Raw genomic sequence first — 56935 nt, 5'->3', positions numbered from 1 at the left:
TCAGCGACGGGTTGTGGTCGATCCAGGTTTCCGGCCAGGCGCGCCCGAACAGGTACTTGAGCAGGTTTTTCAGGAACACCGCGGTGGCCACGCTGAGGCTCATCGTCAGCAGCAGGCGCTCGCCGCGCGCGGGCGACTTGCGCCAGGCCAGGCGGAACGGCGCCAGCAGCAGGATCAGCACGCTGGCATACACGATGAAGTCGGGAATGTGGGTGAGCCAGTCCAGCCATGCGTAGCGGCGCAGATCATGCCGGTAGACGAACCAGGCGATCGGCTTGTCCAGCAGGAAATAGCACAACAGCACCGCCAGTACCGCCAGCGCGCAGACACCCAGCAGGCGCGGTAGCGCGGGGAAATCGACACGCGCGGCGGGCGGCGTGGCGGATGCGATCAACGAGGTTGGCGTGGGCATGGTGGGCGGGTCTCGCGGGATCGGCGTGGAGGGACGTGCGGTGCGCGCATCGTAGCCGTGGAATCGACGCCGGCGACATCGCCCGCGCTGCATGCGCAGGCGGACGCGCAGGCTCGGTCGTGCCGCCAAGCCGGCCGCTGACCAGCGCCGAGCCCAGCCGCGAACGCCCGCCGCGCGAGTGTCCGCGAGCTGTCCGCGGACACGGTTTGGCCATGTGCTGCGCGCGCAACTGCTTGAACGTGCAGGCTTGCAAGTGCGGCCCGCGGCTGGCACGCACCTTGCCTTGTATGGGGGAGTGCACTCGACGGGGCGGGCATGAATTTTCGCGACACACAGGGGCAGGATTTCGTGCTGGAGACCGCGCAAGGCTGGCGCCGGCACAAACGGCGGCTGCTGTATGCCGGCAGCGCGGTGCTGGTGGTGGTGCTGCTGGGCGTGCTGTTCACGCGCTATCTCGCCGCATCCGGCAGCGTCAGTCTGAGCCGCCTGGAAGTGGCCACGGTGCAGCAGGGTCCGTTCGTGCGCGACATCGCCGCCGACGGGCGCGTGGTCGCGGCGGTCAGCCCCACGCTGTACGCGGCGGCGGCGGGCACGGTGCGCTATCGGGTGCAGGCTGGCGACGCGGTGCACAAGGGCACTGTGCTGGGCATCGTCGACAGCCCCGAGCTGACCAACCGCCTGGCGCAGGAGCAGGCGCAACTGCAAAGCCTGCAGCTCGGTTACGAGAACGCCCATCTCGACGCGCAGAAAAAGCGCCTGGCCGCGCGCCAGAAACTGGAGGACGCGCGCATCGACCTGAAAGCCGCGCAGACCGATCTGGATCGCAACACGCGCGCGTTCCAGCTGGGCGCGGTGCCGCAGATCAACGTGCTGCGCGCGCAGAACGCGCTGGACAAGGCGCAGATCACCCTGCGTCACGCCGAGCAGGATCAGGGGCTCGACGATCGCATGGTGGCGTTCGAGATCCGCAGCAAGCGTCTCACCGCCGAGCGCCAGCAGCTGATCGTCGCCGACCTGCAGCGCCAGGTCGATGCGCTGACCCTGCGCGCGCCAGTCACCGGCCAGGTCGGGCAACTGGCGGTGGCCGACCGCACCAAGGTGGTCAAGGACGCGGCGCTGCTGAGCGTGGTGGATCTGTCGGCGCTGGAAGTCGAGATCAAGGTGCCGGAAAGCTTCGCGCGCGATCTGGCGCCGGGCATGCACGCCGATATCAGCGGCGACGGCCAGCGCTGGCCGGGCATCGTCGGCGCGATTTCGCCCGAGGTGGTGGCCGGCGAAGTGGCCGCGCGCGTGCGCTTCGCCAGCGCGCGGCCGGCCGGGCTGCGGCAGAACCAGCGCCTGAGCGTGCGCGTGGTGCTGCAGCGCGTGGCCGACGCCATCACCGTGGCGCGCGGCCCGTCGCTGGACAGCGATGGCGGCAGCGCGGTGTACGTGCTGCACGGCGATCTGGCCGTGCGCACGCCGGTGCGCCTCGGCCCCAGCAGCATCGACCGCGTGCAGGTGCTGGCCGGGCTCAGGCCGGGCCAGCGCGTCATCGTCGCCGGCGCCGAAAGTTTCCACGACGCGCCGCGCGTGGTCATCAGTCATTGAATTCCTTTAACTGCCGGAGAACGTGATGCTCGAGATGCGCGAAGTGTCCAAGGTGTATCGCACCGAAACCGTCGAGACCCACGCCTTGCGCGGCTTCTCGCTCAAGGTCGACGAGGGCGAGTTCGTCGCCGTCACCGGGCCGTCGGGCTCGGGCAAGACCACGTTCCTGACCATCGCCGGGCTGCTGGAGGATTTCACCCGCGGCGAATACCTGCTCGATGGCGTCAACGTGCACGGCATGAACGACAACCAGCGCTCGCGCCTGCGCAACGAGAAGATCGGTTTCGTGTTTCAGGCCTTCAACCTGATCCCCGACCTCAACGTGGTGGACAACGTCGAGGTGCCGCTGCACTACCGCCACATGTCCGGCGGCGAGCGCCGCAAGCGCGCCCTGGCGGCGCTGGAGCGGGTGGGTCTGTCGGCGCGATTGAAACACTATCCGGCCGAACTTTCCGGCGGCCAGCAGCAGCGCGTGGCCATTGCGCGCGCGCTGGCCGGCAGCCCGCGCCTGCTGCTCGCCGACGAGCCCACCGGCAACCTCGATACCGCGATGGCGCGCGGGGTGATGGAGCTGATCGAGGAAATCCACCGCGAGGGCGCCACCATCATCATGGTCACCCACGATCCCGAGCTGGCCGCGCGCGCGCAGCGCAACGTGCACATCGTCGACGGTATGGCCACCGGGGTCAGCGAGGAGCCGCGCTTCCATCCCGGCCTGCGCGAGCGCACCGCGGGCGATCTCACGCTGCCGCGGAGCTGAGCCATGGGCGCCTACTACCTGCGCCTGGCCCTGCGCGCGCTGCGCAACAGCCCGGTGCTGACCGCGCTGATGGTGCTGGCACTGGCCGTGGGCATCGGCGCCAGCATGACCATGCTCACCGTGCTGCACGTGCTCTCCGGCGATCCGCTGCCGGGGCGCAGCGCGCACCTGTATTACCCGCAGGTCGATCCGCTCCCGCTGGCGCGCAATGGCGACGGCGACTCGCGGCCGCCCAGCCTGCTCACCTACATCGACGCCGAAAACCTGCTGCATCAGGGCAAGGCCGCGCGCGCGGCGGTGATGTACCAGGGCGCTGACGTGGTGCAGCCGCCGGCGGGCTCGGTGCTGCATCCCATCGCGGTCACTTCGCGCCTGACCGGGCGGGATTTCTTCAGCATGTTCGAGGTGCCGTTCCGCTATGGCGCGCCCTGGTCCGCCGCCGATGACGCCGGCGCCGCGCACGTCGCGGTGATCTCGCAGTCGCTCGACCACAAGCTGTTCGGCGGCGCCGACAGCGTGGGCCGCATGCTGAATTACGGCGGCCACAGCTTCCGCATCGTCGGCGTGCTGGCGCACTGGCGCCCGGTGCCGCGTTTCTACGATCTCAACTCCTCGCGCTACGGCGAGGTCGAGGACGTGTTCATTCCGTTCAACACCGCGCGCGCGCTGAACATCGGCGTCAACGGCACCACCAATTGCTTTGGCCAGACCACCGGCAATCTCGATACCTCGCCCTGCGGCTACATCCAGATGTGGGTGCAACTCGACAGCGCGCATGCCGCCGCCGCATACAAGCGCTTCCTGGTCGACTACTCCGCGCAGCAGCACGCCGCTGGCCGCTTCCAGCGCAAGCCCAACGTGCGCCTGGATGATCTGATGCAGTGGCTGGCGACCAACCACGTGGTGCCCGAGGACGTGCGCATGCAGGCCTGGCTGGCGCTGGGTTTCCTGCTGGTGTGCGTGGTCAACACCGTCGGCCTGCTGCTGGCCAAGTTCCTGCGCCGCAGCGGCGAGATCGGCGTGCGCCGTGCGCTGGGTGCCTCGCGCCGCGCGATCTTCGCGCAACTGCTGATCGAGGCCGGCATGATCGGCGCGGCCGGCGCGTTGCTCGGCCTGCTGCTCACCTGGCTCGGCCTGTGGCTGGTGCGCCAGCAGCCGTCCAGCTACGCCAGCCTCGCGCATCTGCAACCGGCGATGCTGGTCGCCACCCTGCTGCTGGCGCTGCTCGCCAGTCTCGTCGCCGGGCTGCTGCCGGCATGGCGCGCGTGCCTGATCGCACCCGCGTTGCAGCTCAAATCCTCGTGAGGCCCGCCATGATGACGCCGCGTCCCATCCTGTCCTCACTGCGCCGGCACAAGATCGCCGCGTTCCTGATCGTGCTGGAGATCGCGCTGGCCTTCGCCATCGTCAGCAACGCCGTGTACCTGGTGATGGGGCGGCTGCAGCGCATGGACATCCGCTCGGGCATCGATGAGCGCGACCTGGTCACCCTGCAGATCAGCTCGGCCGGCAAGGCCGGCGTGCCCGCGGCCGAGGCCGATCTGGCCGCGCTGCGCGCCATCCCCGGCGTGCAGGCGGCCGCCGCGGTCAATTCGTTGCCGTTCACCGATTCGTCCTGGAACTCGGGTTTCGCCAAGACCCCCGATCCGAACGCGACGCCTTACCCGGTCACCATCTATCTCGGCAGCCGCGACCTGCTGCCGACGCTGGGCGTGAAGATCCTGGCCGGGCGCGGCTTCAGCAGCGACCAGTACACCGACCTGACCCCGGCCACCATGCTCAGCTCGTTTTTCAAGCCCACGCAGGTGATCGTGAGCCAGGCCTACGCCGAGCAGCTGTGGCCCGGAGGGAACGCGGTCGGCAAACTGCTGTACGTGCAGAAAGCGCAGGGCCAGGTCGTCGGCGTGATGTCCAACATCGTGCGCCCGCAGTTGAGTGATTCGGGCACCGACCCCGCCAATTTCTACGCGGCCATCCTGCCGTTTCGCGTCGGCCCCAATCTTGGCGCCTCGTATGTGCTGCGCACCGCGCCCGCCGCGCGCGAACGCGTGCTCAAGGCCGCGGTGGCCAAGCTGCAGGCCATGCATCCGACGCAGACCGTCACCAAGCAGGCCACGCTGTCGCAGATGCGCCGTGATTACTTCCGCGACGACCGCTCCATGGCCTGGCTGCTGGTGTCCACCATTCTCGCGCTGCTCGGCGTCACCGCCATCGGCATCGTCGGCCTGGCCAGTTTCTGGGTGCAGCAGCGCACGCGGCAGATCGGCGTGCGGCGGGCGCTGGGCGCACGGCGCGTGGACATCCTGCGCTACTTCCAGACCGAGAACTTCCTGCTGGCGACGGTCGGCATCGCGCTGGGCTGCGCCGCCGCCATCGGCATCAACGTCTGGCTGATGGCGCACTACGCGGTGCCGCGCCTGCCGATCGTGTACCTGCCGATTGGTGCGGTGGCGCTGTGGCTGCTGGGCCAGCTCGCCGTGCTGGGCCCCGCGTTGCGCGCGGCGCGCGTGCCGCCGACCACGGCGATGCGGGCGGCGTGATTTCAATGTCACTGGAGAAACCATCGTGATGCATAGCCTGCCACCCACCGAAACCGTGCAAATGAGCAGTGAACGCGATTCCATCCGCAGTGGATCGCAGCAGGTGCTGCTGGTCGCGGGTAGCGATGCGCCCTGTGCACGGCATGCACAGGTAGCCTGCGTGGGCGTGCTGATCGAACATCTGCATCTCGGTGTCGCCACGCCACTGCGCGTGGGTGATCGCATCGTGTCGCTCAACGGCTTGCCGGTGCGGACACCGGATGCTTTCACCAGGCAATTGCGCGTGCTGGCGCGCAGCGGGAAGGTCCGCCTCGGCGTGTTGCGCGAGGGCCGTCGCATGGATTTCACCCAGGCGCAGATCGCACCGTTCATCGACCTGATCGTGCGACAGCCGGTGCCGCCCGAACCGCCATTGCCGCCGGCACCACCGCCACCGCCATTGCCGCCGCTGCTGCCGCCACCACCGTTGCCACCGCTGAACGGCGGCACGCAGTGAACGCCGATTACCTGCGCGTGTTGGTCTTGCGGAGCCCAATCACGTGTTTGTCATGCTGAGCCGGCAGGCGAAGCATCTCGGCGTGGACGACTGCGTGATGTCGGCATGGACGCGGGCGCACGACCACGCGCCGAGATCCTCCGCTGCGCTCAGGATGACAAGGGCGCTCGGGATGACAAGGGGGTGTTTGTCGCGTGCCGTGGCCGGGGTGGCAAGCAGGTCCGTGGCATGGGTCGAGCATCCCCGGAGTCTGGCAACAAAGGAAGAGAGGTAAGCCATGAAGCGCTATGACCTGCAACTGGCGCTGCGCGGGCTGCTGCGCCATCGCGCGCAGACGCTGCTGATCATCGTGACGATGGCCATCGGCATCGCGTCCTGCATGACCGCCTACACGATCCTCAACGCACTGACGGCCGATCCGATCGCGCACGGCAGCCGGTATTTGTATCTGGTGTCGATGGATTCGCAGCCGCTGCCCAAGCCGGGTGATCACGACGCACCGCCGTCGATGCCCACCCTGCTCAAGCTGCGCGATGCGCAGGCGCTGGTCGATGCGCGCAAGGCGGTGCGGCAGGCGTATCTGGCAACGGCATTCATCACCGCCTCATCGAACCATGGCAAAGAGCAGATTGGTGGCCAGTTCGCCTGGATGACCTCGTCGCAGGCGCTGGCATTGTTCGGTATCCCGCTGCGCTACGGTCGCGTCTGGAGTCATGCCGAAGCCGTCGCGCGCATGCCGCTGGTGGTGATCGACGAACATCTGAGTCGCAAGCTCTTCGGTGTGGCCGATGGCGTGGGGCACAGCCTGCGTATCCAGGGCCACCTGTTCCGGGTGGTTGGCATCACCGCCGACTGGATCGTGCGGAGACAGTTTTTTGACCTCGAAGAGTTGAATCTCCGGGGCAAGCTGACGATCGGCATGCTGCTGCCGCTGCAATCGGCGATGGCAGCCGGCATCGGCCCGTTTGCTCCCGGGCCTTGCGACAACAGCAGCCAAGAGGCGCCGGTTTACGGTCCACCCGCCGCCGACTGCCGCTGGCTGGAAACCTGGGTGCAGTTGGATACGCCACAGCAGGTGCAGTCGTATCGCCGCTATCTGCTCGATTACGCCACGGCGCAGCACGCGGCGGGCCGCTTCCCGCGCGCACCCGAGGTGGCCTTGCACGGCATGGACGATTGGGTGGCGCAGAACAATGGCGTGCCCAGCAGCGTGCATATCAACCTGTGGCTGTCGCTGGCGTTTCTGGTCTTGTGCATGGTCAACGTGATGGGCCTGCTGCTGGCGCGGTTTCTGCGCGGCAGCTACGAGGTGGCGGTGCGGCGCACCTTGGGCGCTACGCGCGCCAGCGTGTTCACGCAGCACCTGATCGAGGCGGGCGGCGTCAGCCTGCTGGGCGGTGCACTGGCGGTGCCGCTGACCCTGTTCGGCCTGTGGCTGGTGCGCCAGCAGAAGCTCGGCTATAGCAGCGCGGCGCATCTGAACCTGTCCATGTTCATCACCTTGTTCGTGCTGGCGGTGGGCGTGGGCCTGATCGTGGGTGTGCTGCCCGCTTGGCGCGCGAGCATGCTGTCGCCCGCACTGCAAATCAAGACCAACTGAGGGGCGCAGCCATGCAACCCATGCTGAGGACTTTCCGTCGCCATCGCCTGATGCCGGCACTGGTGGTCATGCAGATCGCGCTGGCCACGGCCATCCTGTGCAATACGCTGGCGCTGCTGCAGCAGCGCCTGGCGCCGCTGCTCATGCCCGATGGCGTGGCGGCCAGGCAACTCATCCTGGTCAGTCAAATCGCCAGCCAGGCAGCGCCATGGACCGGTGCGCAGGTGCGCGCGGGCGAGGATGCGCTGCGTGCCATCCCCGGTATCGTCGCGGTCACCTCGGGCGTGAACCTGCCCATGCTGACGTCGGTCAGGATTACCGGGAACGTGTCGAACGCCAGCGGCAAACGCACGGTCAATTCGGCGGCCATGATCGGAGACGACCTGGTGCCGACCCTGGGTGCGCACATCGTGGCCGGGCGCGATTTTCGCGCGAGCGAGCTGGTGCACGCCGCGGCGCAGAACGCGATGGGAATGCAGTCCAGCGCGCCGGTGATACTCACGCGCAGCCTCGCGCGGCATCTGTTTCCGCACCAGAACCCGCTGGGGCAATCGGTGCGGATCGGCCAGAACCATCCATACGATCATGTCGTCGTCGGCGTGCTGAACCATCTCGTGCGCAGCGACATTTCCGCCAAGACCCAGGCCGATGCCGGCAATGTGATGTTGCTGCCGGCGCGCGTTTCCGGCATGCCCTTCATTCAGTATGCGGTGCGTAGCAGGATAGGCGCGCAAGCCAGTGTGCTCAAGGCGATCCCGGCAGTGATCGATCGTGCATTTCCTGCGGACATGCGCATGAGTGGGCTCAAGCCCAAGGTGCAGACCTTCGAGCATGCGCGCGATGCGGTGTTCAACAGCCGCCGCGCGGCAGCATGGCTGCTGTCCAGTGTCACCCTCGTGGTGCTCATCGTCACCCTCATCGGCATCATGGGCCTGACCGGCTTCTGGGTGCAGCAGCGCACGCGGCAGATCGGCGTGCGGCGGGCGCTGGGCGCACGGCGCGTGGACATCCTGCGCTACTTCCAGACCGAGAACTTCCTGCTGGCGACGGCCGGCATCGCACTGGGCTGCGCGGCGGCGATCGGCATCAACGTGTGGCTGATGGCGCACTACGCGGTGCCGCGGCTGCCGATCGTGTACCTGCCGATTGGTGCCGTGGCGCTGTGGCTGCTGGGCCAGCTCGCCGTGCTGGGCCCCGCGCTGCGCGCGGCGCGCGTGCCGCCGACCACGGCGATGCGCGCGGCGTGAGGCATGCATGGACGTCGCGCACATCCGACTATCGAGATCCATTGCCGTGCTTGCTGTCATCCCCGCGCAGGCGGGGATCCAGTAGGCAACCTGTCCGGAAGGATTTCTGGATCCCCGCCTGCGCGGGGATGACGAAGCCATAAAACACCTCACTGCAAGGGAGCACGCCATGCTGAGTTATGCCTTCACACTGGCCTTGCGCGGGTTTCGCCGCAACAGGGTGCTGACCGCGCTGATGGTGCTGGCGGTGGCGCTGGGCATCGGCGTGGCGATGAGCATGTTCACGGTGTTGCACAATCTGGCCGGCAATCCGCTGCCGCAGCGCGGCGATGAGGTGTTTCATCCGCAGGTCGATCCGCGCCCGGCCGACTTGCCGGGCGCGCGCCGCGCGCCGCCCGACAACCTTACCTACATCGACGCGCTGAACCTGTATCACCTCGATCAGGCCAGGCAGCGCGCGCTGATGAGCGCGAACTGGCTGCCGCTGCGCAGCACGGTGGCGGGCAGCCCGCTGCGCATGGAAACCACGCGCGCGACCACGCGCGGGTTCTTTCCGATGTTCGACGTGCCGTTTCAGTACGGCGCGCCATGGAGCGAGCAGGACGACACGCGCCGCGCGCAGGTGGTGGTGATCTCGCAAATGCTCAACGACACCTTGTTTGGCGGCGCCGACAGCGTGGGGCGCGAGCTGATCATCGCCACCAAGTTGTTTCGCATCGTCGGCGTGATCAAGCCATGGAATCCGCAGCCGCATTTCTGGGATCTGGACGATGGCGCCTATGGTGCCGCCGCGCAGATCTACCTGCCGTTTTTCACCTGGCTGCATCTACCAGCGGATTTCGGTTGGGGTCCGATGGATTGCTGGGGTGACAACCCCGGCGCCGGCACGCACAACCCCAAGGCGGCGCAGTGCACCTGGGCGCAGTACTGGGTGCAATTGAATACGCCGGTGCAGGTGCGCACCTACCGCGATTTGCTGCTGCGCTACAGCCAGCAGCAACATGCGCTGGGGCGGTTCCAGCGCGCGCCCAATGTGCGCCTGGACGATGTCATGCAATGGCTGAACTACAAGCACGTGGTGCCGGTGATCGTGCGCATGCAGACCTGGATCGCCTTCGGCGTGTTCGTCATCTGCCTGCTCAACGCGGTGGGCCTGCTGCTGGCCAAGTTCCTGCGCCGCGGCGGCGAGATCGGCGTGCGCCGCGCGCTGGGCGCGCGCAAGCGCGATGTGTTCGCGCAGTGCGTGATCGAGTCGGCGCTGATCGGCCTGCTCGGCGGTGTCGTTGGCCTGCCGCTGGTGTGGCTGGGTTTGTGGCTGATCCGCCAGCAGCCGGTGAGTTACGCGGCCACGGTGCAGATCAGTCCGCTGCTGTTGTTGTACGCGCTGCTGCTGGCCGCCGTGGCGACCCTGCTGGCCGGCATCTGGCCGGCGTGGCGCGCCGCGCGCATCGCCCCCGCCCTGGTGGTGAAATCGCTATGAACCCGTTCGCATCGTTGCGCCCGATTTTTTCCGCCCTGCGCCGGCACAAGGCCGCGGTCACGCTGCTGGTGCTGGAGATCGCCCTGACCATGGCGGTGCTGGGCAATCTGCTGTTCATCGTGCATGGGAGCGCGGTACTCCAACGTGAGTCAACCGGAGTGCCGGCAAACGATGTGGCGGTGATTCAGAGCATGGTTATCGGCGACGCCAAGCACGCGAATACCGTGAAGAACAATCTTGCGGTGCTGCGAACGGTGCCAGGTGTGCTCGCATCAAGCTTTGGGGCGACGCCGATGCTGGGCGCCAGATGGAATCCGATCTACAGCAATGCGAGCCGCACCCGAATGGTCGCCCACGCCTTCGTTTTCAGTGGCGCGCAAGACTATTCGCAGACGCTGAGTGTGCATTTGCTTGCCGGGCACTTGCCAGCTGCCGGCGAGATTCCGGATGCCACAACCGCCACGCCCAACACCTTGGTGCCGGCACTGATCACGCAGCAACTCGCGCACCGGTTGTTCCCGGATCGAAACGCCTTGGGCAGCGTGCTGTATGACGGCAATCACAGCATGCGCATCGTTGGCATCGTGGGCACGTTGCGCGGCGCGATTACGGGTCGCAGCAGCGACAATGATTCAATCCTCATCGAACAGCGCTATGACGTGATCGAAGGGGGCCTCTATCTGATTCGCAGTCGATCCGGGCAGATGGCACACGTGCTGCCGCTGGCGATGAAGGCGATGCAGAAAGCCAATCCTGGGAATGTCGTTGGTCAGACGAGTTCGTTGCAGGCGTTCATCACCCACGCATTCGCCGGTTCACGCGCCATCAACCGCATCCTCATGGCGATCACCGCGATCCTGCTGATTGTCACGGCGCTGGGCGTCAGTGGTCTGGCCAGTTTCTGGGTACAGCAGCGCACACGCCACATCGGCACGCGGCGCGCGTTGGGCGCCACGCGCGGCGCGATCCTGCGCCATTTCCAGGCCGAGAACCTGATCATCGTCAGCATGGGCGTGGCGCTGGGCGCGGCACTCACCATCGGCCTCAACGTGCTGCTGATGCAGCACTTCGCGCAGCCGCGTCTGCCGCTGCAGTACGTGGCATTCGGCGCGCTGGCCATGTGGCTACTGGGCCAGCTCGCCGTGCTGGGCCCCGCGCTGCGCGCGGCGCGCGTGCCGCCGACCACGGCGATGCGGGCGGCGTGAGGCATGCATGGACGTCGCGCACATCCGACTATCGAGATCCATTGCCGTGCTTGCCGTCATCCCCGCGCAGAGCCTGCCCCCAGCGAAGGCGGGGGCGGGGTCCAGTCCGCCTGCATTCTGCTCATGCCTCCGCCCTGTCGTCGTCCCCGCGCAAGCGGGGATCCAGTGACTTCAACAAGCAATGGCGGGAATGACGAGCTGGTGATATGGATTCCCACGCTCGTCATCCCCGGGCTTGACCACGCACTTTCGACTTCTTTTTGCTTCCTTTCTCGCGCTTCCCGACTTCCACTTCCATGACCCATGCCCGCCCACTGAAGGGAGCACGCCATGCACGTTCAATCCCTCGCTGCACGAATCGCCTTGATCGGTCTGCTGACGCTGGGTCTGAGCGCCTGCGGTGGTGACGCCCGTATCAATCTGGATGGGCAAACCATCCATGTGCACGCCGACCGCGTTTCGATTCGCGACCGCGGCGGTGACATGGCCGAGATCGAGGCCAATGGCGCGTTGCGCATCGCCGGCGAATCGGTAGCGCTGACGTCCGCGCAGCGCATGCTGACCACGCGCTATTTCACGCAGGCGCAGGTGATCGTGTTCGATGGCAAGCAGACCGGATGGGCCGGCGCGCACATGGCCGGTAGCGTCGTCGGCTCGCTGTTCTCTGCGCTGTTCCACGACGATTCACGCATCATCAACGACACCGCGCACGCGCAGGCGGCGCGGCTCGATGGGCAGGTGGATCGCCTGTGCGGCGCGATCGGCGCGATCCGCGCCACGCAGGATCAGCTCGTGGCGCGGCTGCCCGCGTTCGCGCCGTATGCGGCCATCGACCCGCGCTCGGTCAAGAGTTGCTTTGTCAATGCGCATGCCAGCAACAGTTGATCCGTGCGGTGCATGCTTCAACGCCGAGTCCCTGCGCGAGTGCGCACCCTCACCCGGCGCTGCGCGCCACCCTCTCCCGGGGAGGAGAGGGATAAAACAACGACCACCCGGCGCGCGGCCATGCGGCACGCGGTCGGCGCGGAACTACACTGACCGTGCGGCGTGCCTGGGAGCCGACGCGCGACCACTCCACGCACACGGGGAACAGCGATGCGCAGCCTGCTGGTGATCGACGACAACCCGAGCGTGATCGAGGCGCTGACCACGCTGTTCGCCCTGCACGACCTGCGCGTGCTGGGCGCGACCCACCCGCCGCAGGGGCTGGAAATCCTGCGTGCGCAGCGTATCGATCTGGTGATCGCCGACATGAACTTTTCCGCCGATACCACCGCCGGTGACGAGGGCGAGGCGCTGTTTCATGCGCTGCGCGCGCAGCAGCCCGATCTGCCGGTGATCCTGCTCACCGGCTGGACGCATCTGGATGCCGCGGTGCGCCTGGTGAAAGCCGGCGCCGCCGATTACCTGTCCAAGCCCTGGGACGACGCGCGCCTGCTGGCCACGGTGGAGAATCTGCTGGAGCTGGCCGAGGCCAACCACGCGCTGGCCGAGCGTCGCGTCGCGCGCGGTGCGCGTCGCGCGCGATTGCAAGCGGAATGCGATCTGGCCGGGCTGGTGTTCGCCTCCGAATCGATGCTGCAACTGCTGGAGATGGCCTGTCAGGTCGCGCGCGCGCCGGTGCCGGTGTTGATCACCGGCCCCAATGGCGCCGGCAAGGAGCGCATCGCCGCGATCGTGCACGCCAACTCGGCGGTGCGCGGCGGGCCGTTCGTGGCGGTGAACTGCGGCGCGCTGCCGGAAAACCTGCTGGAAGCCGAGCTGTTCGGCGCCGAAGCCGGCGCCTACACCGGCGCCACGCGCGCACGCGAAGGTCGCTTCGAGCAGGCCGACGGCGGCACGCTGTTTCTCGACGAGATCGGCAACCTGCCGCTGGCGGGGCAGGCCAAGCTGCTGCGCGTGCTGGAGAGCGGCCAGTTCGAGCGCCTGGGCTCGGGCAAGACGCGCAGCGCGCGCGTGCGCATCCTCAGCGCGACCAATGGCGACCTCAAGGCGATGATCCGCGAGGGCCGCTTCCGCGAGGATTTGTACTACCGCCTCAACGTGATCGAGCTGGCGCTGCCACCGCTGGCGGCGCGGCGCGAGGACATCCTGCCGCTGGCCGAGCATTTCCTCGCCGGCGCCTGCACGCTGGACGACGACGCGCGCGAGGCGCTGCTGGCCCACGCCTGGCCGGGCAATGTGCGCGAGCTGCGCAACACGCTGGAGCGCGCGCGCCTGCTGTGCCGCGAGGGCGTGGTGCGCTTGGCGGATCTGGGCCTGCCGCAGGCGGTGAGTGCGGCGCCGCGCGATCTGGACGAACCCGGCCGCGAGGCCATCGAGGCCGCGCTGCGCGCCTGCGGCGGCGTGGTCAGCCGCGCCGCGCAGCGTCTGGGTCTGTCGCGCCAGGCCTTGTATCGGCGCATGCAGCGTTACGGTCTGGCACAGGACTGACGGTGCGCGTGTTCTCCACCACCGGCCGGTTGGCGCTGCTGCTGTGGCTGGCGGCGCTGGCCGGCGCCGCGCTGGCACTGCTGCTGGCGCGCTGGATGCTGCCCGCGGCCGCGCTGTGGCTGGCCTGGCTGGCGCTGGCATTGCCCGCGCTGTGGCTGGCCTATGTGGTGGTGCAGCCGCTGCGGCGCCTGCTGCGCGCGCTGGAGAGCAGCGTGGCCAGTTATCGCGACGGCGATTTCAGCTTCGGTATCGCGGCGCGGCGCAAGGACGAGCTGGGCGCGCTGATCGACACCCACAACGCGCTCGGCGCCGCGCTGCGCGAGCAGCGGCAGAACCTGGCGCAGCGCGAGCTGCTGCTGGACACGGTCGTGCAGCATTCGCCGGTGGCCTTGCTGCTGGTCGATCCGGGCGGGCGCGTGACCCTGGCCAATCTGTCCGCGCGGCAGTTGCTGGGTGAAGGACGCAGCCTGATCGGGCTGGATTTCGAGCGCCTCGCGGCGAGCCTGCCGCACGCCCTGCGGCGCGCGCTGGAGCTGGGCGAGGACAGTCTGTTCTCGCTGGAAATGGAGGGTATGGAGGAGAGTTTTCATCTCTCGCAGCGCGGCTTTCGCCTGCACGGTCGCCCGCACCGGCTGTACCTGCTGCGGCGCATGACACGCGAGCTGGCGCGCGCCGAGGTGGCGGTGTGGAAGAAGGTGATCCGCGTGATCAGCCACGAGTTGAATAACTCGCTGGCGCCGATCACCTCGCTGGCGCATTCCGGCGCCGAGCTGGCGCGGCGTGGCGAGGCGCAGCGCCTGCCGGACGTGTTCGCGCGCATCGGCGAGCGCGCGCGCCATCTGCACGGTTTCATCGCCGACTACGCGCAGATCGCCAAGCTGCCCGCGCCGCGCCCCGAGCCGGTGCAGTGGCCGGCATTCGTGGCGGCGCTGGCCGCGCACGCCCGCTTCCGCGTGCCGTACCCGGTGCCCGAGGCGCTGGCCAGTTTCGATGCCGCGCAGATGGAGCAGGTGCTGCTGAACCTGATCAAGAACGCGCACGAAGCCGGCGGCCCGGCCGAGGCGGTGGAGCTGGAGGTGCAGCGCAGCGGCGCGCACTGGCGCATCGAGGTGCGCGACCGCGGCCCCGGCATGAGCGATGCGGTGCTGGCGCAGGCGCTGCTGCCGTTCTATTCGACCAAGCGCAGCGGCAGCGGGCTGGGCCTGGCACTGGCGCGCGAGATCGTCGAGGCACACGGCGGTCGCGTCGCGCTGATCAATCGCGAGGGCGGCGGCTTGTGCGTGCGCGTGCTGCTGCCGGCCACGATGCGCGGCGACGCGTGACCGCGTGCCGCGCGCGCGGGTAAAGTCGCGGCCATGCCCCAAGCCGACTTTTATCTGATCGACAAACCGCGCTTCCGCGAGCAGCCGCTGCTGCTGGTGTGCGAGCTGGCGCGGCGCGCTTATGACAAGCGCCAGCCCACGCTGATCCTGGCGCGCGACTTCAGCCAGGCTGAGGCGCTGGACGAGTTGCTGTGGAGCTTCGACGAGGACGCCTTCATCCCGCACCAGATCGCCGGCGACTACGACGACGCCGACACCGCGGTGCTGATCGCGCCGCCCGGCCTCGACACGCCCGATCGCGCGCTGATCATCAACCTGCGCGACGAGCCCTGCGCGCGCGCGTGCCAGCGGCTGCTCGAGGTGGTACCCGCCGACGCCGACGCGCGCAGCGGTTCGCGCGAGCGCTGGCGCGCCTACCAGCAGCGCGGCTACACGCTGGCCAAGCACGACATGTAGCACGCGGCGCCCTTGTCCGCGCCGCGCCTTGCCCCAATCATGCGGTATCCCTTCCGGAGCTCGTCATGACCGCCACCGCCACCGCCCATGCCCTCGATGTCACCCAGGCCAACTTCGATAGCGAGGTGATGCAGGCCTCGATGCAACAGCCCGTGCTGATCGATTTCTGGGCCGGCTGGTGCGCGCCCTGCAAACAACTCAAGCCGATCCTGGAAAAACTGGCGAGTGAATACAACGGCGCGTTCCGCCTGGCCCGGATCGACAGCGATCAGGAAATGGCGCTGGCGGGCATGTTCGGCATCCGCTCGCTGCCGACCGTGGTGCTGATCAAGGATGGCCAGCCGGTGGACGGTTTCATGGGCGCCCAGCCCGAGAGCGGTGTGCGCAAGTTTCTCGACGACCACGGCATCAAGCCGGCGCTCGGCGCGCCGGCCGAGGCCGAAGCGGCCCCCGCGCAACCGCTGGAATCACCTGGGGCCGCGCTGGCGCGGTTGCAGGCCGCGGTCGCCGCGCAGCCGGACAAGGATGAACTCCGGCTGGATCTGGCCGTGGCGCAGATGCGCGCCGGCCAAGCTGAAGCCGCCGCCGCCACGCTCGACAGCCTGCCCGCCAACCTCGCCAGCGATGCGCGCGCGCGGCGCCTGCGCGGCGAGCTGGATTTCGCCCAGGCGCTGGCCAGCGCGCCCGCGCTGGATGAACTGGAGCGCCGCATCGCCGCCGATCCCAAGGATTACGCCGCGCGCGACCTGCGCGCCGTGCGCCGCCTGCTGGGCGGGGCCGAAGCTGCCGCGCTGGAAGACTGGCTAGCGCTGCTGGCCGAGGCGCGCGGCTGGAACGAAGGCCAGGCCAAGCAGCGCCTGGTCGCCGCGTTCACGCTGAGCGACGATGCCGAGCTGGTGGCGCAGGCACGGCGGCGCATGAGCAGCCTGCTGTTCTGATGGCCGCGACCACAGTGACGGGAGCACCCTGATGTGGGAACGGCGCAGCGACGCCCTGGCTCCACGCCGCGTGTTTTTGCGCCGCGTCGGGCGCAATCTGCTGGCCGCGCTGGTGGTGGTCGCGGTATCGCTGGGCATCGGCATGCTCGGCTACCACCACTACGCGCGGCTGGGCTGGGCCGATGCCTACGTCAACGCCGCCATGATCCTGTCGGGCATGGGCCCGCTGGCCACGCCCGTGACGCTGGGCGCCAAGCTTTTTGCCGGCACCTACGCGCTGTATTGCGGCCTGCTGGTGGTGTTCCTCGCCGGTGTGCTGCTGGCGCCCTTCGCGCACCGGCTGTTGCACCGCTTTCATCTGGATCGCGAGGCTGGCAAGCGCGCGCCGTAGCGTGCGGGCAATACCCGACAGCGGTGCTTGATCGGTGCCTTCGACAAGATCGGATTCTTTGAGCGGCCGGGTCGTTTGGGCGCATCGTCCCTTGGTTCGTGATCGCCACGACAGTCTTGCCTTGCGTCATTCCCGCGCCGGGTCTTGTGTTCTCGTCATCCCCGCGCAGGAACGTCATCCCCGAATGCTTGTGTCGGGGACGGGAATCGCTTCTCAACAGCGAAGCTGGTCATCCAGTGACTTCGCCGCATGGTTTCACGTCCTGGATGACCCGCTCCGCGCTTGTACAGCGATTCCCGTCCGCGCGGGAATGACGGAAAAGGAGGTGCAGGCTCGACGCGGGTTCGCAGACGGCAGGCCCAGTGCCGACACGTACCGGTTCACGGATCGCGCACGGTTTTCCGTCCACGGTGTCGATGTCACCTGCGGCACAATTGCCGGCACCGTGCTGGCGCCAGGCCACGGTTTCCCGAAGCGTGCGATGAATGGAGACAGCCCATGCGCAAGTGCGCGGCCAGCAGCCAGCAGGGTTGGCGCAACCTCGCGGTTCTGTGCGCGCTGCTGCTGGCGCCGCTGACGCACGCTGCCGCCGCGCTCAGCAGCAATCCGCGCGCGCCGATTCCCTTCGTTGCCAGCGTGCCGGCACGGCCGTGGCGCGTGCGCCTGTTGTGGGCATTCGATGCCATGGATGCCGCCAGCGGCGGCCGCGCGCGCGGCTGGAAGGCGCCGGCGCTGATCGACCTGCGCCTGACCAAGCACGGCAAGCTGCAGGATGGCATGGATAGCTACTGGCATGTCGATCTGATCCGCATCCTCGGCAGCAATCCCTCGCGTGATGCCGGCGACGTGCAAACCCTGGACAACCTGGCCGCGCGCCATGCATGGCGCCTGTACCGCGCGTTCTGGCAAGTGGGCGACGTGCGCGAGCATTGGTCACTGCGGCTGGGCTGGCAGGGTTACGACGAACTGTTCGGCCTGGTGCCGGACGGCGGCGACCTGCTGAATTCATCTTTCGGACAAATGCCCACGAGTTCGCAGGCGGGCACGCCGATCTGGCCGCAGACCGCGCCCGGCATCAGCGCGCGCTGGCACCCGCATGCGTTCTACGTGATGGTCGGGCTGTGGAGCGGCGTGCCGCGCGACCCGGGCATCCCGCAGGGCTGGAATCTGCCGCGCCGCGGCGACGGCAGCCTGCAGGCCTTGGAACTGGGCTTCGATCGACACGGTCGCTACAAGCTGGCGTTGGGTGCATGGGCGCTGCATCGCGTCGGCGCGGCGCGGCAGGCGCACCGCGGCGTGTATGCGCTGGCGGATATCGCCCTGCTCGGCGCCGGTCGCACGCGGCGCCTGGGTGGCTTCGTGCAATGGGGCCAGACCCAGCCCTACCAGAGTGCGGTCGGCCGTTATCTCGGCGCCGGCCTGCGCCTGAGCACGCGCCGTCACGGACGCGTGAGCGTGGGCGTGGCGCGCGCCCTGCTCAGTTCGGCGTTTCGCCTGCGCCACCCCGGTGACGCGCGCGCCGAAACCGCTTACGAGCTGACCTGGCGCAAGCGCATCGACGCGCACCTCACCCTGCAACCGGATGTGCAATACATCCTGCATCCGGCGCTGGCGCCGCAGGCCACGCACGCACTGGAGATCGGCTTGCGCGTGAACGGCGGGTTCTGATCGCATGCGTGGCGGCAGCCGCTGCACCACGTCGAGCGGGGCGTGGGAACCCGGCCACGCCGCCGCGCTTGCCGCTATGCTCGCGGCTTTTACGCGGAAGCCCTTGATGAAGCGCCTGCGCGCCTTGCTGCCCCTGCTGCTGCTGATCGCGACCGGCGCCGTGCTGTTTTTCTCGGGCGCGCTGCGCCATCTCGATCCGCGCCACCTCGCCGCCGAGCACGCGCACCTGCACCATCTGGCGGCGGCATCACCGTGGCTGGCGCGCATGAGCTATCTCGGCATCATGGTGTTGGCGGTGGCCAGCGGCGTGCCCGGGCTGGTGCTGATCGCCATCGCCGGCGGGCTGATTTTCGGCATGGTCGAGGCGACCGTGCTGTCCACGCTGGGCCTGGTGCTGGGCTCGCTGTTGCTGTTTCTGGCTGCGCGCTACGCACTGGGCGCGGGCGAGCGGCCGGCGCCGCGGCTGGCCGAGAAAATCCGCGCGGGATTTCTGCACCATCCCGCCAGTTACACGCTGTTCCTGCGGCTGGTGCCGGTGTTTCCGTTCGGCGGCGTGACCCTGGGCCTGGCCTGGCTGCGCTGCCCGCTGTGGCTGTTCATGGCCGCCACGGCCGCCGGCGGTCTGGTGATGGAAGCCTTCGAGAGCGCGGTCGGCGCAGGCCTGAGCGAGGCCATCGCGCGCGGCGAACCGATCGGCATGCACATGATGCTGGAACCGCACATATTGCTGCCGCTGTGCGCGCTGGCGATCCTGGCCCTGGTGCCGGTCCTGCTGAGCCGGCGCGGCAAGCGCTGAAGGTCTTCAGCCGCGCCACAACAGCGCATCCAGATCGCCGCCGTCGATGAAATATTCGCGCGCCACGCGACCCTTGCGCACCGGCACGCCCTCTGCGGCCAGGCGCCGCATCTGTTCGCGCGCCAGCGCCGTGCCGGGTGGCGCGGCGAGGCGGCCATCGCTGTGCAGCACACGATGCCAAGGCAGGGCGGGCGTGGCGCCCTCGCGCAACACGCGTCCCGCCAGGCGCGCGCGCCCGCGCAGGCCGGCACGCGCCGCGATCGCGCCGTAACTGCTGACACGCCCGGCCGGCACGGCGCGGATCGCGGCGCGGATGGCCGTGCGTGCGGCCAGCGATCCGGATTCAGCGCTCATGCCAATCAAGCTACCATGCCGTCATCATCCGAACGGAAGATCGGCCATGCTGAACTTCGAGACCGTCCGCTCGCACATCGGCGGCCACTACACGCTGCGCACCAATGATCCGTACCTGATCAGTTTCGACCTGGACCTGCGCCGCGCGCGTCATCAAGGCGTCTACCTGGTCGAGCTGGAGGGCGAGAACGGGCGCAAGTACCTGCGCGTCTCCACCCCGGTCGGCCCGGTGGTGGGCATGGATGCCGAGCGCTGCCTGCGTTTCAACTGGGAGCAGCGCGCCGGATTTCTGGCGATCAGCGATCTGGAAGGCTCGCCCTACCTGCACCTGTGCGAAAACCGTCCGTATGACATTCTCTCGCTGCCCGAACTCGAACGCCTGATCCGCGAGTTGGGCGTGCTCGGCGACCAGCTCGAACAGGCGCTGAGCGTGGAAGGCGACGCCTACTGAGCGGGGTAGTGCGCGTTTGGCGGGTGGCCGCATGCTGCCGGTTGCCGGGCGTGCGCAGGTTTTCTCTGAGGCGTTGGCGTCGTGGTTCGCGCTGGCGGATGCGCCCCGGGACCGCGGCCAGGTCCGTGCGGTCATGGCCGCTTGCTACACTCGCCCGCATGCGTGCCATCGCTCCCCCGCAATGCTGAGTGAACTGGGACTGGTCCTGCTGCTGGCGCTGGCCAACGGCTTTTTCGCGTTGTCGGAAATGGCCATCGTCACCGCGCGCCGTTCGCGTCTGAAGCAGATGGCGCGCAACAGCCGGCGCGCGGCGCTGGCGCTGCGCCTGGCCGAGGCGCCGGAGCGCTTTTTGTCCACCGTGCAGGTGGGCATCACCCTGATCGCGATCCTCACCGGCGTGGTCACCGGCGCCAACATCGGCGAGCGTCTGGCGTTGTGGCTGCAGGGGCTGGGCTGGGTTGTGTTGCTGCCGTACGCGCGCCCGCTGGGTTATGCGCTGGGCATCGCGCTGATTACCTATCTCAACATCGTCATCGGCGAGCTGGTGCCCAAGCGCCTGGCGCTGGTGGCGCCGGAGAAACTGGCCATGATCGTGGGTGCGCCGATGCTGGCGCTGGCGCGTCTGGCCGCGCCGTTCGTGCTGGTGTTGAACGCCTCCAGCAACGGCCTGCTGCGCCTGTTGCGCATGGGCCGCGACAACGCGCCCGAGCGCATCACCGAAGAGGAAATCCGCCTGCTGGTGGCGGAAAGCGCCGAGCAAGGCGTGCTCGACGAGGACGAGCGCGCCATGGTCAGCCGCGTGCTGCGCCTGGGCGATCGCACCGTGGGCAGCGTGATGACGCCGCGGCCGCGCATCGCCTGGCTGGATGCCGCGGCGACGCTGGACGAAAACCTCGCCGTGCTGCGCGAGACGCCGTACTCGCGGTATCCCGTTTATCGCGGCAGCGAAAGCGACATCCTCGGCGTGCTGGAGGTGAAAAGGCTGCTCGAGCCGTTGACCCGCGGCGACATGCGCCTGGACCTGTTCCGCACCCTGGCCAAGCCGCTGTACGTGCCGGGCAGCGCGCGCGCGCTGGATCTGCTCGAGGAGTTCCGCGACGCCGAGACGCAGCTGGCGCTGGTGGTGGACGAATACGGCGACATCGAAGGCCTGGTGACCTTTCACAACCTGCTCGAAGCCGTGGTCGGGCGCCCCGCGCCGGTCGTCGATGCCGGCGCCGCCGATGCACCGATCGTGCGCCGCGCCGACGGCAGTTACCTGGTCGATGGCGCGCTATCGATCGAGGATCTGCGCGAGCTGCTGGGCAACGTGCAGTTGCCCGAGGAACCGGATCTGGATTACCACACCGTGGCGGGTTTGCTGATGGCGCGTGCCGGGCGCATCCCCAGCGTCGGTGAGATCATCGAGTGGCAGGGTGTGCGCTTCGAGATCCTCGATCTGGATGGCACGCGCATCGATCGCGTGCTGCTCAGCCTGGGCACGCCGGGACGGCCCGCATGAGCCGCGCGCATGCACCGCGCACCAGCGCGGTGCTGCAAGCCGCGCTGGACGCGCAGCCGGGCGAGCAGATCCGCCTCGGCGATCTGGTTGAGCCGCTGCACGAACGCGCATTCGGATTTCTGCTGCTGGTGCTGGCATTGCCCAACTTCGTGCCGGTGCCGATCGGCATTGGCGCGCCGATGGGCGTGCTGACCGCGCTGGTCGGCCTGCAGATGCTGCTCGGACTATCGCGTCCGTGGCTGCCGCGCAGGGTGGCCGATTACCGCTTCGCGCGCAGCAGCGCGGGCAAGGTGCTCGGCTTCAGCAAGCCGTTGCTGACGCGCCTGGAAAAGCTCGCGAGCCCGCGCCTGGAAATCCTCACCCATCGCCGCGCGGGCTTGTTCAGCGGGTTGCTGCTGGTGGTCGTCGGCGTGTTGCTGGCGTTGCCGATCCCGTTCACCAACTGGCCGATCGGCGTGCTGTTGCTGCTGTATGGCATCGCACTGATGGAGCGCGACGGTGCGCTGTTGCTGGCCGCCTGGCTGCTGTCACTGCTCGGCATCGGCGTGTTCGCCAGCGCCAGCGGCGCGCTCGTGCACTACCTGCGCATGATGTTTTTTTGAGCGCTGTGGCGTGGCCTGTGGCGCTCAACGGAACAACTGCAGCAGCGCCCAGGCCATGCCCAGGGTGAGATAACCCAGCAGCAACCAGAAGCTGTGATCCAGATACGGCTCGCCGGACTCGTGCGAATACGGACTGCAGCGGTCGGCGAACCATTCCGGTGCAATCAGCATGGCCGCGCCGGCCACCGGCATCAGCACGACCAGGCCAGCGCCGCGCGCCACGCGCAGGATGCCGATGCCGTGCACCAGCCACAGGCCCGGAAACCAGCTGCGCAGGTGCAGCAGCATCCACAGCCAGAACAACAGCGCGGCGAGGCCGAGGATGCGGTGTGCCATGCGTGCCTCACTCGCCCTGTGCGCTGCGTGGCTGCGCCAGTTGCGCCATGCGCTCGGCATCGGCCAGCACGCCATGCAGGATGCGCAGCTCGCGCAGGCTGGGTTGCGCGCGCAGGAATAATCGGCGCAGGCGCCGTTCGACCGTATGCGGCGCGCGGCCCTTGTGGAAGTCGATCGCATCGAGCGTCCGCCACAGGTGTGCGAAAAACGTCTCGACTTCGTGCAGCCCGGCCGGTGGCTCGGGCGCCGCATCCGTCGCCACCGCGTCCGGCGCGGCAGCCAGCGCGCACAGGCGCAGCTCGTAAGCCATCAATTGCACCGCTTGCGCCAGATTCAGCGAGCTGAAGTCGTCCACGCTGGGGATGCGCACCATGGCGTGGCAGCGCGCCAGTTCGTCGTTCTCCAGACCGGTGCGCTCGTTGCCGAACAGCAGCGCCACGCGCCCGCCGGCGGCAGCGTGGGCGAAGGCGCGCGTGGCGCCGGCGCGCGGGTCGAGCTCGTCCAGGCTCACCCCACGGCGGCGCGCGCTCAGGCCCAGCGCCAGCGTGCAGCCGGCCAGCGCGGCGTCCAGCGTGGCATGCACCGGCGCGGCATCGAGTAGCGCATCGGCGCCCGCGGCCAGCGCGCTCGCCTCGGCATCGGGAAAGCGCCGCGGCGCCACCAGCAGCAGGCGCGACAGGCCCATGGTGCGCAGCGCGCGCGCCGCCGCGCCGATGTTTCCGGGATGCTGCGGGCGCACCAGCACGCAGTCGATGCGCGCCATGGCCGCGTTCATGCGGCCGCCCGAGCGCCAGCGCAATACGGCGACCGGCGCGGCAACTGGCATAATGCGTGCGCCACGCTTGGCGTGGCCCCGTTCTTTTTCCACTGCGATCCGATCATGCCCAGACCCGCCATCACGATTGCGGTGCGCGCCGCGCGCGCCGCCGGCAACGTCATCCTGCGCTACCAGAACCGCGTCGAGGGCCTGGCCATCGTCGAGAAGCAGCGCATGGATTTCGCCAGCGAAGTCGATCGCCTCGCCGAGGCCGAAATCATACGCGAGATCCGCCGCGCCTATCCCGATCACGGCATCCTCGCCGAGGAATCCGGCGAGGTCGCCAAGGGCCGCCAGACCTGGGTGATCGATCCTCTGGACGGCACGCACAATTATCTGCGCGGCATTCCGCATTGCTGCGTGTCGATCGCCATGCTCGAGCGCGGCGAACCGGTGATCGGGGTGATCTTCGATCCCATGCGCAACGACCTGTTCATCGCCGGCAAGGGCGATGGCGCGTTCGTCAACGATCGCCGCATCCGCGTCGGCAAGCGCGAAGGCCTGCCCGGCGCGATGCTGGCCACGGGGTTCCCATGGCGCCAGCGCGCGCACCTCGATGTGCAGTTGCAGATGCTGCGCGCCATGCTCACCGAGGCCGAGGATTTGCGCCGCAGCGGCTCGGCCGCGCTGGACCTGGCCTACGTCGCCTGCGGGCGTTTTGACGGCTATTTCGAGATCGGGCTGAAGCCCTGGGACCTGGCCGCTGGCTGCCTTCTGGTGCACGAAGCCGGTGGCCGCTACAGCGATTTCGCCGGGCGCGAGGGCCTGCCCGCCAGCGGCAACGTGGTCGCCGGCAATCTGGCGCTGAGCAAGGCGCTGGTCGACACCATCAAGCCGCTGGCGCCACCGGCGCTGCTGCAGGCCTAGCGACGCCGGCGCGCGCCACGGCCTGTGGTGTGCGCCGCAGGGCAGTCAGTAGCCGTGCAGCGCGTCGGGGTCGACCTTGCCGCGGAACACCACGTACTGGTACACGTTGTAAGCGATCATCACCGGGATCAGCATGCCGATGCCGATGAGCATGAACACCAGCGTGCTGCTGTCCGAGGCGGCCTGATCGATGGTCACGTAACCGGGCACGATGTACGGGAACCACGTCGCCGCCAGCCCGGCGAACGAAAACACGAAGATCAGCGTGGTCCACACGAACGGCGCCACCTCGAACTGGCGCCTGAGCGCGCGCAGCAGCATGCCGAAACTCGCCAGCGCCAGCAGCGGCAGCGGCGCGAAGAAATACAGCCCCGGCGTGCTGAACCAGCGCGCGGCGATCGCCGGAAACTGCAGCGGCGTCCATACCGTGACCACCGCGCCGACCGCCAGCATCAGCCCCGCCAGCAGTTGCCCGCGCCGGTAGCAGCCGCGCTGGATGTCGTCCTGGGTCTTGATGATCAGATACGCCGAGCCGAGCATGCTGTAGCCGGCCACCACGCCCAGCACCACGATGATGCTGAATGGCGACAGCCAGTCCCAGATGCTGCCGGCGAACAGGTCGTTGGCGACCCTGATGCCGTTGAGCAAGCCACCCAGCGCGAAGCCCTGCGCGACCGCGGCGAGCAGGCTGCCGGCGCCGAACATCGCGCCCCAGAACGCCTTGCGCCGCGACAGCGCATGAAACTCGAACGACACCCCGCGCAGCATGAAGCCCAGCAGCATCAGGATCACCGGGATGTACAAACCGTGCAGGATCAGCCCATAGGCCAGCGGAAACGCGCCGAACAGCGTGCCGCCGATCACCACCAGCCAGGTCTCGTTGGCATCCCAGATGCTGCCGAGGCTGGCCATCATCACCGCGCGCCGGCGCTCATCGACGAACAGCGACAGCACGCCCACGCCCAGATCAAAGCCATCGAGCACCACGTAAAACACCAGGAACAGGCCGATGATCAGAAACCAGATGCTGGCCAGGACATGGTGCAGATACTGTGGATCGGTGAAGTCCATGATCAGTGGCCTCCCTGCGTGATCGCCGGTTTGGCCGGTGCCGGTGCCGCGCGTTCGTGCCGCGTGGCAATCGCCGGCGGTATTTCGAAGCCCGGACCCCGGCGCAGCACGCGCGCCATGAACTTGAGCGCCGCGAAGCCGATCACCCCGTAGAACAGCATGAACAGCAGCAGCGACCACAGCACCACGTCCGCCGGCAGCTTGCTGGCACCGGCGCTGGTTTTCATCATGCCGTACACGATCCATGGCTGGCGCCCGACCTCGCGCGTCATCCAACCGGCCTCCAGCGCCGCATAGATCGCCGGGATGCCCAGCATCCAGCCGCGCAGCAGCCACTTGTTTTCGCCGATGCGCGCGGGACTCATGCGCTTGCGTTGGCGCCACAGCAGCCACACCGTCCACAGCGCCAGCAGCGCCACGAATACGCCCGCCGCCACCATCACGCGGAAGGCGTAGAACGGAATCCACACCGGTGGCTGGTCGTCCGGTTTGAAATGGGTGAGGCCGACCACCTTGCCGGTCATGGTTTTGGTGACGATCATGCTCAGGCCATCGGGGATGGTCAGCGCCCAGTCGTTTTTCTGCCGTGCCTGATCGGGCCACGCCAGCAGTGCCCACGGCGCGCCGACGCCGGGTTGGTTGGTGTGCCAATGCGCCTCGATCGCGGCCAGCTTGGCCGGCTGCGTTCTGGCCAGCAAGGCGCCGGCCGAGTCACCGATGAAGATCTGCAACGGCGCCACCAGCACCAGCGCGAGCACCGCCCACTTGAACGCCGGCTGGAAAAACCCGGCGTTGCGGCGCTGGTGCAGGTAATACGCGCTGACCCCGGCCATCACCACCAGGCTCAGCTCGATGCAGGCCACGAACATGTGGCCGAAGCCGTACGGCAGGTCCGGATTGAACACCGCGTGCAGCCAGTTGGTGATCACGAACTTGCCGTCGACCAGTTTGACCCCGGCCGGCGTCTGCATCCACGAATTGGCGACCATGATCCAGAACGCCGACAGCGAACTGCCGAAGGCCACCATGGCGGTGGCGAACAGGTGCATCTTCGGCCCCACGCGTTCCCAGCCAAACAGCATCACGCCCAAGAAACCGGCCTCCAGCATGAACGCCATGGCGGTTTCAAAGCCGAGGATGTTGCCCATGAAATCGCCGGATGCCGTCGAGAATGGCGCCCAGTTGGTGCCGAACGCGAACTCCATCGGCACGCCGCTGATCACGCCCACGCCGAAGTTGATCAGGAACAATTGGGTCCAGAACTTCACCTGGTGGTAGTAGAACGGCTGGCGCGTTTTCACCCACGCCGCCTCCAGGCCGAACAGCACCAGCGCCAGGCCGATGGTCAGCGGCGGCCACAGGATGTGGAACATGGCGTTGAAGCCGAACTGGATGCGCGACAGAAATTCGGGGTTTTCCAGCCAGCCCATGACGGATCTCCTGCAAGTGCCAAGGCAATGTCGAACCGCGGCGCGCGTGAGCACCGGGTGTCGTGGACCCTGTCGATGGAAGCCGCGCATTCCGGCACCGGGGTCGGTGCGGAACACCATGGGGGCGGTGCTTCGCGCGGCTGCGGCAAAGCCCGATCAGGACGGCGCTTGCGTGCGCCGCACCATCACAGCGCGGCGAAGTCTGCTCTGATCCAGATCAAAAGTCAGTTGAATCGGATGTGGCGCGTGGCCGCATGTCATGCGCGGGTCAGTTGCCCGGTTGCGTGGCCCGGCGCCGGCCGGAATCATCAGCGCCAGGGGTCAAGGCACCCGTGCGATGCGCCTGTTGCCGGGGTGGCCGCGCTTTGCCTGCCGCCTCCGCAGCCGGACGAACACGGCCATCCGACCCGGTCGTGCCACGCGGCTAAACTGCGCGCATGGACGAGCGCGTGCTGCTGGCAACCCTGGGTGATGGCGCCACGCATTCCGGCGCGGCGCTGGCGCAGCGCATGGGTGTCAGCCGCGCCGCGGTTTGGAAGCAGATCGAAGCCCTGCGCGGGGCCGGCCTGCCCATCGCGGCGCAAGCGGGTCGCGGTTACCGGCTGCAATGTCCGCTGCAATTGCTCAGTGTGGAAGCGCTGCGTGAGGCGCTGCCGCGCGGCGCGGGCGCGGCGTGGCCGTGCATCGAGGTGCACTGGCAACTCGATTCGACCTCCAGTGAGCTGCAGCGGCGCGCGTCCACGTTGCCTTCCGGCAGTGCGGTGTTCGCCGAGCGCCAGACTGCCGGGCGCGGTCGGCGCGGACGCAGCTGGCTGGCGCCGCCGGCGCTGGGGTTGACGTTTTCGCTGCTATGGCGCTTCGAGCACGGCTTCGCCGCGCTGGCGGGGTTGTCGCTGGCGGTGGGCGTGGCGGTGGCCGAAACGCTGCGTGCACAGGGCGCGCAGGGCATCGCGCTGAAGTGGCCCAACGACGTGCAACAGGATGGCCGCAAGCTGGCCGGCATTCTGGTGGAACTGGGCGGCGAGTTTCTGGGGCCGTGCCACGCGATCATCGGCATCGGCCTCAACGTGTGCATGCCGGCGTCCGTGCGCGCCGGGGCCGGACAGCCGGTGGCCGATCTGGCGGATGCCTGCGCTGGCGTGGTGCCGGCGCGCAACGCGCTGGCTGCGGCGCTGCTGGCGGCGCTGGCCGAGGCGCTGGCGCTATTCGCGCGCGCGGGCTTCGCCGCGTTCGCCGCGCGCTACGTGGCGCTGGATGCACTGGCCGGGCGCGAATTGAGCGTGCAGGCCGGCGGCGAGACGTTCCGCGCGCGCGCGCAAGGCGTCGATGCGCGCGGTGCGCTGCGCGTGCTGCGCGGTGCGCAAACCCTGCTGCTGGACAGCGCCGACGTATCGGTGCGCGCGTGAATCTGCTGCTGGACCTTGGCAACACGCGCCTGAAATGGACGCTGGCCGAAGGTGCGCGGGTGCGAGGCGCGGTCGGCGCGCTGGCCTGGGACACGCCGGATTTCGAGTCGCGCCTGGATGCGGCGCTGGCCGCGTTGCCGCCGCCACGCGCCGTGCACATGGCGGTGGTGGCCGCCGCCGCGCGCGAGGCACAAGTGCTCGCCTGCGTGCGGCGTGTGCTGCGCATCGAGCCACGCGCGCAGCACAGCGTGGCGACGCTGTGTGGCGTGCACAGCGCGTATCGGGAGCCGGCGCGGCTGGGCATCGATCGCCTGCTGGGCATGGTCGCGGCGCGCGGCGCCGGCCATGCGCCCTGCGTGCTGGCCAGCCTGGGCACGGCGCTGACGCTGGACGCGCTGGATGCCGCGGGGCGGCATCGCGGCGGCTTGATCGTCGCGTCGCCCGCGCTGATGCAGCAGGCCTTGCTGGGCGCGGCCGCGCGCGTGTCCGTGCAAAGCGTGGGTCGCGTGGTGTGGATGGCCGACACGACCGAGGACGCGCTGAGCTCGGGCGCGTGGCTGGCGGCGGCGGCACTGGTCGAGCGTTTCAGCGAAGAGTCCGCGCAGGCGCTGGATGCGCAGCCGCGGCTGCTGCTGGCCGGTGGCGACGCACCGCGTTTGCAGGCGCTGGTGCGCGGCGCATCGCAATTGTTCCCCGATGCGGTGCTGCGTGGTCTGGCGATCGCCGCGGATGCGCAGCGCGATGCGGACTGAGCGGCTGAAAAAATCGCCCACCTGCTGCGATCGCCGGCAGACGCCCGTGCCGGCGGCGCGCCATGGGCAAATCCGGGTCATTTGGCTCACCCAACTCCCCGAATGTGCCCACAACGCACCTGGTCACGCACGCCTGGCGACGCCCTCACTACGGCGGTCGAAGTTTTCCCCAGCCGCTGTGCGCGGCGCGTCGGGAATCCGCCCCCGGTCACCGTTCTTGCCCGGCGCTGTGTCTAAAATCGCCGCATGATCCTGCGCCGCATCGTGCTGCTGCTGCTGCTGCTCAACCTCGCCGCGGCGGCATGGTGGCTGTGGCCATGGCATGCGCCGACGCCGATCGCGGTCACGCAGGCGGGCGTGCCCACGCTGCACTTGCTGCACGAAGCGCTGCCGCGTGCCGCCACGCAGGTGCCGGCAGCCGCGCCGGGTGCGCTCGCGCAATGTCTCAGCGTGGGCCCATTCACCACGCAGGCCGAGATGCAGCAGGCCTTCGCCGCGCTGGTCGCGCACGTGCCGCGCATCCAGTACCGCGTGGCCGAGTCCGCGGTGTCGCGCGGCTGGTGGGTGTATCTGACGGCGCCGGGACGCGAGCAGGCGCTGACCATGGCACGCGCACTGGCCGCGCACGGCGTGCGCGATTACTACGTGATCACCGCCGGCGAGCAGCAGAACAGCATCTCGCTGGGCTTGTTCCAGGACCCGGGCAACGCGCAGCGGCGCGAAGCGCAATTGCGCACGCTGGGTTTTCCCGCACAGTTGCGCCAGCGCGTCGAGCAGGTGCCGCAGTACTACATCGAGTTTCAGTTGCCGGCCGCGGCGGGCTTTGTCTGGCAAGCCCACGTCGCGCACGCCGACATCCTGCACGCGCAGGCACGCCCTTGCGATTGAAACGCGCGCCGTCCAGTTCGCTGCAGCCGAGCGGACGTATTGCCCGCGGCAGTTACAATGCGCCCACGCCGCTTTAGCTCAGTTGGTAGAGCAACTGATTTGTAATCAGTAGGTCGTCCGTTCGAGTCGGACAAGCGGCACCATCGCATGCGTCGGCGTCCGCGTGGCGGTGTCACGGCCCGACCGCCTGCGCGGCCATCCTGCTCCGGTCCGATGCCGGTTACGCGGATGCGCGCTTCAATGCCGCGGATCGCACACGCATGCGCGCGACCCTGCTGGCCATCGCCGAGGTCATCCTGGCGGTCGATGCGGACGCCGAATTGCAGGCCGTGTGGCGGCGGCACCGCGCGCCATCGACTGGCGCGGCGGATGCAGGCATGGATGACTTGTTCGGCTTCGATCCGGCGCCGCCGATCCGGGATGCCGCGGCCGGGTGCGAGGCGCGCGCCGCGGAGCGGTTCCGGCAGGCGCCGACTCCGCGCAGCAGTTGCGCCGCATCTACCGCCAGTTGGCCAGCGCCCTGCATCCCGACCGCGAATCCGATCCCGAGTTGCGCACGCGCAATACCGATTTGCTCAAGCGCGCCAATGCCGCCTATGCACAGCATGATTTGTACGCCCTGCTGTCCCTGCAGTTGGAGGCGCGATTGCTGGATTCACCCGGCCTGGCAGGCATCGTGGATGCCGAATACAAGGCATTGACGGCGACGCTGAGGCGGCAATTGCGCGATACCGAAGCGCAGGTGGCCAGCATCGAATTCGAATTGGGCCAACTGCTGTCGCGGCCAGCGGCCAGGCGCATCTCGCCGCAGCATGTGCGCCAGGATCTGCAGGAGCTGGCGCAAGCTCTGGCCGGCGCGTGCGGCGAAATCGAGGATCTGCTGGCCCGGGGCAGCGCGGTCAAGTCGCTGAAAGCCTGGCTGCGCGAGCAGGACCGCGCGCGCCAATCGTTCGAGTTCGAGATGGATGACGCGTTCGCCGAACTGCTCGCGGCGATGGTCCAGGCGGCGCCGGCCAAGCCGCCACGGCGGCGGCGCTGAGAGGCTGTGAATTTTTCAGCCCCTCAGCCCGGCCATGGATGGCCGGACGCGAAGCGGTCACGCCAGTGGCTGCTTCGCGCAGGCGCGTACGGACCTGTGCCGGATGCGCCGATGAAAAATTCCGCACGACGCGGAATTTTTCACAGGCTCTGAGCTCGCGCGGCGTGGCGCGGCGTGGCGCGCCGTCGCCGCGGACGTACAATTCGCGGGTGACCGCCGCCGTTCCGGCGCAGCTTGCAGGAAATCGCGTGGACCCTTACTCCGAAATCGACTACGACGCGCGCCTGGCGGCGCTGGCGGCCGCGTTCGCGCAGGGTCTGGCGGACAAGCACGCCGCGATCGCACGCTGCTGGCGCGCCTGGCAGGCCGGTGACGCCAGCGCACGCGATGAGCTGCGCACGCTGGCGCACCGCCTCGGCGGCGCGGCGGACAACTATGGCTATATCGCGCTGGGCGAGGCCGCGCGCGCGCTGGATGTGCTGCTGATCCCGCGTCTGGCGACGCCCGCCGTCGGCGCCGCCGCGGCCGTCGCCGCACTGCTCGACGCGTTCGGATTGCCGCCCGAGGCGATCTGATTTCCGCGCGGCGCCCACAGGCATCGCGCGCCCGACCGGAGGGAACGACATGAGCCCTGGCATCGCTGAAACCCCGACCGCGCGCGCGCAGCCGCGCATCAGCCTGATCGGCGCGCCCACCGACATCGGCGCAGGGCATCGCGGCGCGGCCATGGGCCCCGAGGCGCTGCGCGTCGCTGGCCTGGCCGAAGCGCTGCGCGCGCGCGGCCTCGAAGTGCTTGATCGCGGCAATCTGACCGGGCCGCTGAATCCGTGGCAGCCGCCGCGCGATGGCTATCGTCATCTGCCCGAGGTGCAGGCGTGGGCGCGCACCGTGGCCGATGCCGTCGCTGCGGAGCTGACGCAGGCGCGGCTGCCAATCCTGCTCGGCGGCGATCATTGTCTGGCGATCGGCTCGATCGGCGCGGTCGCGCGCCATTGCCGCACGCAGGGACGCAACTTGCGCGTGCTGTGGCTGGACGCCCATGCCGATTTCAATACCCATGCCATCACCCCGTCGGGCAACATCCACGGCATGCCGGTGGCGTGCCTGTGCGGTCAGGGTCCGGTCGAGCTGACCACGTTGACCGGCCCGGCGCCGGCGCTGCGCGCGGACGAGATCCGCCAGATCGGCATCCGCTCGGTCGATCCCGGCGAGCGCCGCCTGGTGCACGACGCCGGCCTCGTCATTTTCGACATGCGCTATGTCGATGAGATGGGCATGAAACGCGCGATGAGCGAGGCGCTCGCCGGACTCGACGCCGACACGCATCTGCACGTGAGCTTTGACGTGGATTTTCTCGATCCGGGCATCGCCCCCGGGGTTGGCACCACGGTACCGGGCGGGCCGAACTATCGCGAGGCGCAGCTGGTGATGGAGATGATCGCCGACAGCGGCCGTCTGGCCTCGCTGGACATCATGGAGTTGAACCCGGCTTTCGACGATCACAACCGCACCGCGCTGCTGGCCGTGGATCTGGTCGAGAGCCTGTTCGGCAAATCCACGCTGATGCGCGGTTGAGATTGGCCGGGCAAGCACGCCGGTGCAATGTGTGATGCAATTCACACAGTGGCTTCCGTCACCTTCCGACACACCAGTGAACAATTGTCGCGGCGCGTGGCGAATGCGCGCGCCGTGCATGGTTCGTGCATCAAGGACGGGCAACAACGGTCACCTGTCGTGGCCGATCGAGGAAGGGCGGGACGGCCCATGCTCAAACATTCCGCTCAAGACATCGCCGTGCCGGGCAGCGCGCTGGATGGCGCCGTGCCCGGCTCGGCGCGGGCACGGCGCCGACGCGCGCTGATGGCGCTGGTGCCGCTGCTGGCCGTGCTGGGCGCGTTGCTGGCCGGCGCGGCCGGGCTGCTGGCCATGTGGCTGCCGATCGCGGCGCTGGCCTGCGCGGCGGCCGCGCTGCTGCTGCTGGGGCTGCTGGTCTACGGCCACCTGCTGCGCCGGCGCGCGCTGCGCCGCGCCGAGGCGCTGCTGCAGGCTTTCGCCGGCGAGTTGCGTGAACCGGTCAGCCTGCGTGACGCGCAGGGTCGCTTTCTGTTCGCCACGCGTCCGGCCGCGGCCATGTTGGGCGCCGAGCCGGCCGACGTGCTGGGCTATACGGAAGGCGATTTCCTCGATCCCGAGGCCGCCGCCGGGCGTGCCGCCGAAACCGCCGCGCTGCTCACCGAGCCGGGACGACTCACCCTGCGCCGGCGCGGGCCCGATCCGGACGGGCGCATGTGCGAATACCTGGTCAGCAAGCAGGCGCTGGCGCTGCCGCGGCGCCGTGCGTTCGGTTTGCTGGAGATCGGCCGCGAAGTGGGCGGCGAGCGCGCCTGGCGCCAGTTCCAGGAACAGCGCGACAGCGAATGGCGCGCGCTGTTCGAGGATCATCCGCTGCCGGCGTTGATCATGGCGCAGGACGGCGCGCTGCTGGCGGTGAACGCCGCCGCCGAGCGCTTTTACGCTTACGCCGCCGAGGATCTGCAGGCGCTGGGTGCCAATGCCATCGCCGTGGAGCCGGGCAATGATCCCGCGCTGAGCCTGCTGCGCGGCCCCACGCACCGGCGCCGCGACGGGCGCCAGATGCCGGTGCAGGTCACGTCCAGTCCCATGCTGTATGCGCGCCGCGACGCGCGCCTGCTGCTGATCCGCCCGCGCGAGGGCGCGGCCAGTGAAGGCGAGCTGTACGAGCGGCGCTACCGCGATCTGATCGACTCCGGCATCTGGCTGGTGTGGAGCCATGATCGCGATGGTCGCGTCGTGCAGGCCAACGGTGCGGTCGCCGCGGCGCTCGGGGTCGATGCCGGGGAATTGATCGGGCACCTGCTGACCGATTTCATGGAGCCCGAGGATCACGACGCGGCGCTGGCCATGCTCGAGCGCAGCGCCAGCCGGCGCCGCGATACTGGCGTGATCAGCGTGCGTGGGCGCGGCGGCGAGCGTCGCACCTGGCAGTATCACAGCCTGGCGTATCCCGAGGACACACCGCCGCAGGTGCTGCTGGTGGCGCAGGACATCACCCTGCGCCAGAACTACGACCGCCAGTTGCGCGAGCGCACCATGAGCGATCCATTGACCGGCGTGTACAACCGCCGTTATCTGGACGAGTTCGCCGTGCGCAGCGGCGAGCAGCGCTTCGGCTGCATCGTGGTCGATGTGGTCAGCTTCAAGCACTACAACGACGTGCATGGCCACGCGCAGGGTGACGCCATGCTGCGCAAGCTGGCGCAGTTCCTGCGCGCCGCTTGCCGCAGCCAGGACACCGTGGTGCGTCTGGGCGGCGACGAGTTCGCGCTGGTCCTGCCGGATACCAGCGAGGGCGCGTTGCGCGAGATCGCGCACCGGCTGGAGGCGCGTTCCGAAGCGGAACTTGGTTTCGCGGTGTCGGCCGGCTGGGCGATCCGTCAGGGCGATGAAAGTTTCGACGCGACCATGAAACGCGCCGACCTCGATCTGCTGGCTCGCCGCGCGGCTGAACGCAGCGGGCAGGGCGGACTCGAGCGCTGAGAGACTGCGGCGCAGGATTCGCGACCGGGCGTTGCGCGCAGTTGCATGGATCGCGTCATGCGCGGGCACACGCAGCGCGAACCGATCGTTCTGGCTCGTCATCCCCGCGCAGAGCCTGCCCCCACGAAGGCGGGGGGGATGCAATGACTTCAGGAAGCGATGGATGACCAGCTTCGCTCTCAATAAGCGCTTCTCGCCGTCGCCTGCGTGGGGCACGCTCTGCGCTGACATGGGGCTCGCGGCTCCAAGTATCTAAACCCTCCGCCCCGCCAGCGCATCCAACACGGCATGATGGACGGAACCCTGCCCGGCCTGCGCCCTGCCATGTCGCTGCCTTCGTCTGATGATGCCGATGCGGCGCTGGTCGCGGCGGCGACGCGTGGCTCGGTAGCGGCATTCGAGACCTTGTATCGCCGCCATGCGCCGCGCGTGTTCGGTGTGCTGCTGCGTCTGGCCGGCTACGACCGCGCGCGCGCCGAGGATCTGACCCAGGATGCGTTTCTGCAGGCGTGGCGCGCCTTGTCCGGGTTTCGCGGTGGCAGCGCCTTCGGCACCTGGCTGTATCGCATCGCGGTGAATGGTGCGTTGGCCAGCGTGCGCGCCACGGGCCATCGCATCACCACGAGCAGCGCGGATGACGGGGTCGATGACGCCGCGGCGGACGCCGGGTTCTGTCCCGTCGAACGCAGCGAACTGCAGCGCGCGGTGGCGAACCTGCCGCCGCGCGCACGCAGCGTGCTGGTGCTGCACGACATCGAGGGCTGGACGCACGCCGAGATCGCGCGCGCGCTGGATCTGGCGCCGGGCTCGTGCAAGGCGCACCTGCACCGCGCCCGCGCGCTGCTGCGCGCGCAACTGCATCTGGAGGATCGCGCATGAATCACCTTGACCCGTCGAACGTGCTGGGCCTGCGCCGCGATTTGCGCGCGCTGGCGCTGGACGAGGCGCCGCCCGCCTCGTTGTGGCCGCGCATTGCCGCGCGCCTGGCGCCCGCAGCGGATGCTGCGCCGGCGCGCCTGGCATGGCGCATGCCGTGGCCGGCGCTGGCCGCCGCGCTGCTGCTTGGCGCCGGACTGGTGCTGCTGCTGCCGCAGGCGCTGCAATCGCGCGCGCTGGCGCAGCACGATGGCGCCGGGCTGCGCACGCTGCAAATCGCGCTGCTGCAGCTCGATCAGGCGCAGGCCAGCCTCGGCGCCGCACAGCGCGCGCAGCCGCAGGCCGCTTTCATCAACGCGCTGCGCGTGCAGACCGGTCTGCAACGCGCCGCCATCGAGCGCCGCCTGCGCGGCGGTTAATGTCCACCTGCACGGAGAATCCACCATGTACCGCATCGTGATGCTGTTCTGTCTCGGCCTGTGCGCCGCCACCACGGCGCTGGCGGCCCCCGCGCCTGCTCCCGCCAGTACCGCGCCCATGCCACTGAGCATTACCCGCGCCATCAGCGCCGATGGCGTGGTCAGCATCGACAACGGGGCCGGCAGCATCCAGGTATTGGCCTGGGACCAGCCCGAGGTGCAGGTGACAGGCACGCAGCCGGCCGCGGCCAAGCCACCGGTGATCGAGAGCAGCGCGGGGCGCTTCGCGCTGCGCATCCGCGCCAAGCAGGAGCGCTGCTGGCTGGTGGTGTCGTGCTCGACCACGCTGCTGCCGGTGAATCTGGTGGTGCGCGTGCCGCGCGGCGTGCAGCTTGATCTGCACTCGGTCAGCGCCGATGCGCGCGTGCAGGGTTTGCGTGGCGGCAAGCTCGATTTCGACAGCGTCAGCGGCGGCATCACGCTCGGCGACGCCACGCTCGGCGCGGCCAGGCTGCACACGGTCAGCGGCTCGCTGCAGGTGGATGCCGGTGTGGCCAGGCTTGAGGCCAACAGCGTTTCCGGCACGCTGCGCGGCAACACCGGTTGCGCGCAGGCGCAGGCCACCACGGTTTCTGGCGATATCGATTTGCGTTGCGCCCGCGTTACCCAGGCACGGTTGAAAAGCATCTCCGGCACGTTGCGGTTGACGCTGTCCGCACTGGCGCCGGGCGGCAGTCTGAGCTTGAACTCGGTCAGCGGCGATGCGTGGCTGACGCTGCCGAAGCAGCTTTCGGCGCGGCTGGACGCCGGCAGCCTCAGCGGCAGCATCGGCGGCGCGCTGCCGGCGGGCGTGACCGTGCGCGAACACAGCGTGCGCGGCAGCTATGGCACCGGCGCTGGCGACATTCACGTGGAAACCCTGTCGGGCGATATCCGCCTGCAGCAAGGCGGTTAAGCGATCGGCGTGGGCCGCGCATGCGGCGCGGCCCACGCCGGACCCATCACAGGCTCAGCTTGAAGCCGGCGTACCAGGTGCGGCCCAGGGCCGGCTCGATGCCGTAGGTCCACACGCGCGAGTAGTACACGCGGTTGAACACATTGGAGACACCGCCCAGCAGCTCGACGCGCGGCGTGAGGTTCCAATTGGCGGCCAGATCCCAGACCGAGTACGCCGGAATGCGCGCGGGCAGCAGCGTGCTGCCGCCGGTGCCGGGTTGATCCTGATCGCTGTCCTGCCAGTATTGCGAGCCCGAGGACACGCCGGTGAAGGCGATCTTGTAGTGGCCGTCGCGGCGCCAGGTGATGCCGGCCTTGGCCAGATAGCGCGGCGCGTAGGCGGGCGCCTTGCCGATCTGGTTGGGGATGGCGCTGGCGACGAAGCGCGCGTGCAGCAATTGCAGATTGGTGAACAGCTCGAGGTGCTCGCGGTCGCTGTTGCCGTGCAGGAAATCGTAGGCCAGCTCGCCCTCGAAGCCTTCGTTGTGCGTGTCGCCCGAGTTCTGCTCGATCGAGACGATGGGGCTCAGGTTGATGGTTTCGATGCGGTTGTGGAAATTCATCCAGAACACGCTGACGTCGTAGAACAGGCCGTCGGCGGGGGTGCCATGCACACCCAGTTCGTAGGACAGCACCTTCTGCACCGCGGGTGCCGTGCCCGGAATGATGTTGGCGTGCGGTGAGCCGATGTCGAAGAAGCGCACCGGGCGCCAGCCGGTGGAGACGTTGAAGTAGGTCTCGTTGAGGTGTCCGTTGTCGAAGAAGTCGTTGCCGATGCCGAGGCCGAACAGTGGCACGTTGCGCGACACGGTGGTATTGAGCAGCGGGCGCGACAGGTTGGGTGGGCGCACCGTCTCGAACACGCTGACCTTCTCGTGATCGAAGCGCAGCGAAGGCACGATGTGCCAGTGATGTCCGGGGCCGAAGCGGAACAGACTGCTGGCGAACACCGAGGCGTAGTCGGAATGGCGTCCCTGCACCAGCGTGGGCACGCCGCCGGTGGCATCGCGCGGGGCCAGCAGATCGGTGTAGTTGGCACCGCGCAGCGGCGCATCGGAGTGATACAGCGTGGTGCCGAAGGTCAGCGTGTCGCCGGGGCCGAAGTCGTGGCGCAGGCGCAGGTCGGTGCCGACATAGCGAAAACGCGCGTCCTGGATGTTGGTGACGCTTGGCTGCGGCTGTGGTGGCACCGCCGGGTTGGCCACGCGCTGGGTCAGCTCCGAGGTGCCCACCCAGGCCTTGCCGTAGAAACGCCAGTGGTCGCCGAAGTGCTGTTCATGGGTCAGCGACACGACGTTGCGATTGGCCCACTCGCGGTTGGCCGGTGTGGTGGTGAGATCGGGATTGGCGGCCCACTGCGGGTAGGTCAGACGCCCGGCGTCATTGGAGGCGGCGTCATACAGATGCAGGTTGAGGCCCCACTGCGAATCCGTGCTGGGCGTCCACAGCAGGTTGGCATCGACGCCCTTGACGTTGTAACCACTGTTGGCGCGCGGACCGTCGCTGCGGTTGATCCAGCCAGCCACGCGGTAGGCGAAGTCGCCGTCGCTGCCCTTGACCACGTTGTAGGTCTGCCAGCCGCCGTCGCTGCCAATCATCTGCTCGGTGCTGGCGCCGAACGGCGCGCCGGCCACCGCGCCCTTGGACACGAAATTGATCACCGGCGCCGGCTCCGGCCCGTACAGCAGGCTGTTGCCGCCGCGGATCACCTGGACTTCGCGGATGCCCTGCAGCGGCGGCTGGTAATACAGGGTCGGGAAGCCGATCCAGTCCAGCTCGGTGGGAATGCCGTCCTGCAGCACCAGCACGTATTCGGATTCCTGCGGATTACCGAGGCCGCGGTAGGTCAGATTCACGCGCAGCGGATCCTGCTCCTGCGAGACGATGATGCCGGGCGTGCGCACGAACAACTGCGTGAGGTTGTCCTGCGCCACCGTGGGGATCTGCTCCATGTGCGTGACCGTGGCCTTGGTGGTCACCGTGATCAGCGCGCCGTCGACCTCGGGCATCAGGTACTGCAGTTTGGGTTTCCAGAAGGGTTCGGCGTTATGCCTGACCTCGATCTTGGGCAGGGTCAGCGGCGGCTGATCGTTGGCGGGCAAGGGTGTTTGGCTGCTGGCCAGCAGCAGGGGCAGGGCGGCAAGGATGGGCATGAAGCGCTCGCAGAGGATGGATCGGACGGGGGTGGATCAGGACGGGTTGGCGAAAGCTCAAAGTCTAGATGCACCACAGGATTTTTATCGTGGAATTAACATTGTCGGGATTTGGAGTCGAAGCAGTCAGGCAAGTTCCTTGTGCCGGCTATTTGCTGGCAGCACCCCGGCTCAGAGCCTCCGCGAATCAGCCAATTGCGTGGCTGCTTCGCGTCCGGCCATCCATGGCCGGGCTGAGAGGCTGAAAAATTCACAGCCTCTCAGCCCCGCGTTGCAGCCGCGGCGCGGTGGCGTTGCCAGAGCAGCAGCGGCAACCCGGCCAGCAGCAGCGCGGCGCCCCACAGCAGTGTCTCGGCGCCGGTGCCGATCAGCGCCCACAGGCTGTAGACCAGCGCGCCCGCGGCGACCAGCTTGCGGCCCCGGCGCGCCGACGCATCGATGCGCCACCAGGCCAGCACGGTGACGGCATAGGGCAACAAATTGGCCGCGGTCGACAACAGGATAGTGAAGGTGAACAGCGCGACCAGCGACTGGCTGTAGTGGGTGCTGATCAAGGCGCTGGTCAGCACGCTGCTGAGCAACAACCCTTGCCAGGGCGTGCCGCGCCGGTCGCGCCGCGCGAAGAACCCCGGAAACAATCCGTCCTGCGCCGCGGCCAGCGGGGTCTGCGCCTGCAGCAGCACCCAGCCGTTGAGCGCGCCGAAGCAGGAGATCGTCGCCACCACGCCGATGCCGATGCCGGCCGCCGGGCCCCACAGATGGCTGGCCGCGGCCGCCACCGGCGCCGCCGAGTCGCGCAGCACGTCGGCGGGCAGCAGGCCGATCACCACGGTGCAGGCCAGCATGGTGGCGACGCCTGCGATCAGCATGCCGATCACGGTGGCGCGCGGTACCGTGCGCTCGGGGTCGCGCACCACGCCGGTGGGCACGGTGGCGGACTCCAGCCCCAGCATCGACCACAGGGTCAGCGCGGCCACGGCGGTCACCACCGGGATCAACGGCTGACCGCTGGGGTTGAATGGCTGGTAGGCGCCGGCGTGAATCCAGCCGAGGCCGATCACGCCGAACAGCAGCAGCGGTACCAGTTTGAGCAAGGTCAGCAGCACTTGCAGATGGCCGGCCTCGCGCACGCTGGTCAGATTCACCGCGGTGAGCAGCCACAGCGCGCCCTGTGCCGCGATGGCGCCATGCAGCGGCGTGGCGGTGGCGGCCGGCCAGACCGCGCCGAGGCTGCCGGCAAAGGCCACCGCCAGCGCGGCGTTGCCGACCCAGGTACTGATCCAGTAACTCCACGCCACCACGAAACCGGTGCTGTCGCCGAAGGCGCGGCGCGCATACGCATAGGCGCCGCCGTGGTTGCGGATGGTTTGTGCCAGCCAGGCGTAGACCAGCGCCAGCATCAGCGCGCCACCCAGGGTCAGCGCCCAGCCGAGCAGGCTGGCCGCGCCGTAGGGGGCCAGCGTCGCCGGCAGCAGGAACACGCCGGAGCCGATCATGTTGCCGACCACCAGCGCGATCAGCGTCCACAGGCCCAGCGTGCGCGCGGGTGCGTTCATGCGTCGCCGGCGGATGCGTGACGGTAGGCCTGGCGCAGCAGTTCGTGGAAGTGATGCACGGCGTTCTCGCGCAGCGGATTCAGGCGCCCGGCGCAGTACGAGCCCGAGGCCAGCCCGCGCTGCACCTGCTCGCACATGTCCACGTCCTCCTGCTGCACCTCGTCGCTGAAGGCCAGATCGCGCGCGCGCCGTGCCTGCGCCTCGGCGCCGGCATCGGGTGCGTAGTAGAAATCGAACTCCACGCGGCAGCGGTCCACGCCCAGCGGCAGCACGCGATTGGTCTGCAGGCGCCCGGGCAGGATGTTGAGCATGGTGTTCGGATACAGGAAGTAGTACAGCGCCTCGCCATTGCCGTAGAGCTCGGGTGCGCTTTCCAGCGGGCTGTACTGCAGCGAATGCCAAGCCGCGGTCTCGGTGACGTAGCTGCGGTAATCGAGCAGGCTGTTCAAGCCGGGATGGATCTGCGGGACGTGGTAGCCCTCCAGGTAATTGTCCACGTACACCTTCCAGTTGCACGCCACGTCGTAACCGACACGATGATGGAACTCATGGCCGGCCAGCGTGCGTCGCGGCCCGAGGCGTGCATCGATGCCGGCGACGCATGCGGCGAACGCTGGCGCCGCGCCGGTGGCCGCGAACACCAGCCCCTGCCAGACCTGCACGCTGACCTCGGGCAGGCGGATGTCCGCCGGGTTGAAATCGGGCGTGCGACCCATTTCCGGCGCGCCGCGCAGCACGCCGTCCAGTCCGTAGGTCCAGCCGTGGTAATGGCAGCGCAGCGCGCTGGCGCCGCGTCCAGCGCAGGTGGCCAGCGGTCCGGCGCGGTGCCGGCAGACGTTGTGAAACGCGCGGATCGTGGTCGCGTCGCTGCGCACGACCAGCAGCGGCAGGCCGGCGACCTCGGCCACCAGATGGTCGCCGACGCCGCTCAGTTGCGCGGCGTGGCCCACCAGTTGCCAGCTGCGCGTGAACACCGCGGCGGCATCCAGTGCCGGCATACGCGGATCGGTGTAGTACGGCGCCGGCAGCGCCAGCGCGTGATCGAGCGGCTGCGGTGCGAGGTCGGCGGGCGAGAGCAAGGCGGTCATGCGCGGCAACCGGTCGGGACGGGCGCCGCAGTATCGCGCGCGTTCGCACGGCCGCACCATCCTGCCGGCGGTCGCCGGCGCGCGCGTCCGCCACCATGCAGCAACCGCGCGTGCCGGGCCGTTACACTGTGGCGCTGTCGCATCGCAGAGCTGTCCATGAGCGCACGCACCCGCGTCCTGACCGGCATCACCACCACCGGCACGCCACACCTCGGCAATTACGTCGGCGCGATCCGCCCGGCTTTGCGCATGGCGCAGGCTGTCGATGTCGATGCCTTCTTTTTTCTGGCCGACTACCACGCGCTGATCAAGTGCGACGATCCCGAGCGCATCGCGCGCTCGCGCCTGGAGATCGCCGCCACCTGGCTGGCCTGCGGGCTCGATTGGCAGCGCGTGACCTTCTATCGCCAGTCCGACATCCCCGAGATTCCCGAGCTGACCTGGTTGCTGACCTGCGTCACCGCCAAGGGCCTGATGAATCGCGCGCACGCCTACAAGGCCGCAGTCGATGCCAACGCCGCGCAGGGCGAGGACGCCGACGCTGGCGTCACCCTGGGCCTGTACAGCTACCCGGTGCTGATGGCCGCCGACATCCTGATGTTTGGCGCGCAGCGCGTGCCGGTGGGCCGCGATCAGGTGCAGCACATCGAGATGGCGCGCGACATCGCGCAGCGCTTCAACCACCTCTACGGCGCCGGCAAGGATTTGCTGACGCTGCCCGCGGCGGTGGTCGATGAAGACGTGGCCACGCTGCCCGGGCTCGATGGCCGCAAGATGTCGAAGAGCTACGACAACACGATCCCGTTGTTCGCCGGCGGCCCGCGCGCGCTCGAGGACGCCATCGCGCGCATCGTCACCGACTCGCGCAGGCCCGGCGAGCCCAAAGACCCGGACAGCAACGCACTGTGCGCGATCTACCGTGCCTTCGCCACGCGCGCGCAGGGCGATGCCTACGCCGCCGACCTGCGCGCGGGACTGGCCTGGGGCGAGGCCAAGCAGCGCCTGGCCACGCAGATCGAAGACGAAATCGGACCAATGCGTGCGCGCTATGACAGGCTGACCGTCGAGTCGAATCAGATCGAAGAAATCTTGCAGGAGGGCGCCGCCAAGGCACGCACGTTGGCCGCGCCGCTGCTGGCGCGGCTGCGCCAAGCCATCGGTCTGCGTGCACCACAGGCGGGATCGGCGCAGGTGATGCGCCGCAACGATTCAGCTCGCGTCGGCCGTTTCGTGACCTTCCGCGGCAAGGACGGGCATTTCCACTTTCGCTTTCTCGGCGCCGATGGCGCCGACTTGCTGCTGTCGGTGCCGTTCGACACGCCCAAGGCCGCCGCCGATTGGATACAGGTGCTAGACAAGGCCGGCGGCGCGGCCAGCTTCGTCTGGGGGCCGGACAACCTGCACCTGCGCGCGGCCGAGCACGTGGGCGGCCACGCCTTCGAATTGTGGTTCGCACATGAACGTCTGGCCGAGGCCGGGCCTTACGCGGAAGCCGCGGCACGCGATGTCGCCATGCTGCATCTGGTCGATGCGCTGGAAGCGCGCTGGCACGCGCTGCTTGCCGCGCAATCCTGAGCGCGTGCGGCTTGCACGGGATGCGTGCGATCGCGGTGTCCGCCAGCGCATGACGATTGCCGCACCGGCGTCCAGCATCGGCGCACGTGCATGTGTGGGGCGCTCAATCTGCCCGCGCCGCCAGTGCACGCAACCCATGCGCGTTGGCAGCGCATTACGATGCGGTGCTCTCCGCCTGCATGCAGATCGTCGCGATGAATCCATTTCGAGATTCCATGAATGAAATCCTCAGCCGCATGCGGATGCGGTTTTCTGTCCGTGCGGCGCCGGCCACCGAGTTCAACGCGCAACTGGATTTTCTGGTTTCTCCGGTGCGCGAGACACGCCACGACGCCGGCGATGATCTGCTGACCGCGGGTCTGGGTCGCGCCGGCTTGCGCGGCGCGCCGGTGGCGTTCATCCATCCCGCGCAGCCGACGCCCGGCGAAGTGCGCCGGCGTGCGATCCAGATGAGCTGGAAGGGCATCGCCTGGCTGCAGGCGCACGCCGCGGCCGACACCTATGGCACGCTGGCGCCGGTGCCGGGGCGCGAGTACGGCGCCTTCGCGCGCGCGCCCGGCGTGCATGACACGCATCGCGTGCTGGCGCAGATTCCGGACCATTTCGATCACCGCGCGCGTTGCCTGCTGGTGGCTCCGGCGTCGGGTTCGCGTGGCGTGTACGGCGCCATCGCAGTGGCCGGTGCGTGGGGCCTGCCACGTGGTTGCGCGGTGGTCTATACCGACAAGGCCGGCGGCAGCGGATACTTCGATAGCGCCAGCAATACCGGCGTGGCACTGGATGGCACGCGCGCCCAAGCCGGCAGCACGCCACTGGAGTTCGAACCCGGTTCGCCGCTGGCCGGTCGCGATGCGGTCGGCGTGAAGCAGGCGCACAGCGCCGACAACACCGAGGCGGATTGGGGCCGGCACACCCTGCAGGCGGCACGCTTCGGGCTGGCCATGCTGGAGCGCGCGTTTCCGGCCGAGGCGCCGTTCACGCCGCACAACACCCGCATCATCGCGGTAGGCATCTCCAACGGCGGCGGCGCGGTGCTGCAGGCTGCGGCCAGCGACGACCTGCGCCTGCTGTCCGGCGTGGTCGCCGGCGAGCCCAACATCCACGTCGAAGGCGGGCGTCCGCTATACGACTACGCCACCGAGGCTGCGCTATGGCTGCCCTGCGCGCTGCTCGATCCGCATTTCGACAGCGCCCCCGGCGCGCGCGGCAATGCGCTGCTGACGGCATCCGGCGCCGCGCGCTGCGCCACGCTGAAGGCGCAAGGCCGGCTCGCCGGCAGCAGCTTGCCCGAGCAGGCGCGCAATGCCTGGGAATACCTGCGCGCGCAGGGCTGGAGCGAGGGTGCGCTGCGCAGTGCCGCGATCTGTACCGCGTTCGACCTCTGGCGCAGCGTCGCGGTGCTGTATGCCGCGGCCTATGCACGCGGCGGCAGTGCGCCGATGCCCTGCGGTTACCACTACGCCGCGCTCGATGGCCATGGCCAGCCGACGCCCGCGACCGCCAGCGTGCGCGCGCAATGGTGGCCCGATGCAGCCGGGGTGCCCCCGGGCAATGGCGTGGGCATCATCGACACGCGGCAGTCGCCGCCGGACTTGCATGCGCCCGGTCTGGTCTGCCTGCGCGCGCTGTGGACGGGCGCGGACGCACTTGCACAGCGTCTGCGTGCGGGAGTCGCCGCCACGCGCGGCGGCATGCCGCGCGCCGGACTGCCGGTGCTGCTGGTGCACGGCGCCGAGGATGGACTGATTCCCGCCGCTTTCAGCAGCGCGCCGTACATGGCTGCCGCGCGCGCGGCGGGTTTGCCGGTGCGCGAGTGGCGGGTGAGCCCGGCGCAACACTTCGATGCTTTCCTCGCGTTGCCGGGCTTCGCGCAGCAGTACGTGCCGCTGGTGCCCTATGTGCACGCCGCGCTGGATGCGCTGTGGGCGCACCTCGCGCAGGGCAAGGCGCTGCCCGACGATGCCGAGATCAGGGCCGTGCCCGGCCTGCCGCCGACGCCGGCGAATCTGCGCCTGCCGCAGTAGCGCCTGGATGCAGGGCCTCGCGAACAGCTTGACGGCCCGATCATGCCCAGAGGCCCGGGCGCTTCCACCGCGTGCTGCGTCCTACCCTGCTGCGCGCCGGCCGAGTTTGAACAGCCACGCGTACATGGCGACCATCACCAGCACGAAGCTGGCACCGCCGATCCACACCGCGGCGTGCGCGAAACCGGGGCCGACCAGTGCCAGCGGTGCGTCCTTGCCCGAGAACACCACCAGCGCGGCCAGTGCCACGCCGATCAGGCTTTCGCCGACGATCATGCCCGAGGCCAGCAGCACGCCGAGCTGCTTGGTGGCCTCGGGTTTGGTGGTGCGCGCGGCGCGGCGATCGAACATCGAACCGGCGATGGCGCCGATCACCACCATCAGCGTGGTCGAGGTAGGCAGGTAGATGCCCAGGCCCACCGCCAGCGGTGGCAGGCGCGCGGTCTTGCCGCGCCGTGCCAGCAGTTCGTCGAGGACCACGATGACCACACCGATGGCGGCACCCAGACCGATCATGCTCCAGTCCAGCTTGTGCTCGATCACGCCTTGCGCCAGTGCCGAGATCAGCGCCGCCTGCGGCGCCGCCAGCGCCAGCGCCGGGTTGGTGCCGGGCATGCCGGCAAAACCGTAGGCCTTGAGCAGCAGGTCGAGCACCGGTGGAATCACCGCCGCGCCGGCGATCACGCCGATCACCAGCGCCACCTGCTGTTTCCACGGCGTGGCGTCCACCAGTTGCCCGGTCTTGAGATCCTGCAGATTGTTGTTGGCGATGGTCGCCACTGCGAACACCACCGAGGTGACGAACAGCGCGAACGCCACCAGCGCCGGCTGCGCGCCGACCGGCAGGCTGGGCGCCACGCCCAGCACCAGCAACAGCGCGGCGGCGATGATCACCAGGATGCCCACGCCCGACAGCGGGCTATTGGACGAGCCGATCAATCCGGCCATGTAGCCGCATACCGCCGAGACGAAAAAGCTCATCAGCACCACGAACACCAGCGCGCCGATCACCAGCAGCGCGATCTGCGCGCGCAGGCCCGCGATCAGACCGAAATGCAGCAGCATCCAGCCGATCGGTAGCAGCGACACCAGCGTGATCAGGCCGACCAGGCCGATCGGCAGGTCGCGCTCGGTGCGTGGCAGCGAACTGGCCTGGCCCGCCTTGCGCACGCGCGCCGCCGCCATCGCCCCGCGCAGACCGCTGACCACCGGCCGCACCAGCTTGACCAGCGTCCAGATCGCCGCCACGCCGATGGTGCCCGCGCCGACAAAGCGCACGCGCGCCGCCCACGCCGCCTGCGCCACGTCCACCACCGAACCCGCCGCGGGGTGCAGCGCGGTGAACACCGGCACCAGCCCCAGCCAGCCGATCAGCAAACCCAGCAGCATCGACAGCCCCACCCACAGGCCCACCAGATGCCCCACCGCGAACAGCGCGAACGACAGGCTGAAGTCGAATCCGGTCAGCGCGCCCTTGTCACCGATGCGGAAATACGTGGCCACGTTGCCGGCGAAGATGCGCGTCGCCACCACCACCGCGAATCCCGCCGACACCAATGCGCTCAGCGTCACCGCCAGCAGCCCGGCCTTGTTCTCCTTGTCGGCCACGCTGCCGCTGGCCGCGGCGCTGCCCACTTTCAGCACCTCGGCGCAGGCCACGCCTTCCGGATAGGGCAGGTCCGAGCCGGTGACCAGCGCGCGGCGCAGCGGGATCGTGTACATCACGCCGAGGATGCCGCCCAGCGCGCACACGCCGAAACTCATCCAGAACGGAAACCCGCTCCACCAGCCCACCATCACCAGCCCCGGCAGCACGAAGATGATGGCCGACAGCGTGCCCGCCGCCGAGGCCAGCGTCTGCACGATGTTGTTCTCCTGCATGTTGCTGCCGCCCAGACCCTTGAGCAGCGCCATCGAGATCACCGCCGCCGGGATCGAGGTGGCGAAGGTCAGCCCCGCCTTGAGTCCGAAATACACATTGGCGGCGGTGAACACCAGGGTGATCACGATGCCGAGGAGGATCCCGCGGACGGTCAACTCGCGCGTCGACGGCGCACTGGTGGCGGCAGGAGTGCTGCGAGTCATGCGCGTGTCCCCTCTCCAGCATTCAGGCTGGCTGCGGCGCTGCGCGCCGGATCGCGCGCAGCGTACCTGTTGATCCGGGCGGCGAAATGGTGCCCCTGTTTCTGTCGCTATCGCGCCCAGGCGCCGCCGATCAGGGCGTCTTGTGCTCGTGCAGGCGCTGCACAATCGCCAGAGAACGCGTCACGTGCTGGATCGGCGAGATGCCGTCCTTTTCGCTGGACATCGACGCCACGACCTTGCCGTCGGGTGCGATCACGAAGGTCGTGCGCGCGAAAAAGCCGTGCGTGATGGTTTGGCCGTGGATGGTCTTGGCCCCTTTCTGCGGCGGATACAGCTTGACCCCGTACAGGGCGCCGATGCTGCCGCTGGGGTCGGAGGCGATCGGGAACTTGCCGGCGCAGAAATTCGGATCGATTTCGAACTTGTTGAGCATCGCGATCGAATTTTCCGATACACCGAGGATGCTCGCCCCGGCTTTGGCGAACTGGGCAGCGTGCGTCGAGAAGGTGTGCGCTTCCAGGTCGCAGCCGCTGGTATAGGCAGCCGGGAAGAAGTAAAGCACGACTGGACCCTTGGCGAGCGCCTGCTTCAGCGCGAAGGTGTAATCGTGTCCCGCAAGCGTGGCAGGCAGCGTGAAATCAGGAGCCGTGACGCCTGGTTCCAGCATCGTCTTGGGCATTGGGGCCGCCAGTGCCGGAAACGCAACCCATGCGACCATCGCGGCAGCCATCAAAGTTCCGATCCAGCGTTTGTTCATGGCGATATGCTCCGGGTGAGTGAGGCCTTGAGTTTTTGCATCATAGCTTCGGATCCGTGCACGGAGCGTCGAGTGTCGGCCCGTGCGACCGCACCCGCACCCGCGCCGGCCCGGTTTGATGGCTGCATGTGGGCAACCACCCAATCGTAGATCGCACGGTAGTAGAGCTCGCGGTGCACGGGATCCTGCGGCATGTGATGTGCGCCGGGAATGCCGATGAAGCGCACCGGGACGCGCCGACTGGCGAGCGCGTGGTAAAGCGCGAATGATTCGGTGATCGGCACGGTGATGTCGGCGGTGCCGGAGATGATCAATGTCGGCGTGGTGATCTGCCCGGCATAAGTGATCGGCGAGCCGCTGCGATACAGCGCCGCGCTGCGCGGATCCCACGGGCTGCCGCCCAGCGAGTCCCGGGTCCAGGCCAGGTTGCCGTCACCCGCGAGTTCGTACTCCTGCGTCCAGTCGACGACGCCGTCGGCGACCACCGCGCAGCGCCAGAAGTGCTGGTGCGCGATCAGCCACGCCGTCATGTAGCCGCCGTAGGAATGCCCGACCGCGGCGATGCGCGCGCGATCGACGATGCCCTGTTTCTCCAGCATGGTGATGCCCGAGATAATGTCGCTGTCGGGGCCGACGCCAGGGTCGCGATAAATCGCATGCTCATGCGCGTTGCCGAGGTTGTCGCTGCCGCGATAGTTGGGCTCGAAGACCAGATAACCGCGTGCCGCGAACAGATCGCGCAAGGGGCCGATTTCGCCGCCATCGAAATGCTCGGTCGAAGCCGCCTCGGGGCCGCCGTGGCTGTACACCACGAGCGGGTAATGCTGTCCGGGCTGGTAGTCGTCCGGGTAAGTCAGGATGCCGTCATCGGCCTGGCCATCGGGAGCGCGCCACGAGACCTCGACGCTGCGCGGATAGGCATAGTCCGAGAATGCGTGATTGAATGATGTCAGGGCGACGGGCCGGCTGGCCAGGGTGCGCAGCAGATAGAGTTCGGGCGCGCGCGTGGCGCTGTCGGCGACGAATGCCAGCGCGCCCTGCGCCGAAACCGCGACGAGCGAGGGATTGAGGCTGCCGAGCGCCAGCGCGTGCGCAGCACCGTGCAAGGGCTGCACGAAGATCTTCGTCCCCACGTGGTCGTCGACGACGGCGACCACGCCACGCGCAGCCGGGAGCCACGCATACGCGGAGTAAACGTCGCGGTCCATGTCCGCGCTGATATCACGCGCGCCGCCACCGGCCACTGAGGTGACGAGAACATCCATGTCGCTCACCGGGCCGGGGCCGTGCGGGTACAGAAAAGCCACCGCGTCGCCCTGCGGCGCGAATTCCGGCGTGTACTCGTAGGAACCGTGGGATGTGAGCGCATGCACCGCGCCCGTGGCCACGTTCACCGCGGCGATGGTGGTCTGGTCAGTGTCGCTGTCGTCGGCATCGATCTGTCGGGTGAAGACCAGCCATTTCCCATCCGCCGACCACGCGGGCGCGCTGATCGATCCGGCGAATGGCGGCGGATTCTCGAGCACGCTCGTGGGGCCGTGGGTGAGCTGTCGCGCGTCGCCATCTTTCAAGGACAGCAGCCAGATATGCGAAGGCGCGGGTGCGCGCGTGATCTGGTAATCATCGTCATGGATGTCGAAGAGATCATGATGCGCGCGTCTGGCTTTCGCGCCCACGCGTGGATTGTCGGGGGTGACGAAGGCGATCGTGTTGCCATCGGGGCTCCAGGCGAACTGCTCGACGCCATTGCGCGCGTCACTGACGCAGCGCGGCGTTCCGCCGTTCGCCGGAACCGTATAGATCTCGGATTTCCGCTTGCCGACTTTGGCGATGAAGGCGAGCGTGCGGCCATCGGGGGACCAGCGCGGCATCTGCAGGTCGCGCATGCCGCGCACCAAGGCTTGCGGTGCGCCGCCGCGGGTGTCCACCACGCGCAGCGTCGCAGCGTAACGGTCGTGCACGAAATCGGGCTTGAGCGTGAGGAAGGCGATGCGCGAGCCGTCGGGCGAAAATTGCGGCGCGGAATATTTGGTCAGTGATCGATATGCCTGCCAGTTGATCGGTGCCACGGTTGCCGCCTGCGCGCATGGCAGGGAAAACGCAAGCAAGACCAGCGTCAGGCAAGCAAGGTATCGCTTCATCGGAGAGTGTCCCGTTTCGATGGGGTGGCAGGGCATGGACATCATGTGTCGCGCGACGAGGAAACAAAGCGGCTGCGAATCCTGATTGATTCCGTGGCGGTGATTCGGTGGCGGCACGCTGCGCAGGCATCGCGGCACGCCGGTCGGACTCGCGTCGACGCGGGGAACATCGCGCGGCATGCGACTGGCGTCAAGCGGCAGTGCCGCGGCGCACGCGGCTCGCGGCGCAGCGTGCCGCATGCGTGCTGGTCAAGGTGGGCGAATGGTGGCATTCGCAAACCGGATCGTCGGGCATCGCGCGTCGGATCGATGCGCAGGCGCTGGCCGGTTCGGGATCGTGTCCGGCTTCACCTGCTTGGCGAGTTGTCCCAACGCGGCTGCCGCTGTCCGGGGGGCCGTCTGCTCTTGTGAAATCGGCACCTGATCAAGGACGGCAGGCGCGGCTCAGAGAATGTTGATATCCGTGGCGGTGCAGGCGTCATCCAGCAGCAGGCGCGCGACGCATGCGGGTTCGATGCGTGCCAGGCATTGCGGGGCATCTGCGTGCCGGCAGGTTTTGGCGTAGCAATTGAGGCAGCCATCGCGCGCCTGCAGGGCGCGTACCTGCGGGCCCAGCGGCTTCACCCGGCGCGCGTCGGTTGGTCCGCAGAGAACGACCAGCGGGCGTCCGCACACGGCGGCGACATGGGCGATGCCGGTGTCATTGGCGATGATCCAGCGTGCCCGCGCGCAGACGCTGACGATCTGCAGCAGATGCAGATCATCCAGGTGCACGACGCGTCCGGGATGGCTGCGCGTGATGGCCGCGCGGATACGCGCGCATTCCTCGGCCTCATCACGCGCGCCGATCAGGACGATGCGTTCCAAGCCGCGCTCCAGGAGCAAGCAACCCAATTGCGCGTAGCGGTCTGCGCCCCAACGTTTCAGCCAGCCAGCCGCCTGCGAACCGGGCATGAAAACGGCGAAACCCCGCGCCGTCAGGCCATGCCGTTGCAGCAAGTCCAGTGCCGCGTCGGCCAGCGTGGGTGGTACCCGCAACAGTGGACGCGTCGTGCGCGCTTCGATCCCCGCGTGTGCCAGCATCGCGCGCATCGCCGCGATCGGGTGCAACCCGCGCGTGCGGACTGCGTTGTGCAGGGTGTAGGGAAATCCACCGCGCCAACCCAGGCGTTGCCGGATGCGGCATCCAAGCATCGGCAGCAAACCGATCAGCAGGCGCGTGTGGTCGCTGGCTTGCAGGTCAACCAGCAGGTCGTAGTTCCCCGCGCGCACGGCGCGCAGCCAGTGCCAGGCTTGCAGCAGGCGCTGGCCCGGCGCGCGCACGTCGATGGCCAACACGCGCTCGAAACGCGGGTCGGCGGCGAATAGTGCCTGCGCCGCGGGTAGTGTGTTCAGGTGCATGGTGGCATCGGGAAACGCCAGCCGCAGGTCTTCCATGATGGCGGTGGCCAAGGCCACATCACCCAGGGCGCTCCACTTGATTACCAGGATGCGTCGCACGCCGCGATGCCACGCGGGGCGCGTGGCATCGCGCCGGCCAGCGCCCGAGTGCAGCCGCGCAGGCGCCAGCGGGGCGTTCATCGCGCGGGGACACCGGTATCCTGCACGGCCGTGCCGGCCAGCGCCGCGCGCGCGCGCAGCTGCAGCGCGCGCCAGTGCGCGGGGCAGGCATCAGCGCGCGGCGTACTGGCCGCGATCAGGCGCAGCACAAGCGCGTAACGCTCCGCCAGCGCGCGCGCGGCGTCGAGCTCGGCGGACAGCGCGCGAAAATCATCCAGGTCGACCAGCGGTCGCTTGACGGTTCGGCACACGCCGATACAAGTCTGCGGCACCTCCTCGATGCGACCGCAGCCGATGCATTGCCAGATGTCGAGGATCTCGGGCATGACGCGCTCCAGCGGAACCAGCGCAGAGTGTGGCGCGCTCCCCGGCGGTGCGGGATGACTTGGATCAAGACGGGGGCCAGGGGTTTGGACTGCGGGCGATCTTCGCGCGTTGCAAAATGCCCGGAATTCCTGCGCCAAACCAGGTGTCTGGCCCAAGCGGCTGCCGCGCCGGTTTGGCCTGTCGCGATCGGGCAGGGCGCCCCTGTCAGTCGATGGCCGCTGGGCTGGATCGCGACCCCTGCGTCACCGACCGGGCTTGGCCTCGCAGCGCGCGTGGCGTAACGTGCGATCGGGTGCAGCATCCATCCATGCTTCCTGCGGGGTGTCCATGAAACGTCTGGCGTTTGTCGTTGTTTTGCTGCTGTCCGCGCTGCCGGTGTCCGCTGTGGCGGCGCCACCGGCGCAGGGCTGGGCGTTTCCCGTCATCCAGGGCTACGGTGGCATCCACGTCTGGAAACAGGCGATCGATCGCCCGGATCCGGCCGCGACCTACAAGACCCTGTTCGTCATCCATCAAGGCGACCCGAAGTCCAGCCAGGCCAACTTCGGCCTGCAGCAAGTCGCGCGTGCGCTCAACGAATTCGGTGCTGCCGGCGTCCCGTCCGACCACCTGAAGCTCGAGGTCGTCATCACCGGGCCGGCGACACCGCTGGTACTGGACGGGCCGGCGTTCATGGCCAGGTACCATCACGCCAATCCCGATCTGGACCTGATCGCCAGGCTGCAGCAGGCCGGCGTGCACCTCATGGTGTGCGGCAATGCCCTGTACGGCTTCGGGTTCACACCCGGCGATCTGAACCCGGACATCCAGATCGCGCTCTCCGCGTTGACCACCACGATCATCGCGCAGAGCCAGGGCTATGCCATCGTCCAGATGTGATGCGCGGATGGGGTCCGCGGGAATCTGGAGTTGGCGGCGCGAGCCGCGGGCGTGTCGTGGCCGGTTCGGGCGCGCCAGGATCCGGTTCCATCCGATCATGCCGGCGGGCACGGCGTGGCCCGGACGGGGCGCAAGCGCCTGCCGCTCCAGTCCGGCGGCGCGAGGCTGCGTGACGTGGCGCCGGTTGAATGACCTGTGCGCGGGCAGCGCCCGCGCATGAGGCCTCAATCGATCCCCAGCTTCTTGAGCTTGTAGCGCAGCGCGCGGAAGGTGATGCCCAGTTCGCGCGCGGCGGCGGTCTTGTTGTAACGGGTTTTCTGCAGGGTCTGCATGATCTTTTCGCGCTCGAGGCCGGTGATCATGTCGTCCAGCGATTGCGGGCCGGCGTCGGCGGCCGCGGTAGCGGGGTCGATCGCTGCGCTGCCGGCATTGCCATTGGCGGGTGTGCCGGCGGCGGGCATCAGCATCAGGTCGCTGCGTTCGATGCTGCCGTTGTCGCACAGGGCCACGGCGCGCTCGAGGATGTTTTCCAGCTCGCGCACGTTGCCGGGGAAGGCGTAATCCAGCAGCGCCCTCAGCGCCTCGGGCTGCAGCCGCGGCGGCGCGTCCATGCCGTTGTCGGCGGCGAGGCGTTCGAGAATGCGCGCGGTCAGGCGCGGCACGTCCTCGCGGCGCTCGCGCAGCGGCGGCACGCGCAGCTCGATCACGTTGATGCGATAAAACAGGTCCTGGCGGAACAGGCCGCGCTCGACCAGCCGCGCCAGATCCTTGTGCGTGGCCGAGAGGATGCGCACGTCGACCGGAATCTCGGCGTGCGCGCCGATCGGACGCACGGCTTTCTCCTGGATCACGCGCAGCAGCTTGACCTGCATGTGCATGGGCAGGTCGGCCACCTCGTCGAGGAACAGAGTGCCGCCGTGCGCGGCCTGGAACAGCCCTTCCTTGTCCACGTTGGCGCCGGTGAAGCTGCCTTTCTTGTGGCCGAAGAATTCGCTTTCCATCAGCTCGCCGGGGATCGCGCCGCAGTTGACCGGCACGAACGCGCCGCCGCCGCGCGGGCCCTGCTCGTGGATCAGACGCGCGACCAGTTCCTTGCCCACGCCGGATTCACCCGAGATGTAGACCGGCGCCTGGTTGCGCGCGAGCTTGGCGATGGTGGCGCGTACCTGCTCGATCGCGGGCGAGGCGCCGACCAGGCGGCTGGCTGAGCTGGTTTCGCTGCCGGCGGCATCGTTGTCGGGCGCGATGTTCTCGCCCTGTTCGCGGCGCTGCTGGCCGAGGCGCAGCGCGGTTTGCACCAGGCGCCGCAGCATGTTGATGTCGACCGGCTTGGAGACGAAATCGAAGGCGCCGGCCTTGAGCGCATTGACCGCGGCATCGACGTTGCCATAGGCGGTGATCATCGCCACCGGCATCTCGGCGTACTCGGCGGCGATCAGTTCCAGCAGTTCCTGCCCGGAGCCATCGGGCAGGCGCATGTCGGTGAAGCACAGGTCATAGCGGCGCTCGGCCAGCAGGCGTTTGGCGTCGCCGACGCTGCCGGCGGAATCGACCAGCAGGTTCATGCGCCCGAGGGTGATGGTCAGCAGTTCGCGGATGTCGCGCTCGTCGTCCACCACCAGTACGGTCTGTTTGCTCATGTTCCTATCCCTGCCTGCGACGGTTGCTGCGCCTGAGAGTAACGCCGCAGCGCTGTTCGGCAAAGGCTCATGCCGGCGTGGCCATGCGCACCGAGGCGCCGAGGCTGATGCGGAAGCAACTGCCGCCGCCGGGCACCGGCACGTATTCGAGCGTGGCCTGGTTGGCGTCGCACATCTGCCGCGCCAGATACAGGCCCAGCCCGGTGCCCATTTCGTGCGTGGTGAAGAATGGCTCGAAGATCTGTGCGGCCACCTTGGGCGGAATGCCGGGGCCGCGATCGACGATCTCGAGCAGCGGCGGCCCTTGTTCGGTGGCATTGCGTGCGATCACCATCACCCGCGCCGGTTCGCCGGGCATGCGTCCGTAGCGCAGCGCGTTTTGCACCAGGTTCCATACCACCTGCTGCAGGTGCTGCTGATCGACCAGTGCCTCGACCGTGCGCGCCTGGGTGATGGCGCGCAGGCTGTCATCGCCGAGGTCGTTGGACTCGGAGTATTCCTCGACGAAGCGCAGCACCCAGTCGTTGAGGTCCAGCACCTCGGGGCGCGAGCGGTCGCGACGCGAGAGTTGCAGGATGTTCTCGACGATGTCGTTCAGGCGCACGCAGTGGTTGTTGATGATCTCGACCATGCGCGCATCCTCGGCGTTGAGTTCAGGCGATTCGGCCAGCAGTTGTGCCGAATAGCGGATCGCCGCGAGGGGATTGCGGATCTCGTGCGCGATCGAGGCCGACAGCCGCCCCAGCGAGCTCAGGGTCATTTCCTCGGCGCGCCGCGATACCAGGGACGTGTCATCAAGAAAGATCAGCGCGTGCGAGTCGTCGTTGGCGGCCAGACGCGTGAAGCGCGGCACCACCTCGGGCACGCCCTCGGCCAGCGCCACGGCGGTTTCGTCCACGCGCGCCAGATTGCGCCAGTGGTACAGGCGCCGCGACAGCTCCGGGGCCAGGCTACCGAGATCGCGCTGCTCGCTGCCGGGGCTGCCCAGCAGCAGCCACGCCGATTCGTTCATCTGGTGGATATGGTTGCCGGCATCCACCAGCAGCACGCCGGTTTTCATGCGCTTGATGATCAGCTCGTTGACCTGCGCCAGGTTGGCCAGGTCCAGGCCACGGCGTTCGGCCAGCGCCTCGCTGGCGCGCATCTGCCGACCCAGCGTGTGGTTGAGCCAGGCCGCGGCGATGTAGGTGAAGGCGAACAGCAGCGCCTCCAGCAACAGGCGCACCGGACTGTTCTGCGCGAATACGTCGAACACGCCGAGCAGCATCAGCGCAGCGCTGGCCGCACCCGACAGCATGAACGCGGCGCGCAGCGAGAGCAGCGCCGCCGCCGCGCTGAGATTGACGATCAGCAACCCGGCGATGCCGGTATGCGCATCGGGGATGGCGGTGATCATCAGCATCGCCGCGATCACATCGATGCCGACCATCAGCGGCAATTGCGCGCGCAGGTGCGGCAGTGCGCGCCGCGTATTCAGCAGCATGACCACGGCGAGGACCACGTAGACCACCGAAACCCAGCGCGCCAGCGAGGGCAGTTGTGGTTGCACCAGATCGCCCAGCCACGGGCTGAACGCAAGCCCGATGTAGGTGCTGGCCTGCAGCACGCGGTACAGATTGGTGAAGTACAACTCGCGGCGCACGATCTCGCCGGCCGACAGGTGCGGGTTGGTGTCGTGTGCAGCCGCCACGCGCGAATCCTCGTGCAGGTCGATGGGTCGGGCCGACGTCCGCCAAGTGGTGCGCGGATTGCGCATTGCGCTCACGGACGCAAGGCGACCGAGGTTGCGCTTGGTGTTCCGCCCCGATTGACGCGGCCGCAGTATAGGCGAAGCGCCGCGCGCCGCGCGCTGGCGAGGTGGCGCGGCGGGTCCGGGGTCCGCATTCACGCCGCTGCGCGGATGCATGTGCGATGCACAACTTTGCCTCGGACGCAGATAAGGCCGAAAATAGACGGCTCGCCGCGGTCCGGTGCCCTGCGCCGATGCTACGCCGCCGCGTTCCCTTCCCCCGCAATCCCCGAGGTCGTGCATGAATTTCCACGAATACCAGGCCAAAGAATTGTTCGCCGAGTACGGCATCGCCGTGCCCGCGGGCAAGGTCGCCAATAGTCCCGATCTGGCGGTCGATGCCGCCAGGGCGCTGGGCGCCGGTCCCTGGATGGTCAAGGCGCAGATCCACGCTGGCGGCCGCGGCAAGTCCGGTGGTGTCAAGTTCTGCAAGACGCATGCGGAGGTGAAAACCGCCGCCGCCGGCATGCTCGGCACGCGCATGAGCACCTACCAGTCGGCCGGGCGCGCGCTGCCGGTGAACGAAGTGCTGGTGACCGACGCCGGCGACATCGCCAAGGAGCTGTATCTGTCGATCCTGGTCGATCGCGGCAGCAAGGCGGTGACCTTCGTCGCCTCCAGCCGCGGCGGCGTCGACATCGAGCAGGTCGCGCGCGAAAACCCC

51 protein-coding genes and 1 tRNA gene (2 of these 52 cut by a window edge) are annotated in these 56935 nt (G+C 68.6%); 36 read left to right on the top strand and 16 right to left on the bottom strand.

Annotated elements, in window-relative coordinates; translation table 11 throughout:
- Positions 1-412 carry the 5' portion of a phosphatase PAP2 family protein gene (locus Mschef_RS14425; RefSeq protein ID WP_168708804.1) on the bottom strand. Its footprint begins 275 nt before the window's first position, so the window shows 412 of its 687 coding nt (coding positions 1-412); the start codon lies at positions 410-412; its stop codon lies beyond the left edge, outside the window.
- A gap of 315 nt (positions 413-727) precedes the next feature.
- Between Mschef_RS14425 and Mschef_RS14420 the strand changes: the two genes are divergently transcribed.
- The 17 genes from Mschef_RS14420 to Mschef_RS14335 all read left to right on the top strand — a co-directional run bounded on the left by Mschef_RS14420 (position 728) and on the right by Mschef_RS14335 (position 19334).
- Positions 728-2002, top strand: a complete 1275-nt coding sequence (locus Mschef_RS14420) for an efflux RND transporter periplasmic adaptor subunit (RefSeq protein ID WP_081129735.1) — start codon at positions 728-730, stop codon at positions 2000-2002.
- A 25-nt stretch (positions 2003-2027) separates the two neighbouring features.
- A complete protein-coding gene (locus Mschef_RS14415; RefSeq protein ID WP_081129734.1) occupies positions 2028-2762 on the top strand; it encodes an ABC transporter ATP-binding protein in 735 nt (244 codons plus the stop codon).
- A 3-nt stretch (positions 2763-2765) separates the two neighbouring features.
- On the top strand, positions 2766-4067 hold the full coding sequence (locus Mschef_RS14410) for an ABC transporter permease (protein ID WP_081129733.1): 1302 nt from the start codon (positions 2766-2768) through the stop codon (positions 4065-4067).
- A gap of 8 nt (positions 4068-4075) precedes the next feature.
- The gene (locus Mschef_RS14405; RefSeq protein WP_339325990.1) at positions 4076-5302 is read left to right on the top strand and encodes an ABC transporter permease; all 1227 of its coding nucleotides are present in this window, start codon (positions 4076-4078) and stop codon (positions 5300-5302) included.
- Between the two features lie 25 nt (positions 5303-5327).
- Positions 5328-5798: a hypothetical protein gene (locus tag Mschef_RS14400; RefSeq protein ID WP_136256210.1), complete on the top strand. Its 471-nt coding sequence runs from the start codon at positions 5328-5330 to the stop codon at positions 5796-5798.
- A 277-nt stretch (positions 5799-6075) separates the two neighbouring features.
- A complete protein-coding gene (locus Mschef_RS14390; RefSeq protein ID WP_081129730.1) occupies positions 6076-7398 on the top strand; it encodes an ABC transporter permease in 1323 nt (440 codons plus the stop codon).
- An 11-nt stretch (positions 7399-7409) separates the two neighbouring features.
- Entirely contained in the window at positions 7410-8645 is a 1236-nt protein-coding gene (locus tag Mschef_RS14385; RefSeq protein WP_081129729.1) for an ABC transporter permease, read from the top strand.
- Between the two features lie 169 nt (positions 8646-8814).
- Positions 8815-10125 carry an ABC transporter permease gene (locus Mschef_RS14380; protein WP_081129728.1) on the top strand — a complete coding sequence of 437 codons (1311 nt, stop codon included), beginning with the start codon at positions 8815-8817 and terminating at the stop codon, positions 10123-10125.
- The gene (locus Mschef_RS14375) at positions 10122-11330 is read left to right on the top strand and encodes an ABC transporter permease (RefSeq protein ID WP_081129727.1); all 1209 of its coding nucleotides are present in this window, start codon (positions 10122-10124) and stop codon (positions 11328-11330) included. Before Mschef_RS14380 ends, Mschef_RS14375 begins: the two co-directional genes overlap by 4 nt.
- A gap of 330 nt (positions 11331-11660) precedes the next feature.
- Positions 11661-12215 (top strand): YggN family protein, encoded by a 555-nt coding sequence (locus Mschef_RS14370; RefSeq protein WP_136256209.1) that lies wholly within the window; start codon positions 11661-11663, stop codon positions 12213-12215.
- Between the two features lie 210 nt (positions 12216-12425).
- Positions 12426-13763 carry a sigma-54-dependent transcriptional regulator gene (locus Mschef_RS14365; RefSeq protein ID WP_081129725.1) on the top strand — a complete coding sequence of 446 codons (1338 nt, stop codon included), beginning with the start codon at positions 12426-12428 and terminating at the stop codon, positions 13761-13763.
- Positions 13764-13765: 2 nt separating this feature from the next.
- The gene (locus Mschef_RS14360) at positions 13766-15085 is read left to right on the top strand and encodes a sensor histidine kinase (protein WP_425480063.1); all 1320 of its coding nucleotides are present in this window, start codon (positions 13766-13768) and stop codon (positions 15083-15085) included.
- A gap of 33 nt (positions 15086-15118) precedes the next feature.
- A complete protein-coding gene (locus Mschef_RS14355) occupies positions 15119-15541 on the top strand; it encodes a DNA polymerase III subunit chi (protein ID WP_081129724.1) in 423 nt (140 codons plus the stop codon).
- A 65-nt stretch (positions 15542-15606) separates the two neighbouring features.
- Positions 15607-16479, top strand: a complete 873-nt coding sequence (gene trxA, locus Mschef_RS14350) for a thioredoxin (RefSeq protein ID WP_081129723.1) — start codon at positions 15607-15609, stop codon at positions 16477-16479.
- A gap of 31 nt (positions 16480-16510) precedes the next feature.
- On the top strand, positions 16511-16870 hold the full coding sequence (locus Mschef_RS14345; protein WP_081129722.1) for a hypothetical protein: 360 nt from the start codon (positions 16511-16513) through the stop codon (positions 16868-16870).
- Positions 16871-17368: 498 nt separating this feature from the next.
- On the top strand, positions 17369-18538 hold the full coding sequence (locus Mschef_RS14340) for a carbohydrate porin (protein WP_081129721.1): 1170 nt from the start codon (positions 17369-17371) through the stop codon (positions 18536-18538).
- A gap of 106 nt (positions 18539-18644) precedes the next feature.
- Positions 18645-19334, top strand: a complete 690-nt coding sequence (locus tag Mschef_RS14335; RefSeq protein ID WP_081129720.1) for a TVP38/TMEM64 family protein — start codon at positions 18645-18647, stop codon at positions 19332-19334.
- Positions 19335-19340: 6 nt separating this feature from the next.
- Here the strand turns inward: Mschef_RS14335 and Mschef_RS14330 are convergent, their stop codons facing one another.
- Positions 19341-19688 carry an MGMT family protein gene (locus tag Mschef_RS14330; protein WP_081129719.1) on the bottom strand — a complete coding sequence of 116 codons (348 nt, stop codon included), beginning with the start codon at positions 19686-19688 and terminating at the stop codon, positions 19341-19343.
- A 46-nt stretch (positions 19689-19734) separates the two neighbouring features.
- Between Mschef_RS14330 and Mschef_RS14325 the strand changes: the two genes are divergently transcribed.
- The 3 genes from Mschef_RS14325 to Mschef_RS14315 all read left to right on the top strand — a co-directional run bounded on the left by Mschef_RS14325 (position 19735) and on the right by Mschef_RS14315 (position 22242).
- Positions 19735-20139 (top strand): hypothetical protein, encoded by a 405-nt coding sequence (locus Mschef_RS14325; protein ID WP_081129718.1) that lies wholly within the window; start codon positions 19735-19737, stop codon positions 20137-20139.
- A 181-nt stretch (positions 20140-20320) separates the two neighbouring features.
- On the top strand, positions 20321-21640 hold the full coding sequence (locus tag Mschef_RS14320; protein WP_081129717.1) for a hemolysin family protein: 1320 nt from the start codon (positions 20321-20323) through the stop codon (positions 21638-21640).
- Positions 21637-22242, top strand: a complete 606-nt coding sequence (locus Mschef_RS14315; protein WP_081129716.1) for an exopolysaccharide biosynthesis protein — start codon at positions 21637-21639, stop codon at positions 22240-22242. The genes Mschef_RS14320 and Mschef_RS14315 overlap by 4 nt, the downstream gene beginning before the upstream one ends.
- 24 nt (positions 22243-22266) lie before the next feature.
- Here the strand turns inward: Mschef_RS14315 and Mschef_RS14310 are convergent, their stop codons facing one another.
- Entirely contained in the window at positions 22267-22578 is a 312-nt protein-coding gene (locus Mschef_RS14310; RefSeq protein ID WP_081129715.1) for a hypothetical protein, read from the bottom strand.
- A 7-nt stretch (positions 22579-22585) separates the two neighbouring features.
- A complete protein-coding gene (locus Mschef_RS14305; protein ID WP_081129714.1) occupies positions 22586-23353 on the bottom strand; it encodes an RNA methyltransferase in 768 nt (255 codons plus the stop codon).
- A gap of 105 nt (positions 23354-23458) precedes the next feature.
- Here Mschef_RS14305 and Mschef_RS14300 point away from each other — a divergent pair, with 105 nt between their 5' ends.
- Positions 23459-24262, top strand: a complete 804-nt coding sequence (locus tag Mschef_RS14300) for an inositol monophosphatase family protein (RefSeq protein WP_081130060.1) — start codon at positions 23459-23461, stop codon at positions 24260-24262.
- A gap of 45 nt (positions 24263-24307) precedes the next feature.
- Here the strand turns inward: Mschef_RS14300 and cydB are convergent, their stop codons facing one another.
- A complete protein-coding gene (gene cydB, locus Mschef_RS14295) occupies positions 24308-25333 on the bottom strand; it encodes a cytochrome d ubiquinol oxidase subunit II (protein WP_081129711.1) in 1026 nt (341 codons plus the stop codon).
- A 2-nt stretch (positions 25334-25335) separates the two neighbouring features.
- The gene (locus Mschef_RS14290) at positions 25336-26763 is read right to left on the bottom strand and encodes a cytochrome ubiquinol oxidase subunit I (protein WP_081129709.1); all 1428 of its coding nucleotides are present in this window, start codon (positions 26761-26763) and stop codon (positions 25336-25338) included.
- A 449-nt stretch (positions 26764-27212) separates the two neighbouring features.
- Here Mschef_RS14290 and Mschef_RS14285 point away from each other — a divergent pair, with 449 nt between their 5' ends.
- The 11 genes from Mschef_RS14285 to Mschef_RS14240 all read left to right on the top strand — a co-directional run bounded on the left by Mschef_RS14285 (position 27213) and on the right by Mschef_RS14240 (position 36656).
- On the top strand, positions 27213-28169 hold the full coding sequence (locus tag Mschef_RS14285) for a biotin--[acetyl-CoA-carboxylase] ligase (RefSeq protein WP_242426532.1): 957 nt from the start codon (positions 27213-27215) through the stop codon (positions 28167-28169).
- Entirely contained in the window at positions 28166-28921 is a 756-nt protein-coding gene (locus Mschef_RS14280; RefSeq protein WP_081129704.1) for a type III pantothenate kinase, read from the top strand. The genes Mschef_RS14285 and Mschef_RS14280 overlap by 4 nt, the downstream gene beginning before the upstream one ends.
- A gap of 246 nt (positions 28922-29167) precedes the next feature.
- On the top strand, positions 29168-29809 hold the full coding sequence (locus Mschef_RS14275) for a hypothetical protein (RefSeq protein ID WP_081129701.1): 642 nt from the start codon (positions 29168-29170) through the stop codon (positions 29807-29809).
- A 67-nt stretch (positions 29810-29876) separates the two neighbouring features.
- Positions 29877-29952: transfer RNA gene (locus Mschef_RS14270), tRNA-Thr, on the top strand.
- A gap of 344 nt (positions 29953-30296) precedes the next feature.
- The gene (locus Mschef_RS14265) at positions 30297-30848 is read left to right on the top strand and encodes a hypothetical protein (protein ID WP_136256208.1); all 552 of its coding nucleotides are present in this window, start codon (positions 30297-30299) and stop codon (positions 30846-30848) included.
- 248 nt (positions 30849-31096) lie between these two features.
- Positions 31097-31423, top strand: coding sequence for a hypothetical protein (locus Mschef_RS17320; RefSeq protein WP_136256207.1), 327 nt, complete (start codon positions 31097-31099; stop codon positions 31421-31423).
- Between the two features lie 49 nt (positions 31424-31472).
- Positions 31473-32423, top strand: a complete 951-nt coding sequence (rocF, locus tag Mschef_RS14255; protein ID WP_081129694.1) for an arginase — start codon at positions 31473-31475, stop codon at positions 32421-32423.
- Between the two features lie 189 nt (positions 32424-32612).
- Positions 32613-34406: a sensor domain-containing diguanylate cyclase gene (locus tag Mschef_RS14250; RefSeq protein ID WP_136256206.1), complete on the top strand. Its 1794-nt coding sequence runs from the start codon at positions 32613-32615 to the stop codon at positions 34404-34406.
- Between the two features lie 288 nt (positions 34407-34694).
- A complete protein-coding gene (locus Mschef_RS14245) occupies positions 34695-35285 on the top strand; it encodes an RNA polymerase sigma factor (protein WP_136256205.1) in 591 nt (196 codons plus the stop codon).
- On the top strand, positions 35282-35701 hold the full coding sequence (locus Mschef_RS17795; protein ID WP_168708803.1) for a hypothetical protein: 420 nt from the start codon (positions 35282-35284) through the stop codon (positions 35699-35701). Before Mschef_RS14245 ends, Mschef_RS17795 begins: the two co-directional genes overlap by 4 nt.
- Positions 35702-35726: 25 nt before the next feature.
- Positions 35727-36656 carry a DUF4097 family beta strand repeat-containing protein gene (locus tag Mschef_RS14240; RefSeq protein ID WP_168708802.1) on the top strand — a complete coding sequence of 310 codons (930 nt, stop codon included), beginning with the start codon at positions 35727-35729 and terminating at the stop codon, positions 36654-36656.
- A gap of 46 nt (positions 36657-36702) precedes the next feature.
- Here the strand turns inward: Mschef_RS14240 and Mschef_RS14235 are convergent, their stop codons facing one another.
- The 3 genes from Mschef_RS14235 to Mschef_RS14225 form a co-directional block, all read right to left on the bottom strand.
- Positions 36703-38850, bottom strand: coding sequence for a TonB-dependent receptor family protein (locus tag Mschef_RS14235; RefSeq protein ID WP_081129686.1), 2148 nt, complete (start codon positions 38848-38850; stop codon positions 36703-36705).
- A gap of 260 nt (positions 38851-39110) precedes the next feature.
- Positions 39111-40406: an amino acid permease gene (locus Mschef_RS14230; protein WP_081129684.1), complete on the bottom strand. Its 1296-nt coding sequence runs from the start codon at positions 40404-40406 to the stop codon at positions 39111-39113.
- On the bottom strand, positions 40403-41494 hold the full coding sequence (locus tag Mschef_RS14225; RefSeq protein WP_081129681.1) for an aromatic ring-hydroxylating oxygenase subunit alpha: 1092 nt from the start codon (positions 41492-41494) through the stop codon (positions 40403-40405). Before Mschef_RS14225 ends, Mschef_RS14230 begins: the two co-directional genes overlap by 4 nt.
- A 156-nt stretch (positions 41495-41650) precedes the next feature.
- Between Mschef_RS14225 and Mschef_RS14220 the strand changes: the two genes are divergently transcribed.
- The gene (locus Mschef_RS14220; RefSeq protein ID WP_081129679.1) at positions 41651-43069 is read left to right on the top strand and encodes a tryptophan--tRNA ligase; all 1419 of its coding nucleotides are present in this window, start codon (positions 41651-41653) and stop codon (positions 43067-43069) included.
- A gap of 215 nt (positions 43070-43284) precedes the next feature.
- Complete coding sequence (locus Mschef_RS14215; protein ID WP_168708801.1) at positions 43285-45093, top strand: 3-hydroxybutyrate oligomer hydrolase family protein; 1809 nt, start codon at positions 43285-43287, stop codon at positions 45091-45093.
- 81 nt (positions 45094-45174) lie between these two features.
- Here Mschef_RS14215 and Mschef_RS14210 read toward each other — a convergent pair whose 3' ends face one another.
- The 5 genes from Mschef_RS14210 to Mschef_RS14190 all read right to left on the bottom strand — a co-directional run bounded on the left by Mschef_RS14210 (position 45175) and on the right by Mschef_RS14190 (position 51962).
- Positions 45175-47178: an OPT family oligopeptide transporter gene (locus Mschef_RS14210; RefSeq protein WP_081129677.1), complete on the bottom strand. Its 2004-nt coding sequence runs from the start codon at positions 47176-47178 to the stop codon at positions 45175-45177.
- 130 nt (positions 47179-47308) lie between these two features.
- Positions 47309-47935: a peroxiredoxin gene (locus Mschef_RS14205; RefSeq protein ID WP_168708800.1), complete on the bottom strand. Its 627-nt coding sequence runs from the start codon at positions 47933-47935 to the stop codon at positions 47309-47311.
- Positions 47932-50076 carry a S9 family peptidase gene (locus tag Mschef_RS14200; protein ID WP_168708799.1) on the bottom strand — a complete coding sequence of 715 codons (2145 nt, stop codon included), beginning with the start codon at positions 50074-50076 and terminating at the stop codon, positions 47932-47934. The genes Mschef_RS14205 and Mschef_RS14200 overlap by 4 nt, the downstream gene beginning before the upstream one ends.
- A gap of 444 nt (positions 50077-50520) precedes the next feature.
- Positions 50521-51657 carry a glycosyltransferase family 9 protein gene (locus Mschef_RS14195; protein WP_081129673.1) on the bottom strand — a complete coding sequence of 379 codons (1137 nt, stop codon included), beginning with the start codon at positions 51655-51657 and terminating at the stop codon, positions 50521-50523.
- Positions 51654-51962, bottom strand: coding sequence for a hypothetical protein (locus tag Mschef_RS14190; RefSeq protein ID WP_081129671.1), 309 nt, complete (start codon positions 51960-51962; stop codon positions 51654-51656). Before Mschef_RS14190 ends, Mschef_RS14195 begins: the two co-directional genes overlap by 4 nt.
- Positions 51963-52290: 328 nt before the next feature.
- On the opposite strand from Mschef_RS14190, the gene Mschef_RS14185 reads away from it, so the two are divergent.
- Positions 52291-52842: a DsrE family protein gene (locus Mschef_RS14185; protein WP_081129669.1), complete on the top strand. Its 552-nt coding sequence runs from the start codon at positions 52291-52293 to the stop codon at positions 52840-52842.
- A gap of 224 nt (positions 52843-53066) precedes the next feature.
- On the opposite strand, the gene Mschef_RS14180 is transcribed toward Mschef_RS14185, so the two are convergent.
- A complete protein-coding gene (locus Mschef_RS14180; protein ID WP_081129666.1) occupies positions 53067-54482 on the bottom strand; it encodes a sigma-54-dependent transcriptional regulator in 1416 nt (471 codons plus the stop codon).
- Positions 54483-54549: 67 nt separating this feature from the next.
- Positions 54550-56172 carry a sensor histidine kinase gene (locus Mschef_RS14175; protein WP_242426531.1) on the bottom strand — a complete coding sequence of 541 codons (1623 nt, stop codon included), beginning with the start codon at positions 56170-56172 and terminating at the stop codon, positions 54550-54552.
- Positions 56173-56512: 340 nt separating this feature from the next.
- On the opposite strand from Mschef_RS14175, the gene sucC reads away from it, so the two are divergent.
- Positions 56513-56935, top strand: the start of a protein-coding gene (gene sucC / locus Mschef_RS14170; protein WP_081129662.1) for an ADP-forming succinate--CoA ligase subunit beta. It continues 738 nt past the right edge of the window; the window shows 423 of its 1161 coding nt (coding positions 1-423); its start codon is at positions 56513-56515; its stop codon lies off the right edge, out of view.

The organism is Metallibacterium scheffleri (assembly GCF_002077135.1).
Lineage (GTDB): Bacteria > Pseudomonadota > Gammaproteobacteria > Xanthomonadales > Rhodanobacteraceae > Metallibacterium > Metallibacterium scheffleri.
This window is presented reverse-complemented; position numbering and strand designations above follow the sequence as displayed.

Bases quoted from the DNA above. Each gene is read 5' to 3' on its own strand.
- Mschef_RS14290 (WP_081129709.1), bottom strand. From the start codon at position 26,763: ATGGGCTGGCTGGAAAACCCCGAATTTCTGTCGCGCATCCAGTTCGGC.
- Mschef_RS14410 (WP_081129733.1), top strand. From the start codon at position 2,766: ATGGGCGCCTACTACCTGCGCCTGGCCCTGCGCGCGCTGCGCAACAGC.
- Mschef_RS14355 (WP_081129724.1), top strand. From the start codon at position 15,119: ATGCCCCAAGCCGACTTTTATCTGATCGACAAACCGCGCTTCCGCGAG.
- Mschef_RS14250 (WP_136256206.1), top strand. From the start codon at position 32,613: ATGCTCAAACATTCCGCTCAAGACATCGCCGTGCCGGGCAGCGCGCTG.
- Mschef_RS14225 (WP_081129681.1), bottom strand. From the start codon at position 41,494: ATGACCGCCTTGCTCTCGCCCGCCGACCTCGCACCGCAGCCGCTCGAT.
- Mschef_RS14200 (WP_168708799.1), bottom strand. From the start codon at position 50,076: ATGAAGCGATACCTTGCTTGCCTGACGCTGGTCTTGCTTGCGTTTTCC.
- Mschef_RS14380 (WP_081129728.1), top strand. From the start codon at position 8,815: ATGCTGAGTTATGCCTTCACACTGGCCTTGCGCGGGTTTCGCCGCAAC.
- Mschef_RS14340 (WP_081129721.1), top strand. From the start codon at position 17,369: ATGCGCAAGTGCGCGGCCAGCAGCCAGCAGGGTTGGCGCAACCTCGCG.
- Mschef_RS14325 (WP_081129718.1), top strand. From the start codon at position 19,735: ATGCTGAACTTCGAGACCGTCCGCTCGCACATCGGCGGCCACTACACG.
- Mschef_RS14210 (WP_081129677.1), bottom strand. From the start codon at position 47,178: ATGACTCGCAGCACTCCTGCCGCCACCAGTGCGCCGTCGACGCGCGAG.
- Mschef_RS14335 (WP_081129720.1), top strand. From the start codon at position 18,645: ATGAAGCGCCTGCGCGCCTTGCTGCCCCTGCTGCTGCTGATCGCGACC.
- Mschef_RS14240 (WP_168708802.1), top strand. From the start codon at position 35,727: ATGTACCGCATCGTGATGCTGTTCTGTCTCGGCCTGTGCGCCGCCACC.
- Mschef_RS14390 (WP_081129730.1), top strand. From the start codon at position 6,076: ATGAAGCGCTATGACCTGCAACTGGCGCTGCGCGGGCTGCTGCGCCAT.
- cydB (WP_081129711.1), bottom strand. From the start codon at position 25,333: ATGGACTTCACCGATCCACAGTATCTGCACCATGTCCTGGCCAGCATC.
- Mschef_RS14420 (WP_081129735.1), top strand. From the start codon at position 728: ATGAATTTTCGCGACACACAGGGGCAGGATTTCGTGCTGGAGACCGCG.
- rocF (WP_081129694.1), top strand. From the start codon at position 31,473: ATGAGCCCTGGCATCGCTGAAACCCCGACCGCGCGCGCGCAGCCGCGC.
- Mschef_RS14345 (WP_081129722.1), top strand. From the start codon at position 16,511: ATGTGGGAACGGCGCAGCGACGCCCTGGCTCCACGCCGCGTGTTTTTG.
- Mschef_RS14180 (WP_081129666.1), bottom strand. From the start codon at position 54,482: ATGAGCAAACAGACCGTACTGGTGGTGGACGACGAGCGCGACATCCGC.
- Mschef_RS14330 (WP_081129719.1), bottom strand. From the start codon at position 19,688: ATGAGCGCTGAATCCGGATCGCTGGCCGCACGCACGGCCATCCGCGCC.
- Mschef_RS14275 (WP_081129701.1), top strand. From the start codon at position 29,168: ATGATCCTGCGCCGCATCGTGCTGCTGCTGCTGCTGCTCAACCTCGCC.
- Mschef_RS14195 (WP_081129673.1), bottom strand. From the start codon at position 51,657: ATGAACGCCCCGCTGGCGCCTGCGCGGCTGCACTCGGGCGCTGGCCGG.
- Mschef_RS14385 (WP_081129729.1), top strand. From the start codon at position 7,410: ATGCAACCCATGCTGAGGACTTTCCGTCGCCATCGCCTGATGCCGGCA.
- Mschef_RS17795 (WP_168708803.1), top strand. From the start codon at position 35,282: ATGAATCACCTTGACCCGTCGAACGTGCTGGGCCTGCGCCGCGATTTG.
- Mschef_RS14365 (WP_081129725.1), top strand. From the start codon at position 12,426: ATGCGCAGCCTGCTGGTGATCGACGACAACCCGAGCGTGATCGAGGCG.
- Mschef_RS14205 (WP_168708800.1), bottom strand. From the start codon at position 47,935: ATGAACAAACGCTGGATCGGAACTTTGATGGCTGCCGCGATGGTCGCA.
- Mschef_RS14245 (WP_136256205.1), top strand. From the start codon at position 34,695: ATGATGGACGGAACCCTGCCCGGCCTGCGCCCTGCCATGTCGCTGCCT.
- Mschef_RS14310 (WP_081129715.1), bottom strand. From the start codon at position 22,578: ATGGCACACCGCATCCTCGGCCTCGCCGCGCTGTTGTTCTGGCTGTGG.
- Mschef_RS14230 (WP_081129684.1), bottom strand. From the start codon at position 40,406: ATGAACGCACCCGCGCGCACGCTGGGCCTGTGGACGCTGATCGCGCTG.
- Mschef_RS14320 (WP_081129717.1), top strand. From the start codon at position 20,321: ATGCTGAGTGAACTGGGACTGGTCCTGCTGCTGGCGCTGGCCAACGGC.
- Mschef_RS14235 (WP_081129686.1), bottom strand. From the start codon at position 38,850: ATGCCCATCCTTGCCGCCCTGCCCCTGCTGCTGGCCAGCAGCCAAACA.
- Mschef_RS14190 (WP_081129671.1), bottom strand. From the start codon at position 51,962: ATGCCCGAGATCCTCGACATCTGGCAATGCATCGGCTGCGGTCGCATC.
- Mschef_RS14375 (WP_081129727.1), top strand. From the start codon at position 10,122: ATGAACCCGTTCGCATCGTTGCGCCCGATTTTTTCCGCCCTGCGCCGG.
- Mschef_RS14215 (WP_168708801.1), top strand. From the start codon at position 43,285: ATGAATGAAATCCTCAGCCGCATGCGGATGCGGTTTTCTGTCCGTGCG.
- Mschef_RS14185 (WP_081129669.1), top strand. From the start codon at position 52,291: ATGAAACGTCTGGCGTTTGTCGTTGTTTTGCTGCTGTCCGCGCTGCCG.
- Mschef_RS14405 (WP_339325990.1), top strand. From the start codon at position 4,076: ATGATGACGCCGCGTCCCATCCTGTCCTCACTGCGCCGGCACAAGATC.
- Mschef_RS14305 (WP_081129714.1), bottom strand. From the start codon at position 23,353: ATGAACGCGGCCATGGCGCGCATCGACTGCGTGCTGGTGCGCCCGCAG.
- Mschef_RS14220 (WP_081129679.1), top strand. From the start codon at position 41,651: ATGAGCGCACGCACCCGCGTCCTGACCGGCATCACCACCACCGGCACG.
- Mschef_RS14370 (WP_136256209.1), top strand. From the start codon at position 11,661: ATGCACGTTCAATCCCTCGCTGCACGAATCGCCTTGATCGGTCTGCTG.
- Mschef_RS14300 (WP_081130060.1), top strand. From the start codon at position 23,459: ATGCCCAGACCCGCCATCACGATTGCGGTGCGCGCCGCGCGCGCCGCC.
- trxA (WP_081129723.1), top strand. From the start codon at position 15,607: ATGACCGCCACCGCCACCGCCCATGCCCTCGATGTCACCCAGGCCAAC.
- Mschef_RS14315 (WP_081129716.1), top strand. From the start codon at position 21,637: ATGAGCCGCGCGCATGCACCGCGCACCAGCGCGGTGCTGCAAGCCGCG.
- Mschef_RS14415 (WP_081129734.1), top strand. From the start codon at position 2,028: ATGCTCGAGATGCGCGAAGTGTCCAAGGTGTATCGCACCGAAACCGTC.